Raw genomic sequence first — 44,641 nt, 5'->3', positions numbered from 1 at the left:
ACTGGCTGCTGGCCGTCACCCGCCACCTCCGCCTTGGACGCGCCGCTGTCGTCCGCCCGCCGGGTCCCCGGCGCGGGAAGGGCGCGGGGAAGGCGGGCGGGAAGGTTGGGGGCCGGCGAGGCGGGGGGCGGGGAGGGGGCTGTCGGCCTCTTCGCCCCGTCCCGTCCTCGATCGGCGGCTTGCCCCGACCTGGGCTGTCGGAGAGCGCTTCCTGCTCAGTGACCGTACGGCGTCGGGCACGTTGCCGAATTGTTACCGCCCCCAACAAACTCGTGAGCTCGGCACCCTTGTGTGCGGGGCTCAGCGCGGAATACGTTGCCGGGCACAACAAAAGATTCATCTTCCCCCACCCCCGAAAGGACCCTGCACATGCGCAAGGGCTTCCTCGCCGTCGCTGCCGTGGGCCTGCTGGCCACCGGCAGCATGGCGGCTTGTGGCGACAATTCCGGCGACGGCGACCAGGCCGGCGCTCAGAAGACTCCGAAGATCGGCGTGATCCTTCCGGACAGCAAGTCCTCCGCCCGCTGGGAGGGCGCGGACCGCAAGTTCCTGGAGGAGGCGTTCAAGGCCGCCGGCGTCAAGTACGACATCCAGAACGCCCAGGGCGACAAGGCGAACTTCTCCACCATCGCCGACCAGATGATCACCAACGGGGCGACCGCCCTGATGATCGTCAACCTTGACTCCGGCACCGGCAAGGCCGTGCTGGAGAAGGCGAAGTCCCAGGGCGTCGCCACCATCGACTACGACCGGCTCACCCTCGGCGGTGGCGCGGAGTACTACGTCAGCTTCGACAACGAGGCCGTCGGCAAGCTCCAGGGCGAGGGCCTGAGCAAGTGCCTGACCGACAAGGCCGCCAAGAACCCGGTCGTGGCGTACCTGAACGGCTCGCCGACCGACAACAACGCGACCCTGTTCAAGAACGGCTACGACTCGGTGCTCAAGCCGAAGTTCGACGCCAAGGAGTACACCAAGGGCCCGGACCAGGCCGTTCCGGACTGGGACAACGCGCAGGCCGGCGTGATCTTCGAGCAGATGCTCACCTCGACCAAGGGCAAGATCGACGGCGTCCTCGCCGCCAACGACGGCCTCGGCAACGCGGCCATCTCGGTGCTCAAGAAGAACAAGCTCAACGGCAAGGTTCCGGTGACCGGCCAGGACGCGACCCCGCAGGGTCTGCAGAACATCCTCGCCGGTGACCAGTGCATGACCGTCTACAAGGCCATCCGCGAGGAGGCCAAGGCCGCTTCCGACCTGGCCATCGCCCTGGCCAAGGGCGAGCGCAAGGAGACCGGCCAGACGGTCAAGGACCCGGAGTCCGGCAAGGACGTCGCCGCCGTGCTGCTCACCCCGAAGGCGATCTACAAGGAGAACGTCAAGGACGTCATCGCCGACGGCTTCGTGACCAAGGACGAGGTCTGCACCGGGGCGTACGCCAAGCTCTGCGCCGACGCCGGCATCAGCTGAACCCCGCCGTGGTGAGGCCGCCCGGCACGGGCAACCCCCGTGCCGGGCGGCCTGCCGCCACTGGACGGGCCCCGAGACCTCCCCTGAGCGCGTAAGGAGACCCCCGTGTCCGCGACCCCCCTGCTGGAACTGCGCGGGATCGACAAGAGTTTCGGTCCCGTCCAGGTCCTGCGCGACGTCGCCTTCGCCGCCTACCCCGGCGAGGTGACCGCGCTGGTCGGCGACAACGGCGCCGGCAAGTCCACGCTGGTCAAGTGCATCAGCGGCATCTACCCCACCGACGCCGGGGAGTTCCTCTTCGACGGCGCGCCGGTGACCATCAACAGCCCGCGGGACGCCGCGTCGTTCGGCATCGAGGTCGTCTACCAGGACCTCGCGCTCTGCGACAACCTCGACATCGTGCAGAACATGTTCCTCGGCCGGGAGAAGCGCAGCGGTATCGTGCTCGACGAGCCGACCATGGAGCAGATGGCCGCGGAGACCCTCGCCGGGCTCTCCGTCCGCACCGTCAAGTCGCTGCGCCAGCACGTCTCCAGCCTCTCCGGCGGCCAGCGGCAGACCGTCGCCATCGCCAAGGCCGTGCTGTGGAACAGCAAGCTGGTCATCCTGGACGAGCCCACCGCCGCCCTCGGCGTCGCGCAGACCGCGCAGGTGCTCGAACTCGTCCGCCGGCTGGCCGACAACGGCCTGGCCGTGGTGCTCATCTCACACAACATGAACGACGTCTTCGCCGTGTCCGACCGGATCGCCGCGCTGTACCTCGGCCAGATGGTCGCCCAGGTGAGGACCACCGACATCACCCACGCCCAGGTGGTCGAGCTGATCACCGCCGGCCGGTCCGGCGGGCTCGGCCTCGGCGCGGGCAACGGGCAGTCCGACAACGGCGGCGAGCCCGCCGCCAGCACCCCGGGAGCCGTCCGATGACCACCACCACCGTCCGCCAGGAGGGGCCGGCGTCCGTCACCCCGGCGCCCACCGTCGGCGGTCACGTCCGCAACTACCTGGGCCGCGTACGCGGTGGTGACCTCGGGTCGCTGCCGGCGGTCACCGGTCTGATCGTCCTCTGCGCCGTCTTCGCGATCGTCCGGCCGGTCTTCTTCTCGGCGGCGAACTTCGCCAACCTGTTCACCCAGGGCGCGGCCGTCACCGCCATCGCGATGGGCCTGATCTTCGTCCTGCTGCTCGGCGAGATCGACCTCTCCGCCGGCTTCGCCAGCGGCGTCTGCGCGGCCATCCTCGCCAACGTCGCGACGGTGCTCGGCTACCCCTGGTACGTCGCGGTGGCCGCCGCGCTCTTCACCGGCATGGTCATCGGCCTCACCCTGGGTGTCCTGGTCGCCAAGGTCGGGATCCCGTCCTTCGTGGTGACGCTCGCCGGCTTCCTGGCCTTCCAGGGCGTGGTGCTGCTGCTGATGGAGGAGGGCACCAACATCTCGATCCGCGACGAGACGATCATCGCGATCGAGAACCGCTGGGTTTCGCCGCTGATGGGCTGGGTGCTCGTCGCGGTCGCCGTCGGCGGGTACGCCGCCACGCAGCTGCTGCGCCACCGCAACCGGACGGCGCGTGGCCTGGTCACCGACCCGATCCTGGTGGTCGTCGGCCGCATCGCCGCGCTGGGGCTCATCCTCGGCGTCGCGGTGTACGTGCTCAACCAGGAGCGCAGCATCAACCCGTTGATCAGCTCCAACAAGGGCATGCCGATCGTGGTCCCGATCCTCGCGGTGCTGCTGGTCTTCTGGACGTTCGTGCTCAGCCGCACCGCGTACGGCCGGCACCTGTACGCCGTCGGCGGCAACCGCGAGGCGGCCCGGCGGGCCGGCATCAACGTGGACAAGATCCGGATCTCCGCGTTCGTCATCTGCTCCACCATGGCGGCGGTCGGCGGCATCATCGCGGCCAGCCGGGACAGGTCGGTGGACCCGAACACCGGTGGCAGTAACGTGCTGCTGTACGCCGTCGGCGCGGCGGTCATCGGCGGCACCAGCCTCTTCGGCGGCAAGGGCCGGGTCATCGACGCGGTGCTCGGCGGTGCGGTGGTGGCGGTGATCATCAACGGGATGGGCCTGATGCAGTACAGCTCCGGCGTCAAGTACGTGGTGACCGGCCTGGTGCTGCTGCTCGCCGCCGGTGTGGACGCGCTGTCACGGCGACGATCCGCAGCCACCGGCACCCGCTGATCCCGGCATCACGGAAGTAACGACCCCATGCGCGCAGGACCCACTCAGGACGAGATCCGTCGGCAGAACCTGGGTGCCCTGCTGCGCCACGTGCACGTGCACGGCGCGACCTCACGGGCGGAACTCACCACCACGCTGGGGTTGAACCGGAGCACCATCGGCGCACTCACCACCGACCTCGCCGCGGCCGGCCTGGTGAGCGAGGGGGCGCCGAAGGAGACCGGCCGGGCCGGACGACCGTCGCTGGTCGTCCGGCCCGAGTCGGCCCGGGTGCACGCGTACGCGTACAGCATCGAGGTGGACCGGCTGCGGGTCGCGCGGATCGGTCTGGGCGGCGAGGTGCTCGACCGCCGGGAGCTGGCCCGGCCGCACAACCTCACCGCCGCGGAGGCCGCGCCGCTGCTGGCCGGCGCGGTCAAGGAGATGCGACAGACGGTGTCGCCGGACGCGATCTGCGTCGGCGCCGGGGTCGCGGTGTGCGGCATGGTCCGCCGCGACGACGGCCTCGTCCGGCTCGGGCCGACCACCGGCTGGGTGGACGAGCCGATCGGCGCGGCGCTCGGCGCCGAACTGGGCCTGGACGTGCCGGTCGTGGTGGGCAACGTGGCCGACGTGGCGGCCTTCGCCGAGCACGCCCGGGGTGCGGCGGCGGGCTGCGACAACGTCATCTACCTGTACGGCGACGCCGGTGTCGGCGCCGGCATCATCGCCGGTGGACGGCGGCTGACCGGGCACGGCGGATACGGCGGCGAGGTCGGGCACATGGTGGTGGTCCCCGGTGGCACCCGCTGCGCCTGCGGGTCGCGGGGCTGCTGGGAGACCGAGATCGGCGAGCACGGGCTGCTCCGGGCCGCCGGCCGCTCGGAGGCACGCGGCCGGGACGCCCTGCTCGCCGTCTTCGACGCCGCCGACCGCGGCGACGCCCGGGCGCAGACGGCCGTCCGGCAGGCCGGTGACTGGCTCGGCTTCGGCGTGGCCAACCTGGTCAACATCTTCAACCCGGAGATGGTGATCTTCGGCGGCACCATGCGCGACCTCTACCTCGCGGCGGCGGCCCAGGTGCGCAGCAGGCTGAACTCGATCGCGCTGCCCGCCTGCCTGGAGCACGTCCGGCTGCGGACCCCGACGCTCGGCGACGACGCTCCGCTGCTCGGCGCGGCGGAGCTGGCCTTCGAGCGGCTGCTGGCGGACCCGCTCGACGTCGGCTGATTCGCGATTCGCAGTGAACTGATCCGGCGCTCAATCCGTACCTGTGGACGGACGGGCGGCCGATGACTGCGGCGGCCCGGGCCACTCGTGTACCGGTCCGGCCCCGAGGAGGCACCGCAGACATGGCACCGCTCAGATCCCCCCGTCGTCGGCAGGGGCACCGGACCCGCGTCGCGGTGCTGCTCGTCACCATCGCCGCCGCGCTCGGGCTGCTGCCCGGCGCCGCCCTCGCCGCCCCCGCCGGGCAGCAGCTCAACGCCGCCGACGCGGCACTGCTCGCCGGCGTACGGCTGGCCGGCCTGTGGGAGATGCCCGCCGGTCAGATGGCCGCCGAGAAGGGCCAGAGCCCGGTCGTACGCGAGATCGGTGCCGAGATCGCCAAGCAGCACGAGGAGTTGGACCGGCTCACGGTCGAGGCCGCCAACAAGCTCGGCGCGGCCATCCCGAACGATCCCACCCCGGAGCAGCAGGGCTGGCTGAAGGAGATGAAGGACGCCACCGGCGCCCGCTTCGACCAGATCTTCGTGACCCGTCTGCGGGTCGCCCACGGCAAGATCTTCCCGGTCGTCGGCGCGGTCCGCGCCAGCACCCGCAACCCGGTCATCCGTGACCTCGCCGAGGCGACCAACACCTTCGTCAACAACCACATGAAGATGCTGGAGAGCACCGGTCTGGTCCGCTGGGCCGAGCTGCCGCCGGCCGCGCTGCCCGCCCCGGGCCAGGACGGTCTGCTCGCCGCCGCCTCCGCCAACACCGGCCCCCAGATGAGCGTCAGCAGCACGGTGGTGTGGCTGGTCTTCCTCGCCGCGCTCGGCACCGGCGGCATCGCCACCTGGCGCATGCTCCGCCGCACCTGACCCCCGGACGCCCGCACCACCATGTCGACGGGGACCCGACCGGCCCGACCGGAACCGCCGCACGGACGTACTCGTGCGGCGGTTCTGCTCGCGCTGGTCCTGGCCGCCCTGTGCGGCGCACTGGCCCCGGCCGGCCCGGCCGCCGCGCACGCCGTCGTGGTCTCCACGTCGCCGCAGCGCGACGCGGTCGTCGGCTACGCGCCCCGGGAGGTGGTGGTCACCTTCAGCGAGCCGGTGACACCGGTACCGGGTCGGGCGCGGGTGCTCGCCCCGGACGGCCGGCGCACCGACGTCGGGGATCCGGAGGTACGGGGAACGACGATGCGGATCGCCGTCCGGGCTCCCGCGCGACCGCTCGGCACCTACCTCGTGAGCTACCGGGTGATCTCCGCGGACGGCCATCCCGTCGCCGGCAGCTTCACGTACTCCGCCGGGGCCCCCTCGACCGCGCCACCGCAGCCCACCACCGACGACGCCTCGCCCGGCGGACCACTGGTGCCGGTGGCCCGGTACCTCGGCTACCTGGGGCTCGTCGCGGCGGTCGGCCCACCGCTGCTGGCCGCCACCATGTGGCCCCGCCGGCGCTCCCGTCGCGGTGCACTCCTCGTGGCGTGGGCCGGCCTCGGCCTGGTCGCCGTCGCCACGGTCACGACCTGGGCCGGGCAGGCCGCCGAGGCCGTCGGCGTACCGGTCGGCGAGCTGACCCTCACGGATCTCCGCACGGCGTGGGCCGGCGGCGTCGGTGCGGTGCTCGCCGCGCGGCTGGCGCTGGTGGGCGTCGCCGCGGCGCTGCTGCCCGCCCTCGTCCGTCCCGGGGCGAGCCGGCGGCGTACGACCGTGCTGGCGCTGGTCGGGCTGGCCGGGCTCGCCACCTGGCCGCTCGCCGGGCATCCGGTGGCCGCGCCCATGCCGGCGGTGAGCATCGCCCTCGCCACCGTCCACGTCGCCGGGGTGACCGCCTGGCTGGGCGGGTTGCTCACCCTCTCGGTGTTCCTCCTGCGCCGGACCCACGAACGCGTGCTCGCCCGGATCCTGCCGGCCTGGTCCCGGTGGGCCACGGTCGCGGTGTGCTGGCTCGTCGCCGCCGGCCTGGGCCAGGCCGCGATCGAACTCGGCCGGCCGTCGGCGCTGCTGGGCACCGCGTACGGGCGGCTGCTGTGCGCGAAGGCGGGGCTACTGGTCGCGGTCCTCGCGGTGGCCGCGTGGCAGCGACACCTCGTCCGGCGTCGGGTCGCCGCGAGCCACCCCCGGTGGGTCGTCCGCGCGGCCGGTGTCGAGCTGGCCGTGAACGCGGTGGTGCTGGCTCTCACCGCGATGCTCGTGCAGACCCCACCGGGTCGCACCGCCGGTACGGAGGCCGCGGGAGTCGTCCGGGAGGGCGTCGCCCGGTCCCTCCACACCGACCTGCTCACCGTGCAGTTCGACGTCTACCCCGCCCAGGCGGGCACACCGAACAGCCTGCACGCCTACGTCTACACCCCCGAGGGCAGACCGCTGCCGGTCGTCGAGTGGACCGTCACCGCCGCCCTGCCGGCCGCCGGCATCGAACCGGTCACCGTCGCGGTCGACACCCCGGAGCCGCACCACGGCAGCGCCGAGCTGCGCTTTCCCGTACCGGGCGACTGGACGGTACGGATCACCGCGCGGGTCTCCGACATCGACCAGTCCACCGTGACCGCCACCGTGCCCATCCGCTGACACCCGCCCACCGGCGGCGGACCGCTAGGCTGCTGCGGAATGCGAGCCATCGATGCTCCACAGTCGATCCAGGATCGAGGTGTCCCCGTGACCGACCAGTACGACCGGCCGGACGGCCTGCTCGACCGCTTCACGGCCACCCGGGCCTCCGCCGCCGCGGCGGACGGCCTGGTGCACCTGACCGTCGACGGCACCGGCGACCTCCTCGACCTCGACCTCGACCCGCGCGCCCTGCGCCTACCGGCGGCGGACCTGGCGGCGGCGATCCGGGAGGCCTTCGCCGCGGCCCGCGCCGACGTGCAGGCGGCCCTCCAGGAGCAGCTCACCGCGGCGCCGGTGACCCTCCCGGACGGGCTCGGCCCGCTGCTGCGTGACGTCGGCTCGACCGCGCAGCGGCGGCTCGACGACCTGACCGCCGCCGCACAGCAGATCGCCGACCGGCTCGGCCGACCGAACTGACGGGAGACGCCTGATGAAGCCGATGCACACCGAACCGGAGGTGCTGGCGGGCGCGGCCCAGGCCATCGCCGGGGCCGCGGTCGAGCTGGAGGACGGCCTCGCCGCCCTGAGCGCCACGGTCACCTCCGGGAACCCGTGGGGTGCCGACGAGCCGGGCACCGTCTTCGGCGCCGCCTACACCGAGGTGCTGTCACACGCGCTGGAGACGTACGGCTCGCACGTGCAGCAGCTGCTCGGTGCGGCCGAGGGGCTGGCCGACTGGGCCGCACAGGTGGTGGAGGCGGACCAGCGGTCGGGAGAGCTGTTCCAGTCGCTGCACGGCCGTCTCGGCGGCTGAGCCGTGGGCCTGGAGTTGCCGGCCGAGCTGACCGAACCGCTCGGCTGGGTCGGCCTGGAGTGGCCGGAGGCCGACGAGGAGCTGCTCTTCGCCGCCGGGCAGCAGTGGCTGGCCTTCGGGGCGCGGTTGCAGGGCGCCGCCGACCGCGCGAACGACGCCGCCGACGCGGTGTGCCAGCACAACGCCGGGACGACCACCGACGCGTTCGGACGGTGGTGGGACGCCGACGACGGTCCCCGGCGACGGCTGCTGGAGGACGCGATCGCCGCCCAGCTCATCGGCAGCGTCCTCATCGTCTTCGCGGCCATGACACTGGCCCTGAAGATCGCGTTCTTCGTCCAGCTCGTCATCCTGCTGGTCCAGGTGACGATGGCGATCGCCGCCGCGGTGGCCACCTTCGGCGCGTCCACCGCCACCGTGCCCGCGTTCATCGCCGCCACCCGCCTCGCCTGCCGGCAACTGGTGAAGCAGGTCGTCCAACAGGTGCGAACCCTGCTGAAGCAGATCCTCGACCAGGCGAAGAAGCTGCTGAAGCTGGTGCGGACGGCCGGGGCGAAGCGGGCCGCCCGCAAGGTGGAGAAGCGCATCGCCGACGACCTCGCCCGGGTGAACCCGAAGTTCGACACCAGCACCCCGCACTACTCGGCCAACTGCACGCACTGCGTGCAGGCGTACGAGCTGCGCCGGCGGGGCGTCGACGTCGAGGCGACCGCCCTTCCCGACCGGTTCCACCTCTTCCGCGGACGCCCTCTCGCGGACGTGGAGAACGCCTGGGGCCGGACGTTCACCCCGGGCGCCAAGGCGGACATCGAGAAGGCGTTCGAGGCCTTCGGGCCGGGATCCCGTGGCGTGGTCTACGCCAAGTGGCAGGGCAACGGCGCCCACGTGTTCAACGTGGAGAACGTCGGCGGCACCGTGCGGTTCGTCGACGGTCAGAACGCCGGTGTGGACGTGGCCAGCTACTTCGACATCGCCAAGGACACGTCCTTCGTCCGCCTGGACGACGTCCCGACGCCGTCCCACCTCAGTGAGTTCGTCCGGACCCGCCGATAGGATCAGCCGCCATGACCGTCACCTACGAAGAGGCTCGCGAAATCGTCCGTCAGGCCACCGAGCCGGACTGGCCGTTCGGCACGTACTGCCTCGACGACCGGCAGATCACCGAGAACGACGAGCGGTACGTCTTCGAGGTCGGCTCCCGGGAGTACCTGCTCGACGGGAACCAGTCCTACGCGATGGCCGGCTCCGTGCCGACCGTCACCAAGAGCGACGGCACTCTGGAGTGGCTGCCGTCGGTCACCGTGGCGATGGACCGGTCCGTGCGGACGCGGCCCAACCCGGCCCCCACGCTGCGGGTCTGAGCGACCGGTCAGCGGTCGACCTGGGTGAAGTCCCAGGAGTGCGGTGGGCGGGCGAGCAGCATGGCGGGCGGGTCCGGCAGCGGTCGCGGGTTGCTGCGCCACTTGGAGATGACCACCACCCGGTGGTCGGTGGAGGAGAACACCTCGCTGGACACGTGCAGCGGGTCGTGGTCGAAGTCCGGCAGGGCGGTCTCGCAGACCCAGGTGACGAGGTCCGCCACCCCGTACGACTCCGCCCGCGCCTCCCACATCCGTACGATCACGTCGGCCGTCCCCTCCCTCACACGCTGACCGTGGTCAGCGGCATCGCCGAGTCGGCGGGCAGGTCCAGCCGGCTGGCCGCGACGCCCGAGGCGACGAGGTGCGAGCCGAGCGCGGCGACCATGGCGCCGTTGTCCGTGCAGAGATTCGGGCGGGGCACGCGGACGTGGATTCCCTGCTTCGCCGCCCGGTGCTCGGCCATCGCCCGCAGCCGGGAGTTCGCGGCGACTCCCCCGCCGATGACGAGGGTCTCGACACCGTTGGTCCGGCAGGCGTCCAACGCCTTGCCGACCAGCACGTCGCAGACCGCCTCCTGGAAGGACGCGGCGACGTCGGCGACCGGCACCGGCTCGCCGGCCCGCTGCCGCGCCTCGACCCAGCGGGCCACCGCCGTCTTCAGCCCGGAGAAGGAGAAGTCGAAGCGGTGGGCGGCCAGGTCCTTGGGCGCGGTGAGCCCGCGCGGGAAGGCGATGGCGGCCGGGTCGCCGGCGCGGGCCTCCCGGTCGACGTACGGGCCGCCGGGGAACGGCAGGCCGAGCAGTCGGGCGATCTTGTCGAACGCCTCGCCGGCCGCGTCGTCGATGGTGGCGCCGAGCGGGGTCACGCCCCGGGCCAGGTCGTCCACGAGGAGCAGCGAGGAGTGCCCGCCGGAGACCAGCAACGCGACGGCCGGCTCGGGCAGCGGACCGTGTTCGAGGGTGTCCACGGCGACGTGCGCGGCCAGGTGGTTGACGCCGTAGACGGGCTTCTCGGCGGCCAGCGCGTACCCCTTGGCGGCGGCCACGCCGACGAGCAGGGCGCCGGCCAGCCCGGGCCCGGCGGTGACCGCGATCGCGTCGACGTCGGCGAGGGTCACGCCCGCCTCGCGCAGGGCGCGGTCCATCGTCGGCACGATGGCTTCCAGGTGGGCGCGGCTGGCCACCTCCGGCACCACACCGCCGAAGCGGGCGTGCTGGTCGACGCTGGAGGCGAGTGCGTCGGCGAGCAGGGTGTGCCCGCGGACGATGCCGACCCCGGTCTCGTCGCAGGACGTCTCGATCCCGAGGACCAGGGGTTCGTCAGCCATTGCTCACTGCCTCTTGTCGCTGCATGACCAGCGCGTCGGTGTTGCTGGGTTGGTAGTAGCCGCGTCGGACGCCGATGATCTCGAATCCGTACGACGCGTAGAGCTTCTGGGCCGGGCCGTTGTCCGCCGCGACCTCCAGCAGGGTGCTGCGGGCACCGAGGCGTGCGGCCTCGGCGAGCAGCGCCTCCAGCAGCAGGCGGCCGATGCCGCGCCGCTGGGCGTCGCGCCGGACCGCGATGTTCTGCACCCACGCCTCGTCGGGCGGGGCGGCGGTGAGGCCCGCGTACCCGAGCACGGTGCCGTCGTCGTCGACGGCGACGAGGTAGTGGTGACCGTTGGCCAGCTCGTTCCAGAACATGGCCGCAGACCACTGCTCCGCACCGAACAGGTCCGCCTCGACGGGCAGCACCTCGTCGATGTGCCACCAGCGGAACCGTTCCAGCCGTACCCCGCTCACGGCAGGACCGGCTTGCGCGCCGTCGCCGCCACGGCGTCGGGCCGACGCAGGTAGAGCGGCGTGAGCGTCTCGCCGGGGGCACCGGCCCGGATGCGCTCCGCCGCCAGGGCCGCCAGCACGCCCGCGTCCGGGTACCGCGGCTCGGCCCGCACCGGCAGGCCCAGCGTGTCGGCGTACCGGTGGGCGCCGTCGCCGACGGCCACCGTGACCGCCAGGTCGCGGGCGCGCTCCGCGGCGACCGCCGGGGCCGACACCTCCGGCCCGGCGATCCGCTGCCCGGCACCGTCGTAGACCGCCCAGTAGATTTCCCGGCGGCGCGCGTCGCTCGCGGCCAGGACCGGTTCGCCGGCGGCCGCCGGGTGGCCGATCCCGTCCAGCGAGCAGACACCGTACGTGGGGATGCCGAGCACCTGCCCCATCGTGGCGGCGGTGACCAGTCCCACCCGCAGGCCCGTGAACGGTCCCGGGCCGAGCCCGGCGACGATCGCGCCCAGATCGGCGGCCCGCGCGTCGATGTCGGCGAGGACCGCGTCCACCTGCGGGGCGAGCAGTTCGCCGTGCGCCCGCGCGTCGACCGTGCACCGGTGCGCCCGGAGCACGACGCCATCCGCCGAGACCTCCGCGAGGGCGGCGGTCACCGCGGGGGTCGAGCTGTCCACCACCAGTACGAGCACGGTGAACCAGCCTAGCCGCCCCCTTCCCCGGCCGACCGGCGACCGGAGGCGTGATGGTTCCGCGAGCCTTATACCGGACCGTCATATTAATGACTGCCAGGTATGAAGCGCGCACGCCATCATGCTCGGATGTCTCAGGATCATCGCCTCGCGACCGCAATCGGATCGCTTCTGCGGCGCGAACGGGGCTTACGGCTCCTGACCCAGCAGGCACTTGCCGATCTGGCGGGCGTCAGCCAGGCCGCGGTGGCCCGTATCGAGCGTGGCGACCGGATCCCGAGCTTCCGGTTGATCGAGCAGATCCTGGAAGCGATGGACCTGCAGCTCACCGTCGGCGTGGAGCCACTGGACGCGCAGGTCGACGCGCGGCTGGACGAGCTGGCGACGCAGTCGCCGGCCGAGCGGCTCGACGGTATCGGCCTGGATCGGATGATCGACCGGCTCGGCGACCTGCCGTTCGTGCTCACCGGGGCGACCGCCGCGCTGCTCCAGGGCGCGCCGATCCCGGTGGACATGCCGGAGATCGCCCTGCGCTGGGCCGATGCCCCCCGGTTCACCGCGTGGCTGAACGCCGCTCTGGCCCAGCGGTGGAACGCCCGCTGGGAGGAGTACGGCGGCGTCCACGTCGAGCCCGAGGAGCCGGGCGAGCACCGGTGGCGGACCAAGCACGGCGAGCTGCGGGCGCACATGTGCGACGAGCTACCGGAGTCGATCGAGGTGCGGCACGGTGAGCGGAGCTACCGGGTGGTGCCGCTGGTGCAGGTGGAGGCGACCGACCCGAACGCCGCCGATCTGCTCCGCCGCCACCGGCAGCGGCGGTCAGCCGGCTGAGCGTTCCCAGTCGATCGTCGGCAGGCCGGCGTCGGCGAGCGCCTTGTTGGCGGCGCTGAACGGGCGGCTGCCCAGGAAGCCCCGGGGATTCATCGGGCTGGGGTGGCCGGCCTCCAGCACCACGTGACGCGGGTTGGTGACCAGGGCCGCCTTCTTGCGCGCGTACCCACCCCAGAGCAGGAAGACGACCCGCGACTCCATCGCGTCCAGGGCACGGATGGTGGCGTCGGTGAACTCCTCCCAACCGGAGTTCGCGTGCGAGCCCGGGGTGGCCTCGCGGACGGTCAGCACCGCGTTCAGCAGGAGCACCCCCTGTGCGGCCCAGCCACTGAGGTTGCCACTGGACGGCTTCGGCACGCCGACGTCCTCGCCCAGCTCCTTGAAGACGTTGCGCAGCGACGGCGGCACGCCGATCCCTTCACGGACGCTGAAGCTGAGCCCGTGCGCCTGCCCGGCCCGGTGGTACGGGTCCTGGCCGAGGATGAGCACCCGGCAGTCCTCCGGGGCGCACAGCCGGTAGGCCGAGAACAGGTCCTCCACCGGCGGGAAGACCGTGCGGGTGGCGTACTCCCGGGCGACGAACTCCGCGAGCGCCGCCGTGCGGGCCGGATCGAGGTGCGGATCGAGCACCGCCCGCCACTCCTCCGGCAGCAGCGCCAGCAGGTCCAGGGTGGGTGCGTCGTCGAGCATCGGCGGCCTTCCGGCGGTGGGATCAGGTCCCGGGCACTCTAAGCCGCCGGTACGACAGCGCTCACCCGAGGGCCGCGAGACGGTCGGCCCAGTCCCCGCCCACCGGCTCCAGCTCGACCACCCGCGTGTCGTCGTCGCGCCGGTCGATGCGGACCCGCAGGTGCGCGTCGACCAACTGCTCGACCAGCCCCTCGCCCCACTCGACGACGGTCACCGACTCGTCCACGGAGGCGTCGAGGTCGAGGTCGTCGATCTCGGCGCGCGGGTCGGCGGCGTCGCCCAGGCGGTACGCGTCGGCGTGCACCAGCGCCACCGTGCCGCCCCGCGCCGGGTCCGGGCGGTGCACCCGGGCGATGACGAACGTGGGCGAGGTGATGTCGCCGAGCACGCCGAGCCCCGCGCCGACGCCCTGGGTCAGGGCCGTCTTGCCGGCCCCGAGCGGACCGGTCAGCAACAGCAGGTCGCCCGCGCGCAGCACGCCGGCGAGCCGACGGCCGAAGTCCCGGGTGTCCTCGACCGTGGGCAGCTTCACCACGAGACTCACGACGCCGCCCCGCCGCACGTGTCCAGGAAGCGGGTCAGCGCGGCGTTGACCTCGTCGGCGTGCTCCAGCATCACGACGTGCCCACTGTCGTGGATCTTGACGAACTCGGCGTGCGGCAGCCGCCGGACGATCTCCTCGGAGTGGACCACCGGCGTGAGCATGTCCTTGTCGCCGACGATCACCACCACCGGCGTGTCGGCGAGCGCCGCCAGCGCCGGGAACCGGGAGTGCGTGGCCAGCGTGCGCAGGTAACGCGTCACCGTGTCCGCGGAGGTCCGCGAGTTCATCTTCTCGACGTACGACACCAGGGCCGGGCTGGGCCGGGTCGTGCCGAACCCGTACTTGCGGGTGAGCAGCCAGGCGACGTTGGAGGTGGACTTCCGGGCCCGGTCGATCACCGGCCCGCCGTAGCGGGTGACGTTGCCGACCATGTGCAGCACCGGCGCCCCGACCCGGCCGAGCAGCGCCGGCGCGACCAGCTTGGTCTCCGCCAGGAGGCCGCCCGACGTGGCCATCAGCACCGTACCCACGACACGGTCGCCGAACATCTCCGGGAACAGCTCGGCGAACGCCATGATCGTCATGCCGCCCATCGAGTGCCCGACCAGCACCAGCGGCCCCTCCGGGGCGGTCCGGTCGATCACCCTGCGCAGCGTGCGGCCGAGAGCGGCCAGGTCGTACTCGCCGGTCTCCAGCCGCCCCGACCGGCCGTGCCCCGGCTGGTCGTACGCGACGACGCGGTGCTCGCCCCGCTCGGCGAGCAGCTTGCGCTGGAAGTGGAAGGTGCCCATGTCCAGGCAGAATCCGTGCACCAGCACCACGGTCGGGTTGCCGGCCCTCGGTCGGGTCGGCTCCACGACCTCGACGTGGATGTCGGTGCCGTCCGGCATCTCCAGCTTGAACGCCTCGTCGTACCGCTGCTGGTCGAAGGGCTCGTCGGCGTACGGGTCGGCGGGGTCGGTCTTGAACCGGCGGACCAGGGCGCGCTCGGTGGCCACGCCCGCCGCGAGACCCGCGGCGGCGACCCCGGCGGCGGCCAACGCGCCGACGGCGGCCCGGGCGTGCCCCGACCGGGGCAGCGGGATGCGGCGGCGGCTCGCGCTCACCGGCGCTCGCCGTCGTAGACCCGGGGCACGCGCGTGCTGCCGAACCGGGTGACGATCTCGTAGTTGATGGTGCCGACGGCCTCCGCCCAGTCGTCGGCGGTGGGCTCCCCGTCGGCCCCGCTGCCGAAGAGGGTGGCGACGTCCCCGGCGGCGACCGGGTCGTCACCGCAGTCGAGCACGAACTGGTCCATGCAGACCCGGCCGGAGACGGTCCGGCGGGCACCGCCGAGCTGCACCGGGCCGCTGTTCGACGCGTGGCGCGGCACACCGTCGGCGTAGCCGAGCGGGATCACCGCGAGGTTCGCCTCCCGCTCGGTGGTGTAGGTGTGGCCGTAGGAGACCCCGGAGCCGGCCGGGACGCGCTTGGCGAGCATCACCCGGGCCCGGGCGGTCATCGCCGGACGCAGGCCGTAGGTCTCCCCGGCGATCGGGGACAGCCCGTAGACCGCCAGCCCCGGCCGGACCAGGTCGAAGTGGGTGTCCGGCCGGGTGAGCGTGGCGGCGGAGTTGGCCAGGTGCCGGTAGCGCGGGCGCAGTTCCGCCTTCTCCACCATGCCCAGCCCCTCGTGGAACACCGCCAGCTGCCGGTCGGTGGTCGGGTGGCCGGGCGAGTCGGCGTACACGAAGTGGCTCCACACGCCGACGACCTCGACCAGCCCGTCGGCCTGGGCCTTGGCGGCGGCGTCGAGCAGGGTCGGCCAGTCGGCGACGGTCGCGCCACCCCGGGCCAGCCCAGTGTCGATCTTGAGGTGGAGTCGGGCCGGGCGTCCCGCGATCCGGCTCGCCTCGACCATCTCGTCGAGCTGCGGCAGGCTCGCCGCCCCCAGGTCGACCCCGGCGGTGATCCCCTCGTGCAGGGCCAGCCCGGGAGTGAGCAGCCAGGCCAGCACCGGCACGGTGATCCCCGCCCGGCGCAGCGTCAGGGCCTCGTCCAGCGTGCAGACACCGAGCCAGTCGGCGCCGGCGTCGAGCGCCGCGCGGGCGGCCGGGACCATGCCGTGGCCGTACCCGTCGGCCTTCACCACCGCCATCAGCTCGGCGGCGGTGCCGGAGCGGAGCCGGCTCACGTTCTCACGGATTGCGTCAAGGTCGACGCGTACCTCGGCCTGCCACATGGGCACAGCCTACTTCCGGGCCGATCACCACAGGCCGCCAGCCGCTCCGACGACCGGTCTCCCGCCTCCGTCAGTCGTCGGCGAGCAGGTCGCCGGTGGTCGCGTCGACCTCGACCTCACCCACCCGGGCGCCGGACAGGTCGATCTTCCAGATCGGCCGGCCATCCTCGGAGTCCAGCTCCGCCCGGACGACCTGCCCACCGAACCGGTCGGTGACGATCTCCGCCGCCTGCACGGCGTTGACCCGTCGGGGGCCGAACGCGGCGTCCAGCTCCGGGTCGATGCGCAGCTCGAAGGCCGGCCCGCCGGGCGGCGTGGCCACCCGGTCCCGCCCGTCCTTGGCCGAGGCCAGGGCGGTACCGACGATCAACGGCACCACGACACCGACGGCGGCGACGGACCAGGTGAGGGCTCTGCGCATGGTTCCTCCTCGGGGAACGCGTGCGGCCGGCCGCGTCCTCGACGCCCGCACGGCGAGGGGTACGGCCGGGCGACGCCCCCGGTTCAACCCGGGCGTCGCCTCACGGCAGGTGGGCCAGCACCGGGCGCAGCGCCACCGCCACGTCGGACGCGGTCACCGGACCGCCCCGGGCCGCCTCCCGGCCCGCCAGCCCGTGCAGGTACGCGGCCGCGACGGCCGCCCGATCGGCCGGCACGCCGGCCGCCAGCAGCGAGCCGAGCAGCCCGGCCAGCACGTCGCCGGTGCCCCCGGTGGCCAGCGCCGGGGTGCCGGTCGGGTTGACGTACGCCCGGCCGTCCGGCGTGCCGACCACCGTGCGATCCCCCTTGAGCAGCACCACCGCGTTCATCCAGGCGGCCAGCCGCAGCGCGGCGGCCACCCGGTCGGCGCCCGGCATCTCCCCGCACAGCCGGGTGAACTCCCGGTCGTGCGGGGTGACCACGATCGGGGCGTCCCGCCCGCGGAGCCGGTCGGCGAGGGAACCGTCGACCAGCAGGGTCAGCGCGTCCGCGTCGAGCACCACCGGCACCGGCGCGGCGAGCACCGCCCGCAGCTCCCCCGCCGCGTCCTCCCCGGTGCCGAGGCCGGACCCGCAGACCCAGGCCTGCACCCGGCCGGCGTCGGCGACCCGCTCGGTGGCGATCACCGACGGGTGGTGGTGCACCACGTCCGCCCGGGCCGACCCCGCGTAGCGGACCATGCCGGTGGGGCCGGCCAGCGCGCCGCCGACCGAGAGGATCGCCGCCCCGGGGTACGTCGCCGACCCCGTCGCGACGCCCACCACACCCCGCGTGTACTTCTCCGACGCCGGACCCAGCCGGGGCCACCAGTCGACCACGTCGGACCACTCGATCACCCGCAGCGCCGGGCTGCCCCGCAACCAGGGCCGCAACCCGATGTCGACCAGCTCGACCTCGCCGGCGAGGGCGGCGGCCGGTCCGACCACCAGTGCCGGCTTCAACGCCCCGAACGCCACCGTCACGTCGGCGCGTACGGCGACCGGGCGGCCGGACGCGTCCAGCGGCACGTCACCGGTGTCCACGGCGACGCCACTCGGCACGTCGACCGCCACCACGGTCGCCCGGCCTCCGTCGCGGCCCCGCAGGTCACCGAGGCCGGTCGCCAGCCGGTCGGCGGCCTCGCGCAGGCCACCGGTGCCGCCGATACCGACGATGCCGTCCACGACCAGGTCGACCACGGCCGGCGGCCCGGTGACGACGCGCCCCCCGGCGGCACGCAGCGCGGCCAGCCCCTCGGTGTGCGCCCGCTCGGGGGTCAGCAGCAGAGCCGACACGGCCGCGCCGCGCCCGGCCAGACGCGCGCCGGCGAACAGGGCGTCACCGCCGTTGTCGCCGGAGCCGACCAGCAGGAGCACCCGGGCCGCGTACACGCCACCCCGCTCGGCCAGGAGCAGCGCGCACCGGCGGGCCAGGCCGGCGGCCGCGCGCTGCATCAGCGTCCCGGGCGGGAGGGCGGCCATCAGGCCGGCCTCCGCCGCGCGTATGTCCGCCACCCGCCACACCGGTCTCATGCCACCCCGTCCCGTCCGTGTCCCGGCGTGCCCGGCGGCACGCCGCCGATCTCAGCGTTCCGCGACCACCATGGCCGAGGCGATCCCGCCGTCGTGCGACAGCGAGAGGTGCCACCGGTTGACGCCCCGCTCGGTGGCCGCCGCCGCGACGGTGCCCGAGACGGTCAGCCAGGGCCGGCCGTCCGGGTCCGGCACGATCTCGCAGTCGTGCCAGCTCAGGCCGGCCGGCGCACCCAGCGCCTTGGCCACCGCCTCCTTGGCGGCGAACCGCGCGGCCAGTGATTCGGGCGAGCGCGGGTTGCCCGAGCGGGTGTACCGCTCGGCGTCGGTGAAGAGCCGGTCGGCGAGCAGCGGCGTGCGCGCCAGAGCCCGGGCGAACCGGTCGACGAGCACGACGTCGATGCCGACAGAGACGATCACGGGCCTCACCCTACCGGCGCGCGGGGCCGCACATTAGCCGCCGGCTCCGCCCGGGGCAATGCCTGTGGACGACCGGGGCGTACGGCGGGAAGCGGTTGTCCACAGGGCACCCGCGAGGGGACCGGGGCCGCCTAGCGTCGCCGTCGTCGCTGTCGTCGTGCCACGGGGGGCCGGAGATGACCGAGGAGACGTTGACCGTCCGACCGGAGGTGCTGCGCCGGGGCGCGGGCGCGCTCGGCGAGGACGCGTACCGGCTGGCGCACGGGCTGACCGGTGTACCCGGGCTGGTGGTGCCCGCGTCGGAATGGTCGGCGGCCGGCGCCCTGGCCGGACTGGAGGCGGCCGTGCACGGCTGGTTCGGCGGTGTCGCGGCCCGGGTGGCGACGACCGGTGAGGCGGTCCGGGCGGCCGTGGAGGCGTACGAGGCGGTGGACGACCGGGCGGCACGCCGGTTCACCGCGCTGCCGCGGTGACCGCGCCGACGGCGGCGCCCCCGGTTCCGACGGCGGGCGTCGGCTACCGGCAGCTCTGGGCGGCCGATCCGGGTGCCTGGCGGACCTGCGGGGCCGCCTGGCGCGGGGCGGTGGATCTGGTCCGGCGGCGGGCCGACGAGCTGGCCACCGACGCCGCCGCCCTGCGACGGGGCTGGATCGGTCCGGCGTCCGGAGCCGCCGACACGCGGCTCACCGGCGTGCGGAGGGAGTTGGCCATGGTGGTCCCCGCGCTGGTCGAGATCGACCAGGTGCTCGACGGGTTCGCCACCCGCCTCGGGGCGGCGAAGGCCCGGTTGGCGGCGGCGGTCACCCTCGCCGACCGCAACGGTGTGCTGGTGGACCGGCACGGTCGGGCGAGCGCCGATCCGGCCCGCCCGGCGACGGAACGGGCGGGACCGGCGGTGGCCGGCGTCGGCGCGGCTGTCCGCGCCGCCCTGGACCTGGCCACTGCGGCCGACCGGGAGGCGACTGGACGGCTGGCCGGGCTCGCGGCGGCGGCCCGATCGACGTGGGTGTCACCGCCACCGGCGGGCCGGCCGGGACCGGGCGCGGGTCCCGCTCTCGTACGAGCCTGGTGGGCGGGGCTCACCCCCGCGCAGCGCCGGTGGCTGGTGGCGTACGAGCCGGAGGTGGTCGGGGGCCTCGACGGGGTGCCGGTGGCGGCCCGGGACCAGGCGAACCGGCTGCTGCTCGCGACACACCGGGAGGACCTGCTCGGCGAACGGGCGCGACTGGGTCGGCGGATCCCGCCCGGGCCGGTCGAGCTGGCCGGGCTGCGCCGGGTCGACCGGTCGCTCGCCGGGCTGGACGCGCTGGCCGAGCGGCTGGCGATGCCCGGGGGCCCCCGGGCGTACCTGCTGGGGCTGGGGACCGGCGGCGAGGGGCGGGCGGTGGTGGCGCTGGGCGACCCGGACCGGTCCGACCGGGTCCTCACGTACGTGCCGGGGATGACCGCCGGGCTCGACGACGTACCCGGCGAGCTGGACCGGGCGGGGAGGGTGCTGGCCCGCTGCGGCGCGCTCGCGCCCGGCGAGGAGAGCGCGGCGGTGCTCTGGCTCGACTACGACGCCCCGGACTTCCTGCACGAGGCGGCGGGGTCGAGGCAGGCCACCGATGCCGGGCCGGCCCTGCACCGGTTTCAGGAGGGCCTGCGGGCCACCCACGACGGGCCGCCGGCCCGGCAGACCGTGCTCGGCCACAGCTACGGGTCGCTGGTGGTCGGCGCGACGGCCCGCGACCACGGGCTGGCGGCCGACGCGCTGGTCTTCGTCGGCTCGCCCGGTGTCGGCGTGGGGCACGCGGCGGAGCTGGGCGTCCCACCCGGGCAGGTGTGGGCGAGCACCGCACCGGACGACGTGATCCGGCTGGTGCGCTCCCCGGACGACCTGCTCCGGCACCCGCTGCTGGCCACCTCGCCGCTCGGCGTGGCGGTCTCCCTGGTCGGCGGGGCGCGGGACGAGCTGTGGTTCGGCCGCGACCCGGCCGAACCCGGTTTCGGTGGGCGCACGTTCGCCAGCGGGCGGCACGGCCACACCGGCTACTGGGAGGCGGACAACCCCGCCCTGGACGGGATGGCCCGGGTGGTGCTGGGACGGTGACGAGGCTGCGGGGTGGTGGGTCCGCCGGACGCGACGGACCCCGGGTCACCGTGGTGGCGCCCCGGGGCCGGCGTCGGCGTGGGTGCGGTTACTCGACGGTGACGGACTTGGCCAGGTTGCGCGGCTGGTCGACGTCGTGGCCCCGGGCGGCGGCGATCTCGGCCGCGAGGACCTGGAGCGGCACGGTGGTCACCAGCGGGGCGAGCAGCGTCGGCGTACGCGGCACGTAGATCAGGTGGTCGGCGTAGCGGACGACCGCCTCGTCGCCCTCCTCGGCGATCACGATGGTCCGCGCGCCCCGGGCCCGTACCTCCTGGATGTTGGAGACGACCTTGTCGTGCAGCATGCCCCGACCCACCGGGGACGGCACGATGCAGATCACCGGGGTGCCCTCGTCGATCAGCGAGATCGGGCCGTGCTTCAGCTCGCCGGCGGCGAAGCCCTCGGCGTGCATGTACGCCAGCTCCTTGAGCTTGAGCGCGCCCTCCAGCGCCACCGGGTAGCCGACGTGCCGGCCGATGAACAGCACGGTGGGTTCGGACTTCAGGTCGCGGGCCAGCTCGCGGACCGGCTCGATGCGGTCTAGCAGCTCGCGCAGCTTGGCCGGCATCTCCTGGAGCTGCGCGACCACCGCGCCGACCTCGTCGGCGAACTTGATGCCGCGCACCTGGGCCAGGTGCAGGCCGATCAGGTAGCAGGCGACCACCTGGGTGAGGAACGCCTTGGTGGACGCGACGGCGATCTCCGGCCCGCCGTGGGTGTAGAGGACGGCGTCGGACTCGCGCGGGATGGTCGAGCCGTTGGTGTTGCAGATGGCCAGTACGCGGGCCTTCTGCTCCTTGGCGTGGCGCAGCGCCATCAGGGTGTCCATCGTCTCGCCCGACTGCGAGATCACCACGATCAGGGTGGACCGGTCGAGGACCGGGTCGCGGTAGCGGAACTCGCTGGCCAGCTCCACCTCGCAGGGGATCCGGGTCCAGTGCTCGATGGCGTACTTGGCGACCAGGCCGGCGTGGTAGGAGGTGCCGCACGCCACGATGAAGATCTTGTCGACGTCCCGCAGGTCCTGGTCGCTCAGGCGGACCTCGTCGAGCATGATCTCGCCGGTCTCGGTGAGCCGGCCGAGCAGCGTGTCGGCGATGGCCTGCGGCTGCTCCTCGATCTCCTTGAGCATGAACCAGTCGTAGCCGCCCTTCTCCGCGGCGGAGGAGTCCCAGTCGATGTGGAAGTCCTTGCCGCTGGCGGGCTGGCCGTCGAAGTCGGTGATCTCGATGGTGTCGCCGGTGATCAGGACGATCTGGTCCTGACCCAGCTCCACGGCGTCGCGGGTGTGCTCGATGAACGCGGCCACGTCGCTGGCGAGGTAGTTCTCCCCGTCGCCCCGGCCGACCACCAGCGGCGAGTTGCGCCGCGCGCCGACCACGGCGCCGGGGATACCGGCGTCCACGGCGAGCAGGGTGAAGGCGCCCTCCAGCCGCTGGCAGACCACCCGCATCGCGGAGGCGAGCAGCTGCGGGCTGTCGACCTCGCCGGCGGCGCGCAGGTCGGCCAGCGCGGCGGAGAGCAGGTGCGCGGCGCACTCGGTGTCGGTGTCGCTGGTGAACTGGACGCCGTCGGCCTCCAGCTCGGCGCGCAGCTTGGCGAAGTTCTCGATGATGCCGTTGTGGATGACGGCGACGCGGCCGTCGGGCGCCAGGTGCGGGTGGGCGTTGCGGTCGGTCGGCCCGCCGTGGGTGGCCCAACGGGTGTGCCCGATGCCGGTGGTGCCGTCGCCGATGCCGATCGGGCTGGCGGCGCAGGAGGCCGGGTCCTCGGCGGCCCGCTCCGAGAGCACCTTCTCCAGGTTGGCCAGCTTGCCGGCCTTCTTCTCGGTCAGCAGCACGTCGTCGCAGACGATGGCGACGCCGGCCGAGTCGTAGCCGCGGTACTCCAGCCGCCGCAGTCCGTCGAGCACGATGCCGAGCGCCGGGCGCGCGCCGGCGTAACCCACGATTCCACACATGGGTGGCAGCCTAACCCAGTTTCGCTCACCATGTCTGCGCGGAAGTCGGCAAAACGATCAGTAACTTTGAGCGAAGAGAACGATTCGCTACTCGCGGTGACGAAAGGCGCGGGTTGATCGGTCGGCACGGTTCCGTAGGCTGGCGGCGTGACGACCACCGATGTCGACCCGCTGGTCGAGCGGATGCGCCCGTTCGGAACGACGATCTTCGCCGAGATGTCCGCTCTCGCCGTCCGCACCGGCGCGGTGAACCTCGGCCAGGGCTTCCCCGACACCGACGGCCCACCGGAGATGCTGGCCGCCGCCGAGGCGGCGCTGCGCGGCGGGCAGAACCAGTACCCGCCCGGTCCGGGCGTCCCGGTGCTGCGCGCGGCGGTGGCCGCGCACCAGCGCCGGTTCTGGGGGCTGGAGTACGACCCGGACGGCGAGATCGTGGTGACCGCCGGCGCCACCGAGGCGGTCGCCGCCGCGATCCTCGGCCTGTGCGAGCCGGGCGACGAGGTGATCTGCTTCGAGCCCTACTACGACTCGTACGCCGCCTCGATCACCCTGGCCGGCGCGGTCCGGCGGCCGGTCACCCTGCGCCCCACCGCCGACGGCCGGTACGCGTTCGACGCGGACGCGCTGCGCGCCGCGTTCGGCCCGCGTACCCGGCTGGTCCTGCTCAACTCGCCGCACAACCCGACCGGCAAGGTCTTCACCCCCGCCGAACTCGCGCTGGTCGCCGAGCTGTGCCAGGAGCACGACGCGTACGCGGTCACCGACGAGGTGTACGAGCATCTGGTCTTCACCGACGCCGCGAGCGGCCACGTGCCCCTGGCGACGCTGCCCGGAATGCGGGAGCGGACCCTGCGGATCTCCTCGGCCGGCAAGACGTTCTCCTGCACCGGCTGGAAGGTGGGCTGGGCGAGCGGACCGGCGGCCCTGGTCTCCGCGGTGCTACGGGTGAAGCAGTTCCTCACCTTCGTCAACGCGGCACCGCTGCAACCGGCGGTCGCGGTGGCGCTGACCCTGCCGGACGCCTACTTCACCGGGTTCCGGGACGATCTCCAGGCCCGCCGGGACCTGCTCGTGGGCGGGCTCGCCGACGCCGGTTTCCAGGTGCTGGCGCCGGAGGGGACGTACTTCGTCACCGCCGACGTGACCGCCCTCGGCGGCCGGGACGGGGTGGAGTTCTGCCGGTCTCTGCCGGAGCGGTGCGGGGTGGTGGCGGTGCCGACGCAGGTCTTCTACGACGACCCGGAGGCGGGCCGCCGGCTGGTCCGGTTCGCGTTCTGCAAGCGCCCCGAGGTGCTGACCGAGGCGGTCACCCGGCTGCGTGGGCTGGCGGGTGCGCGGTGACCGACTCCGACGCGTACGCCCTGCGGACCCGCCGCCTGACGGCGCTGCGCGCCTGCGACACCGTGCTGTCCGGTGTCCGGCCGGCCTCGGTCGCGGAGCAGGTCGACGCGATGCGGGCGGCCGCGACCGATCCGCTGCCCGACGTCTACGGCGAGGGTGGCGCGGTGGAGGCGTTGGAGCGCCGCGTCGCCGATCTCCTCGGCACGGAGGCGGCGGTCCTCCTCCCCACCGGCACGATGGCCCAGCAGATCGCCATGCGGTACGGGGCGGAGCTGACCGGCCGCCCGGCGGTCGGGCTGCACCCCCTCAGCCACCCGCTGGTGCACGAGCGGGACGCGTACGCGGTGCTCGGCGGCCTGCGGGCGGTGCACACCACCTCGGCACTCCGTAACCCGGTCGCCGCCGACGTCGCCGACCTGCCCGAGCCGGTCGGGACCCTGCTGCTGGAGTTGCCGCTGCGCGACGCCGGTTTCGTCCTGCCGACCTGGGACGAGCTGGTCGACGTCGTCGGGGCGGCCCGGGCCACCGGCGCCCGGGTGCACCTGGACGGTGCCCGCCTCTGGGAGTCGACGGTGCACCTGGGCCGGTCGCTTCCCGAGGTGGCCGCGCTGGCCGACAGCGTCTACGTCTCCTTCTACAAGTCCCTGGGCGGCATCTCCGGCGCGGCGCTGGCCGGTGACGCGGCGCTGGCGCGGTACGCGCGGGTCTGGCGGCACCGGTACGGGGGCATGCTGTTCCAGCAGTGGCCGGCGGCGCTCACCGCGCTGCACGGGCTGGATCACGAGCTGCCCCGCCTGGCGGGCTACGTGGCGCACGCCCGGACGGTCGCGGAGGTGCTCGCCGGCCTGCCGGGGGCGCGGGTGTTCCCGTCCCCGCCGCACACCCACCAGTTCCGGCTCTGGCTGCCGTACCCCGCGGACACCCTCAACGACGCCAACCTCGCGCTCGCCGAGGAGGAGAGGGTGTGGTTCGCCGGGGGCTGGCGGGACGGCGAGGTACCCGGGCTGGCGATGGCCGAGGTGACGGTGGCCGGGCCGGCGCTGGCGCTGGACGCCGACGCGATCATCGAGCTGGCCGACCGCTTCCTGCACCGGGTGACCAAGGGCTGACGACGCCGCCGGTCATGCGGACAACTTCGGGGAAGGTGCTGCCTCCGGTGCGGGAGAGGGGACATCTTCCCCGAAGTTGTCGGCTCGTGGCGGTGACGTCATGGAACACGGACCAACGCCGGAGGCGGCACGACCCGGCCCAGGACGGCGACGCGGGCGAGGTCGACCCCTTGGGCCGGCCTCGCCCGACGGCGATGTCGTCCGGTATCAGGCGACCGGGCTGGCGGTGCGGACGTGCTCCGCGATGCGCTCGGCCACCTCGCGGGCGGTGTGCTCGGTGGCGGCCTCGACCATGACCCGCACCAGCGGCTCGGTGCCCGACGGGCGCAGCAGCACCCGCCCGGTCTCGCCCAACTCGGCCTCGGCGCGCTCGACCTCGGCCCGGACGGCGGGCGCCGCCGCACCGACGGTACGGTCACCGACCGGCACGTTGATCAGCACCTGCGGCAGGCGGGTGATGGCGCCGGCCAGCTCGGCCAGGGACTTCCCGGTGGCCGCCATCCGGGACATCAGGTGCAGGCCGGTGAGGACACCGTCGCCGGTCGTCGCGTACGCCGGCATGACGACGTGGCCGCTCTGCTCGCCGCCCAGGGCCAGGCCGGAGGCGCGCAGCTCCTCCAGGACGTACCGGTCGCCGACCTTGGTCTCGACGAGCCGGATGCCCTCCCGGGACATCGCCAGACGCAGGCCGAGGTTGCTCATGACGGTGGCCACCAGGGTGTCCCCGGTCAGCGTGCCGGCATCCCGCATGGCGAGGGCGAGGATGGCCATGATCTGGTCGCCGTCGACCTCGTCGCCGTCGGCGGTCACCGCGAGGCAGCGGTCCGCGTCACCGTCGTGGGCGATGCCCAGGTGGGCGCCGTGCTCGACCACGGCGGCACGCAGTGCCTCCAGGTGGTTGGAGCCGCACTCGTCGTTGATGTTGAGCCCGTCCGGCTCGGCGTAGATCGCGACGACCTCCGCGCCGGCCTCCCGGTACGCGACCGGGGCCACCTCGGCGGCCGCGCCGTTGGCGCAGTCCACGACGACCTTGATCCCGTCCAGGCGGTGCCCGACGGTGCTCACGAGGTGCTGTACGTAGTGGTCGGCGCCGTCGAGCAGGTCGTGCACCCGCCCGACACCGGCACCGATCGGCCGGTCCCAGGCGGTGGTCGCGTTCGCCGCGACGGCCGCCTCGATCTTCATCTCGATCTCGTCCGGCAGCTTGTGCCCGCCGGCCGCGAAGAGCTTGATCCCGTTGTCGGGCATGGGGTTGTGCGACGCGGACAGCATCACGCCCAGGTCCGCCTTGGCCTCGGCGGTGAGGAACGCCACGGCGGGAGTGGGTAGCACGCCGACCCGCACCACGTTCGCCCCGGCGCTGGTGAGACCGGCCACCACGGCGGCCTCCAGCATCTCGCCACTGGCGCGGGTGTCCCGGCCGACCACGGCCAGCGGGGGATGACTCCGGTCCGACTCGGCGAGCGTGTGGGCGGCGGCGACCGCCACCGCGAGCGCCAACTCGGGCGTGAGATCCGCGTTCGCGCGTCCGCGTACGCCGTCCGTGCCGAACAACCGGCCCATACCCGCCAACCTCCGATGAACTGCGCCGATGGAAGAAAAAACGGAACGGCCGGAGCACCTCCCGTCGTGGGGAGGTGCTCCGGCCGTCCGTCAGAAGTACAACGTGACGCTGAAGGTCAGCGCTTCGAGTACTGGGGAGCCTTACGGGCCTTCTTGAGGCCGTACTTCTTGCTCTCCTTGACCCGGGCGTCCCGGGTGAGGAAGCCGGCCTTCTTCAGGGCCGGGCGGTCGTCCGGCTCGCTGACGATCAGCGCCCGGGCGATGGCCAGGCGGAGCGCGCCGGCCTGACCGGTGGTGCCGCCGCCCCGCAGGTTGGCGATCACGTCGAACGCCTCGGGCTTCTCGGCGGTGACCAGCGGGTCCTTGATGAGCTGCTGGTGCACCTTGCTCGGGAAGTAGGCCTCGAGGTCACGGCCGTTGCAGGTGATCTTGCCGGTGCCCGGGACGATGCGAACCCGGACGATGGCCTCCTTGCGGCGGCCGACGGTCTGGATCGGCCGGTCACCACGGGGCGCGCGGGCGACGGGCGCCGGCGCCTCGGTGGCCTCGGGGGCGACCTCGGTGGCGGTGATGTCGGTCATGCTGCTTTCCTCGCCCGCGCTCACTGCGCGATCTGCTTGATCTCGAACGGCACCGGCTGCTGCGCGCCGTGCGGGTGCTCGGCACCGGCGTAGACCTTCAGCTTCTTGATGAGCTGACGGCCGAGCTTGTTGTGCGGGAGCATCCCCTTCACGGCCAGCTCGACGGCCCGATCGGGACGCTTGGCCAGCAGCTCGTCGTAACCGACCTGCTTCAGACCACCCGGGTAACCCGAGTGGCGGTAGGCGATCTTCTGCTGGCGCTTGTTGCCGGTCAGCGCGACCTTGCCCGCGTTCACGATGACGACGAAGTCGCCCGTGTCGACGTGCGGCGCGAAAGTCGGCTTGTGCTTGCCGCGCAGCAGCGTGGCGGCGTGGGTGGCCAGGCGGCCCAGCACGACATCAGAGGCGTCGATGACGTGCCACTGACGCTCGATCTCACCCGGCTTCGGGCTGTACGTACGCACAGGTCTACCTTGTCTCGTCGTCGGTCTGGGGTCGCGCGCCGAGGTGACCGGAAGTTCCAGGCCGGACCAGCGCGCACGAACGACCAAGCGTACCTCAGGCGGCACGCCTCTGGATGTCGTACAACAGCAGGCAACGATACCCGCAGCCCTGTCGACAGGTCAAAACGGGGTCCCGCCGCGCCGGACCGGCCCCGCGACGTCACCGGCATCACACCCCGGGCAGCGCGCGGCGGCCGGGCCGCAGGTAGACCAGCCAGGTCAGAGCGAAGCAGACGGCGTACGCGGCGATGAAGGTGACGTACGCCGCGTCGGCGCTCCCCCGGGTCAGGAACGACTGCCGGAAGGCGATGTTGACCAGCACACCGCCGGACGCGCCGACCGCTCCCGCGATGCCGATCAGCGCTCCGGTCATCCGGACCGACCAGCGCCGCGCCGCCTCCGCCTCCGTTCGGCCGGCGTCCACCGCGGCCATCGCCCGGGCCCGGAAGATCGCCGGGATCATCTTGTACGTCGAGCCGTTGCCGATGCCGGAGAAGACGAAGAGCGACAGGAACCCGACCAGGTAGAGGGCGAAGGAGCGTTCACGCGCGGCGTAGAGGACCAGGCCGGCGCCGGCGGCCATGGCCACGAAGTTCCAGAAGGTGACCCGGGCCCCGCCGAGCCGGTCGGCGAGGTGACCGCCGACCGGGCGGATCAGCGAGCCGACCAGCGGGCCGAGGAAGGTCAGCCAGGCCGCGTCGACCGGGGTCGGGAAGCGGTCGGCGAACTGGAGCTGGAGGACCTGCCCGAAGGCGAAGCCGAAGCCGATGAACGAGCCGAAGGTGCCGATGTACAGCAGCGCCATGATCCAGGTGTGCGGGTCCCGGGCGGCCTCACGGAGCGCGCCGGGCTCGTTGCGCGCACCGGGGATGTTGTCCAGCCACCGCGACGCGGCCAGCGCGGCCAGCACGATCAGCGGTATGTACACGGCCGGGACCAGGCGGGGGTACGCGGCACCGGCGGTGGCCAGCACCGCCAGCCCGACCAGCTGCACCGCCGGCACACCCAGGTTGCCGCCGCCGGCGTTGAGACCGAGTGCGCGCCCCTTCAGCCGCTGGGGGTAGAAGAGGTTGATGTTCGCCATGGAGGAGGCGAAGTTGCCGCCGCCGACACCGGTGAGGCAGGCGAGCACCATGAGGGTGGTGTAGGAGACACCCGGTTCCAGCAGCACGGTCATCGGGATGGTCGGCACGAGCAGCATCAGCGCACTGACGATCGTCCAGTTCCGCCCACCGAAGCGGGCCACCGCGAGGGTGTACGGCAGTCGCAGCACCGCGCCCAGCGCGGCCGGCACGGCGGTGAGCAGGAACTTCCCGGCCGGGTCGATACCGTACGCGGGGCCGAGGAAGAGCACGGTCACCGACCAGAGGCTCCACACCGAGAACCCGACGTGCTCGGCGAAGATCGAGACCCAGAGGTTGCGTCGCGCGATCGGCGCGCCGGTCGTACGCCAGAAGTCGGGGTCCTCGGGACGCCAGTCCTCGATGCGGTGCCGGCGGCCGGTCGCGGCCGGCGCCTGGACGACGGCGGGGGCGATTGTGCTCACGGCGGTTCCTCCTCGTCGGTGTGACCTGGAGGAACGCTAGGAATCCGGGATTACCCGGCAGTGCCCGTCGCGCGTCGGTCCGGAAACGGAGATCGCACGTGCGGCCGGAACGACCGGTGAGATGTCAGAGCTGTTGCAGGATGCGCAGGGCGCGGGCGACGCGCTGCATGGTCTCCGTGTCGGCGACGTCCACACACTCCGTGAACCACTTCTTCATCGGCGAGGAGAGCCGGTCGGGCATCACCACGTACGCGCCCATCGGCACCGCGAGCGGTGAGTCCCGCAGCAGCGACTCCTGGACCACCTCGGCCACGATCACGATCGGCACGTCCGTGGAGTTGTAGACGTCGGAGCTGATGACGAGTCCCAGCCGCTCCCGGGCGCCGGAGATGCGCCAGACCTCACCCCTACGCAGCACGCGGGCGACCACCGGACAGCAGGTCGTCGACCATGCCCACCTCGCGGGCGTCGGCGAGGGCGGCGGCCTCCAGGGCGGCACCGGACCGGTTGACGACGGCGGCGTGTGCGGCGAAGACCTCGCGCAGCGCCTTCTCCCGGGCAGCCTGGTCCATCCAGGCGGAGAGGGAGAGGCCCTCGCGCTTGGCGAACCGCCGGGCCTCCTCGATCGTCTCGTCGGAGAACGACAGTGTCACCTTGGCAGTCATGCCGGTGAGACTACCCGCCGGTATGACCGTTAGTCATTCCCCCGGTGTGGCATCTTCGCGCCGGCCGCCGAACACGGCGAACCGCCACTGCTTGAAGAAGCAGTCGACGTCGACCAGGCCGGCCTCGCCGAGCCACCGGCACTGGTCGGCGACGGACGCCGGACGGTCGTACCGCATCCGCGCCCGCGAGGCGGCGATCTCGTCGGCGTCGGAGCCCAGCGCGGTGATCTGGTCGGTCCACACCTCGTCGTACCGCCGATTGAGGGCGAGCGTCGGGCCGGCGACCTGCTCGGCGTTGACGAACACCCCGCCGGGCACGAGCGCGTCGGCCGCCCGCCGGTAGAGGTCGCGCTTGCCGTCGTCGTCCAGATGGTGGATGGCCAGGGCGGAGACCACCGCGTCGTGGCGGCCGGCGGGCAACGGGTCGGACAGGTCGGCGTGGACGGTCCGGTGCGGCACACCCCGCGAATCCAGGTGGTCGGCGGCGACGGCGAGCATCGCCGGCGCCGCGTCCACGAGGGTCAGCCGCACCCCGGGGACGGTGGCGGCCAGCAGCAGGGAGAGCAGCCCGGTGCCCGCACCCAGGTCCAGCACCTCGGGCGTACGCCCCGACGCGAGAGCGGCCCGCAGCGGCGACGCCGCCACCTCGACGGCGGTGCCGTAGAAGGCGTCGAAGCAGGGCACCAGCCGGCGCCGCGCCCCGTCGTAGGTTCCCGCCACCGCGTTGAACGCCGCCGCCGCCACATGCATGACCCGCTCCCACCATGCGAGAATTTTGTCTCACATCATAGACCAATCCGAGTCTCCTCCTGCTCCCGTGCGGTGTGAGGCGCTCTTGACAGGACCGAAACAGACGGGACCCGGCCCGGAAACCGCCCGGCGGCACGCTTCACGGGCATGACAGACGGTGCACGGTTCGCAACTGCCCCGGGGGACGCGCCCCGGGAGGCGGCGACGCACTGCCCGTACTGCGCCCTCCAGTGTGGGATGACCCTGCGCGTGGAGAACGGTCGGACAACCGTCACCGCCCGGCAGTTCCCCACCAACCGGGGTGGCCTGTGCCAGAAGGGGTGGACCGCGGCGGACCTGCTCGACCACCCTGAGCGGCTGACCACCCCGCTGGTCCGCGACCGGCCCGGCGGCGAGCTCCGCCCGGCGAGCTGGGACGAGGCGTTAAACCGGATCGTCAGCGGCGTCCGCGCCGTCCAGACCGGACACGGCCGGGACGCGGTCGCCGTCTTCGGCGGCGGCGGCCTCACCAACGAGAAGGCGTACGCGCTGGGCAAGTTCGCCCGGGTGGCGCTGCGGACCCGGCACATCGACTACAACGGACGGTTCTGCATGTCCTCGGCCGCGGCGGCCGGGATGCGCGCCTTCGGCGTCGACCGTGGCCTGCCGTTCCCGCTGGCCGACCTCGGACGGGCCGACACCCTGCTGCTCGTCGGCGCGAACCCCGCCGAGACGATGCCACCGCTGATGCGCTGGGTGACCGAGCAGCGGCAGCGCGGCGGCAAGCTGATCGTGGTCGACCCCCGGGTCACCGCCACCGCCCGGCAGGCCGACCTGCACCTGCAACCCCTGCCCGGCACCGACCTGGCGGTGGCCAGCGCACTGCTGCACATCGCCGTCACCGAGGGCTGGGTCGACAGGGCGTACGTGGACGCCCGCACCACTGGCTTCGAGGCGGTACGCCGCAGCGTCGCCGGGTGGTGGCCGGCCCGCGCCGAGGCGCTCTCCGGGGTGCCGGTGGCCGATCTGGAGGCCACCGCCCGCGCCCTCGGTACCGCCGGTCGGGCGATCATCCTCACCGCGCGCGGCGCGGAGCAGCACGCCAAGGGCGTCGACACGGTCAGCGGCTTCGTCAACCTGGCCCTCGCCCTCGGCCTGCCCGGCCGCCCCGGCTCCGGCTACGGCTGCCTTACCGGGCAGGGCAACGGGCAGGGCGGCCGGGAGCACGGCCAGAAGGCCGACCAGCTCCCCGGCTACCGGCGCATCGACGATCCGGCCGCCCGCGCGCACGTCGCCCGGGTCTGGGGCGTACCGGCCGAGGACCTGCCCGGTCCCGGGGTGCCCGCGTACCGGCTGCTGGACTCGCTCGGCACCGACGAGGGGCCGAAGGCACTGCTGGTCTTCGGTTCCAACCCGGTCGTCTCCGCGCCCCGGGCGACCCGGATCGAGGGCCGCCTGCGCGACCTCGACCTGCTGGTGGTCGTCGACTTCCTGCTCTCCGAGACGGCCGCGCTGGCCGACGTGGTGCTGCCCACCGCCCAGTGGGCCGAGGAGGACGGCACGATGACCAACCTGGAGGGCCGGGTGCTGCGCCGCCGGGCGCTGCGGGAGCCCCCGGCCGGCGTCCGCACCGACCTGGCGATCCTCGCCGACCTCACCCACCGCCTGGCGGCGCAAGGAAGGGCCCCTTCTTATCGCCTGATGCATAGGAAGGGCCCCCTCCTAACACCGGAGGACCGGGGCGGCGCGGCGGACGGCGCCGATCCCCGCGCGGTCTTCGAGGAACTGCGGCGCGCGTCGGCCGGCGGGACCGCCGACTACGCCGGGGTGACCTGGGCACGGATCGACGAGTCCGACGGCGTGTTCTGGCCCTGCCCGGACACCGACGGGCCGGACACGCCCCGGCTCTTCGCCGACCGGTTCCCCACGCCGGACGGGCGTGCCCGCTTTCACGCCGTCGAGCACCGGCCGGCGGCCGAGGAGGTCTGCGCCGCGTACCCGCTGCACTTCACCACCGGCCGGGTGCTCGCGCAGTACCAGTCCGGCACCCAGACCCGGCGGGTCCCCGCGCTGCGCCGGGCCGCACCCGAGGCGTTCGTCGAGCTGCACCCCGACCTGGCCGACCGGCTCGGCGTCAGCGACGGCGAGCCGGTCCGGGTGGTGTCCCGCCGGGGCGAGATGGTGGCGCCGGCCCGGCTCAGCCCGGCCATCCGCCCGGACACCGTCTTCGCACCGTTCCACTGGGGCGGGGCGGCGCGGGCCAACTCGGTCACCAACGACGCCGTCGACCCCGTCTCCGGCATGCCCGAATTCAAGATCTGCGCCGTCCGCGTGGAGAGGGTGGGAGAGTCGTGAGCGAACAGGTCGTGATCGTGGGCAACGGGATGGCCGGTGCCCGGCTCGCCGGCGAGCTGCACGCCCGGGGCGGTGACCGGAAGGTCACGGTGCTCGGGACGGAGCCGCACCGGGCGTACAACCGGATCATGCTCTCCACCCTGCTGGCCGGCAAGATCGGCGAGCCGGACGTGGAGCTGGCCGAGGTCGCCGGGCAGGGCGTGGACCTGCGGTCCGGCGTCACCGCGACCGCGATCGACCGCGCCGCCCGCACGGTGGCGACCGACGACGGCGACCGCATCGCGTACGACCACCTGGTGCTCGCCACCGGCAGCCGCGCGGTGGTGCCGCCGCTGCCCGGCCTGGACGGGCCCGAGCTGCCGCCGCGGGTCGTACCGTTCCGCACCCTCGACGACTGCCGGCGGATCCTCGCCGTCGCCGAGGGCGCCCGTCGGGTCCTGGTGCTCGGCGGTGGGCTGCTCGGGCTGGAGGCCGCGCGGGGGCTCGCCGCCCGGGGACTCGAGGTCGCCGTCGTGCACCCGGTGCCGTACCTCATGGAGCGGCAGCTCGACCCGGCCGGCGCGGCCGTGCTCGCCGGCACGCTCGCCGGCCTGGGGGTGACCACCCACCTGGCCGTGGCGGCGACGGCGGTGGCCGCGGACGCCGACGGCGTCCGGCTCGACCTCGCCGACGGCCGGTCGCTGCACGCCGACCTCCTGGTCCTGTCCTGCGGGGTACGCCCCGACACGGCGCTCGCCGCCGCGGCCGGCCTGGCGGTGGAACGGGGCGTGCTGGTCGACGACCGGATGCGCACCAGCGACCGGCGCGTCTCGGCGATCGGCGACTGCGCCCAGCACGACGGCACGGTGACCGGGCTGGTCGCACCGGCCTGGGCGCAGGCCCGGGTGGTGGCGCAGGTGCTCACCGGCGAGGATCCGCTGGCCCGCTACCGGCCGCGTCCGCCGGTGACCCGGCTCAAGGCCACCGGCATCGACCTGGCCGCCATGGGCGATCCGGGCGGCACGGACGGCGCCGGTGAGGAGCTCACCTTCGCCGACCCGGCGCGGGGCACCTACGCGCGGCTGCGCATCACCGGCGACCGGCTGACCGGCGCGATCCTGCTCGGCGACAACCCGGCGGTCGGCACGGTCATCCAGCTCTTCGACCGGGGGCAGCCGGTGCCGTCCGACCGTCGGGCGCTGCTCCTCGGCCGGGCGCTCGGCGTCACGCCGGCCGAACCCGCCGCGACCCCGGCACTGATGCCGGACGCGGCGACGGTGTGCCAGTGCAACAACGTCAGCAAGGGAGCGCTGGTGACCTGCTGGCGCTCCGGGGCACGGACGGTCGACGCCGTGGTGGCGGGAACCCGGGCCGGCACCGGTTGCGGAAGCTGCCGGGACGCCGTCGCGGGAATCGTCGGTTGGCTGTCCGAGGTGGACTCGGTGGAGGTGACGCGATGAGCGAGCGAAGCGAGCGAACCGGCAGGCACAGCGCGACGGTGCCGCAGGACGGCACGCAGCGAAGCGGAGTGCCGTCCTGCGGCAACCTGGTCGTCGTCGGCAACGGCATGGTGGGGCAACGCTTCGTCGACGCGCTGCGGGCCCGCGACACGGACCGCCGCTGGCGGGTCACCGTGCTCGCGGAGGAGAGCCGGCCGGCGTACGACCGGGTGCGGCTCTCGGCCTGGTTCGACGGGGTGGACGCCGAGGAGCTGACCCTGCACACCCCCGACGACGGGGTGGACCTGCGCCTGGGCGAGGCCGCCACGGCCGTCGACCGGGTGCGGCGGGTCGTGACGACGGCGACCGGCGAGCACCCGTACGACGCGCTGGTGCTGGCCACCGGCTCGTACGCGTTCGTCCCACCGGTCGACGGCACGGGCCTGCCGGGGGTGTTCGTCTACCGGACGCTCGACGACCTGGCGGCGATCCGGGAGCACGCCCGGGGCCGGCGGACCGGGGCGGTGATCGGCGGCGGGCTGCTCGGCCTGGAGGCGGCGAACGCGCTGCGCCTGCTCGGCCTGTCCACCAGCGTGGTGGAGTTCGCGCCGCGGCTGATGCCGGCGCAGGTCGACACCGCCGGTGGCGCGCTGCTGCGCCGCTACGTCGAGGAGATGGGCGTGAGCTGCCACCTGGGGGTGGCCACCACCGCCCTGCGGTCCGGCCCGGACGGCACGGTCGCCGGGCTGGAGCTGGCCGACGGCACGGTGGTCGACGCCGACCTGGTGGTGGTGGCGGCCGGCATCCGCCCCCGCGACGAGCTGGCCCGGGCCGCCGCCCTGCCGCTCGGCCCACGCGGCGGGGTGCTGGTGGACAAATCCTGCCGGACGGCCGACGAGCTCGTCTGGGCGGTGGGCGAGTGCGCGGCGGTGGACGGGACCTGCCACGGCCTGGTCGCCCCCGGGTACGCGATGGCCGAGGTGGTCGCCGACCGGCTGGTCGGCGGCGCGGCCACCTTCCCCGGCGCGGACACCGCCACGAAACTCAAGCTGCTCGGGGTGGACGTGGCCTCGTTCGGTGACGCGCACGGCGCGACGCCGGGCTGCCTCGACGTGACGTACACCGACCCGGCCACCCGCGTGTACGCGAAGCTGGTCCTCTCCGACGACGCGTCCACCCTGCTCGGTGGCGTGCTGGTGGGCGACGCGAGCGCGTACCCGACCCTGCGGGCCAGCGTCGGCGGCCCGCTGCCCGGTCCCCCGCTGGCGCTGCTCGCGCCCGCCGGGTCGGAGGGCGCGGGCCCGGCGGCACTGCCCGGCACCGCCCAGGTCTGCTCCTGCAACGCGGTCACCCGGGACGACATCGACGCCGCCATCGCGCAGGGCGCCGCCGACGTGCCCGCGTTGAAGGCGTGCACCCGGGCCGGCACGAGCTGCGGGTCGTGCGTGCCGATGCTCAAGCAGCTCCTCGACGCGGCCGGGGTGCAGCAGTCGCGCGCGCTCTGCGAGCACTTCGACGTCAGCCGGCGGGAGCTGTTCGAGATCGTCCAGGTGCGCGGCATCCGGACCTTCTCCCAGCTCATCGCCGAGCACGGCCACGGTCGCGGCTGTGACATCTGCAAGCCGGTGGTCGCCTCGATCCTCGCCTCCCTCGGCGCCGGCCACGTGCTCGACGGTGAGCGGGCGTCGTTGCAGGACACCAACGACCACTTCCTGGCCAACCTGCAACGCGACGGCAGCTACTCGGTGGTGCCCCGGATCCCCGGCGGCGAGATCACCCCGGAGAGGCTCATCGTCATCGGGGAGGTCGCCCGGGACTTCCAGCTCTACACCAAGATCACCGGCGGGCAGCGCATCGACCTGTTCGGCGCCCGCGTGGAGCAGCTGCCGCAGATCTGGCGCCGTCTGGTGGACGCCGGCTTCGAGTCCGGGCACGCGTACGGCAAGGCGCTGCGCACCGTGAAGTCCTGCGTCGGGGAGACCTGGTGCCGGTACGGCGTCCAGGACTCGGTGGGGCTCGCCGTCGCCCTGGAGCTGCGCTACCGGGGCCTGCGCGCACCGCACAAGCTCAAGTCGGCGGTGTCCGGCTGCGCCCGCGAGTGCGCCGAGGCACGGAGCAAGGACTTCGGGATCATCGCCACCGAGACCGGCTGGAACCTCTACGTCGGCGGCAACGGCGGTTTCCGGCCCCGGCACGCCGACCTGTTCGCCACCGACCTGTCCACCGAGGCGCTGGTCCGGCTGATCGACCGGTTCCTCATGTACTACATCCGCACCGCCGACCGGCTGCAACGCACCGCCGCCTGGATCGAGGCGCTGGACGGCGGGCTCGACCACCTGCGGGCGGTGATCGTGGACGACTCGCTGGGGCTGTGCGCCGACCTCGACGAGGCGATGGCCCGGCACGTCGCCACGTACTCCGACGAGTGGCGGGACGTGCTGGAGGACCCGGACCGGCTGCGCCGGTTCACGTCCTTCGTCAACGCGCCGGACGTACCCGACCCGTCCATCACCTTCACCGAAGAACGCGGCCAGCCGGTGCCCGCCGTGGGGCGGACGGCGCCGGTCGCCCTGGGAATGCCGGAGGTACGGCGATGACCATCACGATGACCCCCACCACGCTGACCTGGACGGCGGTCTGCCCACTGGACCGGCTGGACACCGACCGGGGCGTCGCCGCCCTGGTCGACGGGGTGCAGGTCGCCCTCTTCCGTACGGTCGACGGGCTCTTCGCCGTCGACAACCGGGACCCGGCCACCGGGGCGTACGTCCTCTCCCGGGGGATCGTGGGCAGCCGGGGCGGGGTGCCGACGCTCGCCTCCCCGCTGCACAAGCAGGTGTACGACCTGCGCACCGGGCACTGTCTCGACGCGCCGGGGCTCTTCGTCGGCCGGCACGAGGTGCGGTGCCGGGACGGTCTGGTCGAGGTGCGGCTGCGACAGGAGACCTGATGCGCGACGAACTGTCCGGCTTCACCATCGGGGTCACCGCCGACCGGCGGCGGGACGAGCTGGCCGCGCTGCTCCAGCGGCGGGGCGCGCGGGTGGTGCTCGCCCCGGCCCTGCGGATCGTGCCACTGGCCGACGACACGGAGCTGCGCGAAGCGACCCGCGCCTGCCTGGACCAGCCGCCGGACATCCTGATGGCCAACACCGGCATCGGCATGCGCGGCTGGCTGGAGGCGGCCGAGGGCTGGGGGCTGGCCGAGCCGCTGCGTTCGGTGCTCGGCGAGGCGTACGTGGTGGCGCGCGGCCCCAAGGCCCGCGGGGCGATCCGGGCCGCCGGCCTGCACGACCAGTGGTCCCCGGCGTCGGAGAGCTGCGACGAGGTGGTCGCCCACCTGCGCCGGCGCGGGGTGGCCGGGCAGGTCATCGCCATGCAGCTGCACGGCGAGCGGCAGCCGGAGTGCACGATGGCGCTGGAGGACGCCGGCGCCACCGTCATCGAGGTCCCGGTCTACCGGTGGGCCCCGCCCACCGACCCGGCACCCCTGCACCGGTTGATCGACCTGGTCGCCGGACGGCTGGTCGACGCGGTCACCTTCACCTCCGCGCCGGCCGCCGAGGCGCTCCTGCGCAGTGCCGGCGACCGCATCGACGCGGTGCTCGACGCGTTCCACGGCGACGTGCTGGCCGCCTGCGTGGGCGCGGTCACCGCGGAGCCCCTGCTGCGTCGGGGCGTGCCGGTGAGCGCACCGCACCGGGCCCGGCTCGGTGCCCTGGTCCGCACGCTCGTCGACGAGCTGCCGCAACGCACCGTCACGCTCAAGGCGGCCGGTCACCTGCTCACCCTGCGCGGCCACGCCGCCGTGGTCGACGGGGAGCTACGACCGCTCGCGCCGGCCCCGATGGCGGTGCTCCGGGCGTTGGCCGACGCACCCGGGCGGGTCCTGTCGCGTACCGCCCTGCTGCGGACCCTGCCCCGCGGCGCGGACGAACACGCCGTGGAGATGGCGGTCGCCCGGCTACGCGCCGGGCTGCGCGCGCCCCGGGTGGTGCAGACCGTCGTCAAGCGCGGCTACCGCCTGCGCGTCGACTGAAAGGAAGGGCCCCTTCCTAACGTCTCCGGTAGAGGAAGGGTCCCCTCTTAACGCCTCCGCCCGCACCCGACGCCGCCGCCCGCACCCGGAGCAGAGCCGGGGGCGGGGCGGCGGCAGAGCCGGGGACGGGGCGGCGGCAGAGCGGCGGCGGGGATCAGCCGACCGGGGTCGGGAAGCCCCGGTCGTGCTCGGCCTGGAGGCGGAGCATGGCGTGCTCCACGACGGTGACTAGCACCTGCTTCACCGACTCCCGGTTCCGGGCGTCGGTCATCACCAGCGGCACGTCCGCCGGGATGGCCAGCGCCTCCCGGACCTCCTCCAGCTCGTACTCCGGCGCGCCGTCGAAGTGGTTCAGCGCCACCACGTACGGCAGGTTGCGGTTCTCGAAGTAGTCCAGCGGCGGGAACGCGTCGGTGATGCGGCGCGTGTCCACCAGGACCGCCGCGCCCACCGCGCCCCGGATGATCTCGTCCCACATGAACCAGAAGCGGGTCTGGCCCGGCGTGCCGAAGAGGTAGAGGATCAGGTCCTGCGCCATGGTGATACGGCCGAAGTCCATGGCGACCGTGGTGGTCTCCTTGCCCGGCACCTTGGACGGGTCGTCGATGCCGACGCCGGCCGCGGTCATCACCGCTTCGGTGGTCAGCGGGGTGATCTCCGAGATCGCGCCGACCAGGGTCGTCTTGCCCACGCCGAACCCGCCCGCGACCACGATCTTCGCGGAGACGATGCCCCGGCTCTGGCGGGCCCCGACGGGGTCATAGCCTGCGAAGTCCACTTAGCACCCTTCCAAGGATCTCCATCCGCTCCTCGAACCCCTCGGCGGGAGCGGCAGTGTGTAGCGTCAGCAGGCCCTCGGCCACCATGTCGGCGACCAGCACCCGGGCGACGCCCAGCGGCAGCCGGGTGTACGCGGCGATCTCGGCCAGTGACTGCGGACGGCCCTCGCAGACCGTGGCGATGCGGTGCTTGTCGTGCCCGGCGAACCGCGACTCGGCGACCGCCGTCGGGCTCGCCGACAGCACCGCCTCCAGGGCGATGTCCTGCCGGGGTTCGGTACGTCCGCGGGTGACCGCGTACGGCCGCACGAGCGCGCCGCGCGGGTCCTCACGGCGACGGTCCACCCGCGATCACCTCCCTCCCGGCCGGAGCCTGTCGGCACCGGATCTGCTGTCACTGGCCGACGCGGGGCCCGCGTCGCGCCCCGGTTACGACCGCACCGCGTCCCGAGGCAGCGGCACCAGCGCCGCGCCGACCCGCTCGACGAGCAGGGCCATCTCGTAGCCCACCTGGCCGACGTCGCAACTGCGCGCGGCGAGCACGGCCATCGACGATCCGTCACTGATCGACATGAGGAAGAGATATCCGCTGTCCATCTCGATGACGGTCTGGAGCACACCACCGGCGCTGAACATCCGCGCGGCACCTTCGGTCAGGCTCACCACACCCGAGGTGATCGCCGCGAGCTGGTCCGCCCGGTCCCCGGGCAGATCCCGGGAGGAGGCGAGCAGGAGCCCGTCGGCGGACACCGCCACCACGTGGGCGATACCCGCCACGCTGTCGGCGAAGTTGGTGAGCAGCCAACCCATGTCCTGCATGGCCGCTGGCCTGTTCATCGGCTCGTCTCCTTGGTGGTCGAGGTGCTGTTCTGGTCCGTGCCGACCGCCCGACCGCGCTGCACGCCGCGGTGGTAGGCCGACAGCAGGCCACGTACGTCGTCCGGCGTGCGCCGGCTGCGGTCCCGGCCACCGCGGGGTTCGATGCCGCCGGGCACGAGCTGCGCCTGCGGCACCCGCTTCGGCAGGCCGGACCGGGTGGTGCCGGCGGTGGAGGGCTCCGCCGCCTTGCTGGCGCGGGTCCAGCCCTCGTCGGCGGCGGTCCGCCAGGCCTCGTCGGGGTCGGTGGCGCTCGGCGTCTCGGCGACCGGCGCGGCCACGGGGGTGGCCGGGGTCGGGGCCGGGGCCGGCGGCGCGGGGGCCGGGGTCGCCGGAGCCGGCGCGGCCGGCGTCGGGGTCCGGTTCACCGGCGGGGCGTACGACGGCGGTGGCTGCATGGGTGCCGGGGTGGGCGTCGTCCCCGGGGTACGGGTGGGCAGCTTCGGCCGCGTCGACGGAGGCGACGTCGACGGGGCGGCCGTCGACGGCCCGGCGGTGGGTGCGGTGGGCGGAGGCTGGTCGAAGTCCGGCCGGGTGAAGATCGCGGTGGCGTCGTTGCCGTGGGACCGGAACCACACCGCCTCCATCTCCCGGAAGATCGGCGCCTCGGCCGGCAGGCCGGAACGGGTCGCGACCGGGGCGGGCGGTGCCAGCGGCGCGGTGGCGGCCAGGTTGGCGCCCAGACCGGCACCACCGGCCCTCGGCATGCCGGCGGCGTGGCTCCCGTTGACCCCCGGACCGGTGGCGGAGGCGGTGGCGCCGACCGGACCGGCGACCGGGCCGACGGGCAGGACGGGCGCGGCCGGCTCGGCAGCACGCCGCGGCAGGGGATCGATCGTGGGATAGGCGACGGTCGGCGTACCGACGGAGATGCCGCCGCTGCCCGCGAACGCCGGCTCGGCCGGTGCCGCCGGGACCCCGGCGGCGGCCGGGACGACGGGCTGCGCGCCGGTCAGGCCGCCGGCCTGCACGGGTGCCGCGGTGTCGCGCGCCTGCTCGGCCGCCGACCAGGGTGCCGGCGGGTCGACGCGCCAGGGGTCGCTGAGGGTCGCCGCGACGGTACGGGCGCCGGCCAGCGGCTCGGCGTGGGACACCGGCGACAGCGGGGTCTGCTCGACGGGCAGCGGCTGGCGCGGCCGGGGAATCGCCTGGTCGCGGCCCCGGTTGGCGGAGAGCACCACCGTGGCGGCCGGCAGGGTCACCTGGGCGACGGTGCCGCCCTCGACGTTGCGGCGCAGCTCGACGCGGATGCCGTACCGGTCGGCGAGCCGACTCACCACGGCCAGACCCATCAGCCGGAACGCGGCGACGTCCACGGTGGGTGACTCGGCCAGCCGCCGGTTGAGCGAGTCCATCTGCTCCTCGGTCAGGCCGAGACCCCGGTCCTCGATCTGGATGAGGACGTAGTCGCGGATCCGTCGCGCGTCGGCGACCACCGTGGTGTTCGGGGGCGAGAAGCGGGTGGCGTTGTCGAGCAGTTCCGCGACGAGGCGCACCACGTCGTTGACCGCGTTCGCGCTCACCGAGATGTCGGCGTCGACCGTGCCGAACTCGATCCGGTTGTAGAGCTCCACCTCGGACTGCGCCGCCCGCAGGACGTCGACCAGCAGGGCGTCGTCGCGACGGGGCACGGCGGAGTCCGCGCCGGCGAGGACGAGGAGGTTCTCGTCGTTGCGGCGCATCCGGGTGGCCAGGTGGTCCAGCTCGAACAGCCGGGCGAGCCGCTTCGGGTCCTCCTCGACGCGCTCGATCGCGTCCAGCTCGCCGATCATCCGGTCGACCAGGGTCTGACTGCGCCGGGCCAGGTTGAGGAACATCGCGGAGACGCTGGTCCGCAGCGCGGCCTGCTCGGCCGCGACCCGGACCGCCTCGCGGTGGACCACGTTGAACGCGCTGGCGACCTCGCCGACCTCGTCCCGGTTGTCGAGCTTGATCGGATCCCGGACCCGCTGGACGATGGCGTCCACGCCGCCGTCGCCGACGGTGTCGATGTTCTGCAGGCGGCGCACCGCGTCGGGCAGGTCGTGGTTGGCCACCGAGAGCGCGCCCTCGCGAAGCCGGTACAGCGACTCGTTGAGCGAGCGGGCCAGCACCACGGCGAGCGTGACCGCGATGAGCAGGGTGAGCAGCACCAGCAGCGACTCGACGACCGCCTGGCGGATGACGTCCGAGTAGGCCTGGTCGGCGTCGGCGAGCAGCTCGTCCTGGAGGCGGATCTCGGCCCACCGCATCAGGTCGTTGACGGCGCCGATCGCGGCGACGGCCTCGGCCGGGCGGACCGGGGCCCGCTGTCCGACGGAACGGGCGATGTCGCCGGCCACCCGGTCGGAGAGGGTGACCGCGTCACCGGAGACGGTGCTGTCGACCAGGGCCCGCTGGGCCGGGTCGGCGGCCAGGGAGAAGGCAGTCAGCGCCTCCTGCTGGCTGGTCAGGGTGGCCACGAACGCGGAGAACTGCTCCGCGTCGAGCTGACCGGCGCTCAGGGCGGTGAAGACGACCGCCTCCTCCTCCGCGACGGCCGCCTTGGCGCGGGCGAACGCGGCGACCGCTCGCCGGGCGTCCGCCAGGTCCTCCTCACCCGGCAGCTGGGCCAGCCCGTCGCCGTACGCGACGAGGTCGGTGAGGATCACGCCGTAGCGCAGCGCCGCCTCGGCGACGGCCATCTGTCGGCGGTCCAGCACCTGCTGCCGGGTGGCGTCGAGCGTCTCCAGGTGGCCGTCGATGGCCTCGAGGCGGTCCCGTACCACCGTCGGCGGCTCGCCGATCCGGTCCCGCTCCGCCCGGTACGCCCGTACCCGCTCGTCGGTGGCGCGCACCCGCAGGTTGTACGTGTCGGCCTGCTGCCGCGGCGCGGCCAGGAACTCGGCGGCGGCCATGCGCTCGGCGTGCAGGTCCTGGGTGAGCGCCGAGACGTCGATGGACAGTTCGGTCAGCGCCTGCGCGCGGGAGGCGTCGTACGCGCCCTCGCCGACGGACACCAGACGGATCGTGGCCAGCGCGATCACCGCGGCCACCGGGACGACCAGGATCAGTGCGAGCTTCGAGCGGATCCGGGCGTCGCGGAGCCGGGGCAGCCGGCGACGTCGGGGCGGGGCGGTCTGGTGGCCGACCGGCGGTTGAGCGGCCTGGCCGCCGGCGGGCAGGGTCGTCGGTCCGGTGCTCACGACATCGCCTCCGTCGTATCTTCCACGCCTGACCCGCCGACCGTGCCTGGTGCAGCGGAGCGCCACGCGCGGCACGGCGGCGATTTCATCAGACGGGATGCCTTTTGGGAAGCCGCAGTGAGGCAGGAAACGGTCGCGGAGCGAGGATCGGGGACGCCTGTCACCTGGCGCCCGCATTTCGCACTGGCCGTGAACAGGGCATGTCACTCCAGAGTGGTCGCGCGTGCCAGTTGCGTGATGATTTGCAAACTTTGCGTTACCCCACGATGTGGGATCGCTGTCCCGAAAAGCCCTCGCCACCCCCGCTTGACCGCAGCGCCCGCCATTGGCAAGGTTTTGCAGGCTTCGCGCACACCGTACGGCAGACCCACTCCGTCTCTCCACTGAGGACGGACGAACCGGCGGTGACCGGGCAGCGCCGGCGCCGCACCTGGAGGACTGAGTTGAGCCCCATCCGCTCCGCGACCGCCACGGCGATCGCATCGGCCGTGCTGGCCACCATGCTCACCGGATGCCAGTTCGGCGCGGAGGAACAGGACACGAGCCCCATCGTCATCGCCGCCGACCTCGAACTGTCCGGCGCCGCGGCACCGGTCGGCAGGGCGTACCAGAGGGCCCTCGACCTGAAGATCGACCAGCTGAACTCCTCCGGCGCGCTGAACGGCCGCCGGATCAAACTGACCGTGAAGGACAACCGCTCCGACGCCAGCGAGTCCCTGCGCAACATCAGCGACTTCAGCGACGATTCCCGGGTCAGCGCCATCATCATGGGCGGCTGCAACGAATGCGCGGTCGGCGCGGTCCGCACCATCAACGAGAAGCGGATCCCCACCATCGCGCTGGCCCCGGCCGGCGCCGTGACCACGCCCGTGGCCGACCGCCGCTACGTGTTCAAGCTCGCCCCGAACGCCGCCGACAACGCCGCGGCACTCACCGGGGAACTGCGGCGCAAGGGCGGGGTACGCAAGGTCGCCGTCCTGCACAGCGACGACGACTACGGCCGCGAGGGGCTGGCCGCGCTCCGCGACGAGCTGGCCAAGGCCGGCATCCGCTCGGTACGGGCGCAGTCGGTCCGCGCCACCGACACCGACGTCTCCCAGCAGGTCGCCTCGGTCATCGAGGGAGAGCCCGGCGCCCTGATCCTGTGGACCCCGCCG

The 44,641-nt window shown here is 73.7% G+C and carries 44 protein-coding genes (1 of these 44 only partly in view); 21 read left to right on the top strand and 23 right to left on the bottom strand.

Translation table 11 applies throughout. The annotated features are described in order from the left end of the window. Positions 1 to 369 precede the first annotated feature (369 nt). The 10 genes from ACTMSW_RS16365 (at position 370) to ACTMSW_RS16320 (ending at position 9,568) form a co-directional block, all read left to right on the top strand. A complete protein-coding gene (locus tag ACTMSW_RS16365; protein WP_441181439.1) occupies positions 370 to 1,467 on the top strand; it encodes a sugar ABC transporter substrate-binding protein in 1,098 nt (365 codons plus the stop codon). A 105-nt stretch (positions 1,468 to 1,572) separates the two neighbouring features. Further along, the gene (locus ACTMSW_RS16360) at positions 1,573 to 2,391 is read left to right on the top strand and encodes an ATP-binding cassette domain-containing protein (RefSeq protein WP_441181438.1); all 819 of its coding nucleotides are present in this window, start codon (positions 1,573 to 1,575) and stop codon (positions 2,389 to 2,391) included. Beyond that, entirely contained in the window at positions 2,388 to 3,647 is a 1,260-nt protein-coding gene (locus ACTMSW_RS16355) for a sugar ABC transporter permease (protein WP_441181437.1), read from the top strand. Before ACTMSW_RS16360 ends, ACTMSW_RS16355 begins: the two co-directional genes overlap by 4 nt. A gap of 27 nt (positions 3,648 to 3,674) precedes the next feature. Beyond that, on the top strand, positions 3,675 to 4,856 hold the full coding sequence (locus ACTMSW_RS16350) for an ROK family protein (RefSeq protein ID WP_441181436.1): 1,182 nt from the start codon (positions 3,675 to 3,677) through the stop codon (positions 4,854 to 4,856). Positions 4,857 to 4,978: 122 nt separating this feature from the next. Then, positions 4,979 to 5,713, top strand: a complete 735-nt coding sequence (locus ACTMSW_RS16345; protein WP_441181435.1) for a DUF4142 domain-containing protein — start codon at positions 4,979 to 4,981, stop codon at positions 5,711 to 5,713. Positions 5,714 to 5,734: 21 nt separating this feature from the next. Beyond that, positions 5,735 to 7,411: a copper resistance CopC/CopD family protein gene (locus tag ACTMSW_RS16340; protein ID WP_441181434.1), complete on the top strand. Its 1,677-nt coding sequence runs from the start codon at positions 5,735 to 5,737 to the stop codon at positions 7,409 to 7,411. A gap of 87 nt (positions 7,412 to 7,498) precedes the next feature. Continuing rightward, positions 7,499 to 7,870 carry a YbaB/EbfC family nucleoid-associated protein gene (locus tag ACTMSW_RS16335; protein WP_441181433.1) on the top strand — a complete coding sequence of 124 codons (372 nt, stop codon included), beginning with the start codon at positions 7,499 to 7,501 and terminating at the stop codon, positions 7,868 to 7,870. A gap of 13 nt (positions 7,871 to 7,883) precedes the next feature. Then, positions 7,884 to 8,207, top strand: coding sequence for a hypothetical protein (locus tag ACTMSW_RS16330; RefSeq protein ID WP_441181432.1), 324 nt, complete (start codon positions 7,884 to 7,886; stop codon positions 8,205 to 8,207). A 3-nt stretch (positions 8,208 to 8,210) separates the two neighbouring features. Next, positions 8,211 to 9,260: a toxin glutamine deamidase domain-containing protein gene (locus tag ACTMSW_RS16325; protein WP_441181431.1), complete on the top strand. Its 1,050-nt coding sequence runs from the start codon at positions 8,211 to 8,213 to the stop codon at positions 9,258 to 9,260. A gap of 11 nt (positions 9,261 to 9,271) precedes the next feature. Further along, positions 9,272 to 9,568, top strand: a complete 297-nt coding sequence (locus ACTMSW_RS16320; RefSeq protein WP_441181430.1) for a hypothetical protein — start codon at positions 9,272 to 9,274, stop codon at positions 9,566 to 9,568. Between the two features lie 8 nt (positions 9,569 to 9,576). Here ACTMSW_RS16320 and ACTMSW_RS16315 read toward each other — a convergent pair whose 3' ends face one another. From ACTMSW_RS16315 to tsaB, 4 genes are read right to left on the bottom strand one after another with little or no spacing between them, the layout of a single operon-like run. Further along, positions 9,577 to 9,831, bottom strand: a complete 255-nt coding sequence (locus ACTMSW_RS16315; RefSeq protein WP_441181463.1) for a hypothetical protein — start codon at positions 9,829 to 9,831, stop codon at positions 9,577 to 9,579. A 17-nt stretch (positions 9,832 to 9,848) separates the two neighbouring features. Then, a complete protein-coding gene (tsaD, locus tag ACTMSW_RS16310; RefSeq protein WP_441181429.1) occupies positions 9,849 to 10,895 on the bottom strand; it encodes a tRNA (adenosine(37)-N6)-threonylcarbamoyltransferase complex transferase subunit TsaD in 1,047 nt (348 codons plus the stop codon). Next, positions 10,888 to 11,352 (bottom strand): ribosomal protein S18-alanine N-acetyltransferase, encoded by a 465-nt coding sequence (gene rimI / locus ACTMSW_RS16305; protein WP_441181428.1) that lies wholly within the window; start codon positions 11,350 to 11,352, stop codon positions 10,888 to 10,890. The genes tsaD and rimI overlap by 8 nt, the downstream gene beginning before the upstream one ends. After that, positions 11,349 to 12,026, bottom strand: coding sequence for a tRNA (adenosine(37)-N6)-threonylcarbamoyltransferase complex dimerization subunit type 1 TsaB (tsaB, locus tag ACTMSW_RS16300; protein WP_441181427.1), 678 nt, complete (start codon positions 12,024 to 12,026; stop codon positions 11,349 to 11,351). The genes rimI and tsaB overlap by 4 nt, the downstream gene beginning before the upstream one ends. A gap of 129 nt (positions 12,027 to 12,155) precedes the next feature. Between tsaB and ACTMSW_RS16295 the strand changes: the two genes are divergently transcribed. After that, entirely contained in the window at positions 12,156 to 12,857 is a 702-nt protein-coding gene (locus ACTMSW_RS16295; RefSeq protein WP_441181426.1) for a helix-turn-helix transcriptional regulator, read from the top strand. Here ACTMSW_RS16295 and ung read toward each other — a convergent pair. From ung to ACTMSW_RS16260, 7 genes are all read right to left on the bottom strand, one after another. Further along, positions 12,846 to 13,547 carry a uracil-DNA glycosylase gene (ung, locus tag ACTMSW_RS16290; protein ID WP_441181425.1) on the bottom strand — a complete coding sequence of 234 codons (702 nt, stop codon included), beginning with the start codon at positions 13,545 to 13,547 and terminating at the stop codon, positions 12,846 to 12,848. The genes ACTMSW_RS16295 and ung overlap by 12 nt on opposite strands. 61 nt (positions 13,548 to 13,608) lie before the next feature. Further along, a complete protein-coding gene (gene tsaE / locus ACTMSW_RS16285; RefSeq protein WP_441181424.1) occupies positions 13,609 to 14,091 on the bottom strand; it encodes a tRNA (adenosine(37)-N6)-threonylcarbamoyltransferase complex ATPase subunit type 1 TsaE in 483 nt (160 codons plus the stop codon). Continuing rightward, positions 14,088 to 15,197 carry an alpha/beta fold hydrolase gene (locus tag ACTMSW_RS16280; protein WP_441181423.1) on the bottom strand — a complete coding sequence of 370 codons (1,110 nt, stop codon included), beginning with the start codon at positions 15,195 to 15,197 and terminating at the stop codon, positions 14,088 to 14,090. Before ACTMSW_RS16280 ends, tsaE begins: the two co-directional genes overlap by 4 nt. Further along, on the bottom strand, positions 15,194 to 16,312 hold the full coding sequence (alr, locus tag ACTMSW_RS16275; RefSeq protein ID WP_441181422.1) for an alanine racemase: 1,119 nt from the start codon (positions 16,310 to 16,312) through the stop codon (positions 15,194 to 15,196). Before alr ends, ACTMSW_RS16280 begins: the two co-directional genes overlap by 4 nt. A 70-nt stretch (positions 16,313 to 16,382) precedes the next feature. Beyond that, entirely contained in the window at positions 16,383 to 16,733 is a 351-nt protein-coding gene (locus tag ACTMSW_RS16270; RefSeq protein ID WP_441181421.1) for a PepSY domain-containing protein, read from the bottom strand. Positions 16,734 to 16,833: 100 nt separating this feature from the next. Beyond that, entirely contained in the window at positions 16,834 to 18,303 is a 1,470-nt protein-coding gene (locus ACTMSW_RS16265) for an NAD(P)H-hydrate dehydratase (protein ID WP_441181420.1), read from the bottom strand. A gap of 51 nt (positions 18,304 to 18,354) precedes the next feature. Continuing rightward, positions 18,355 to 18,723 (bottom strand): holo-ACP synthase, encoded by a 369-nt coding sequence (locus tag ACTMSW_RS16260; RefSeq protein WP_441181419.1) that lies wholly within the window; start codon positions 18,721 to 18,723, stop codon positions 18,355 to 18,357. A gap of 176 nt (positions 18,724 to 18,899) precedes the next feature. Between ACTMSW_RS16260 and ACTMSW_RS16255 the strand changes: the two genes are divergently transcribed. Both ACTMSW_RS16255 and ACTMSW_RS16250 read left to right on the top strand, forming a co-directional pair. After that, entirely contained in the window at positions 18,900 to 19,196 is a 297-nt protein-coding gene (locus tag ACTMSW_RS16255) for a hypothetical protein (RefSeq protein WP_441181418.1), read from the top strand. Beyond that, on the top strand, positions 19,193 to 20,815 hold the full coding sequence (locus ACTMSW_RS16250; RefSeq protein ID WP_441181417.1) for an alpha/beta hydrolase: 1,623 nt from the start codon (positions 19,193 to 19,195) through the stop codon (positions 20,813 to 20,815). Before ACTMSW_RS16255 ends, ACTMSW_RS16250 begins: the two co-directional genes overlap by 4 nt. Before the next feature lie 88 nt (positions 20,816 to 20,903). On the opposite strand, the gene glmS is transcribed toward ACTMSW_RS16250, so the two are convergent. Continuing rightward, the gene (gene glmS, locus ACTMSW_RS16245; protein ID WP_441181416.1) at positions 20,904 to 22,817 is read right to left on the bottom strand and encodes a glutamine--fructose-6-phosphate transaminase (isomerizing); all 1,914 of its coding nucleotides are present in this window, start codon (positions 22,815 to 22,817) and stop codon (positions 20,904 to 20,906) included. 147 nt (positions 22,818 to 22,964) lie between these two features. On the opposite strand from glmS, the gene ACTMSW_RS16240 reads away from it, so the two are divergent. Together ACTMSW_RS16240 and ACTMSW_RS16235 are read left to right on the top strand one after the other, a co-directional pair. Then, positions 22,965 to 24,158, top strand: a complete 1,194-nt coding sequence (locus ACTMSW_RS16240; RefSeq protein WP_441181415.1) for a pyridoxal phosphate-dependent aminotransferase — start codon at positions 22,965 to 22,967, stop codon at positions 24,156 to 24,158. Beyond that, positions 24,155 to 25,267, top strand: coding sequence for a threonine aldolase family protein (locus ACTMSW_RS16235; RefSeq protein ID WP_441181414.1), 1,113 nt, complete (start codon positions 24,155 to 24,157; stop codon positions 25,265 to 25,267). The genes ACTMSW_RS16240 and ACTMSW_RS16235 overlap by 4 nt, the downstream gene beginning before the upstream one ends. A 207-nt stretch (positions 25,268 to 25,474) precedes the next feature. Here the strand turns inward: ACTMSW_RS16235 and glmM are convergent, their stop codons facing one another. The 7 genes from glmM to ACTMSW_RS16200 all read right to left on the bottom strand — a co-directional run bounded on the left by glmM (position 25,475) and on the right by ACTMSW_RS16200 (position 30,875). Continuing rightward, positions 25,475 to 26,830, bottom strand: coding sequence for a phosphoglucosamine mutase (glmM, locus tag ACTMSW_RS16230; RefSeq protein WP_441181413.1), 1,356 nt, complete (start codon positions 26,828 to 26,830; stop codon positions 25,475 to 25,477). Positions 26,831 to 26,946: 116 nt separating this feature from the next. After that, positions 26,947 to 27,411 carry a 30S ribosomal protein S9 gene (rpsI, locus tag ACTMSW_RS16225; protein WP_018784602.1) on the bottom strand — a complete coding sequence of 155 codons (465 nt, stop codon included), beginning with the start codon at positions 27,409 to 27,411 and terminating at the stop codon, positions 26,947 to 26,949. Positions 27,412 to 27,431: 20 nt separating this feature from the next. Beyond that, positions 27,432 to 27,875 carry a 50S ribosomal protein L13 gene (gene rplM / locus ACTMSW_RS16220; protein WP_441181412.1) on the bottom strand — a complete coding sequence of 148 codons (444 nt, stop codon included), beginning with the start codon at positions 27,873 to 27,875 and terminating at the stop codon, positions 27,432 to 27,434. A 208-nt stretch (positions 27,876 to 28,083) separates the two neighbouring features. Then, positions 28,084 to 29,451, bottom strand: coding sequence for an MFS transporter (locus ACTMSW_RS16215; protein ID WP_441181462.1), 1,368 nt, complete (start codon positions 29,449 to 29,451; stop codon positions 28,084 to 28,086). Positions 29,452 to 29,584: 133 nt separating this feature from the next. Next, positions 29,585 to 29,890, bottom strand: coding sequence for a type II toxin-antitoxin system PemK/MazF family toxin (locus tag ACTMSW_RS16210; protein ID WP_441181411.1), 306 nt, complete (start codon positions 29,888 to 29,890; stop codon positions 29,585 to 29,587). After that, on the bottom strand, positions 29,868 to 30,125 hold the full coding sequence (locus ACTMSW_RS16205) for a DUF6364 family protein (RefSeq protein ID WP_441181410.1): 258 nt from the start codon (positions 30,123 to 30,125) through the stop codon (positions 29,868 to 29,870). Before ACTMSW_RS16205 ends, ACTMSW_RS16210 begins: the two co-directional genes overlap by 23 nt. A 33-nt stretch (positions 30,126 to 30,158) precedes the next feature. Then, complete coding sequence (locus ACTMSW_RS16200) at positions 30,159 to 30,875, bottom strand: class I SAM-dependent methyltransferase (RefSeq protein WP_441181409.1); 717 nt, start codon at positions 30,873 to 30,875, stop codon at positions 30,159 to 30,161. Positions 30,876 to 31,022: 147 nt separating this feature from the next. On the opposite strand from ACTMSW_RS16200, the gene ACTMSW_RS16195 reads away from it, so the two are divergent. The 5 genes from ACTMSW_RS16195 to ACTMSW_RS16175 are packed head-to-tail and all read left to right on the top strand — an operon-like array spanning position 31,023 to position 38,665. Next, entirely contained in the window at positions 31,023 to 33,209 is a 2,187-nt protein-coding gene (locus ACTMSW_RS16195) for a molybdopterin oxidoreductase family protein (protein WP_441181408.1), read from the top strand. Continuing rightward, positions 33,206 to 34,648 carry an FAD-dependent oxidoreductase gene (locus tag ACTMSW_RS16190; protein WP_441181407.1) on the top strand — a complete coding sequence of 481 codons (1,443 nt, stop codon included), beginning with the start codon at positions 33,206 to 33,208 and terminating at the stop codon, positions 34,646 to 34,648. Before ACTMSW_RS16195 ends, ACTMSW_RS16190 begins: the two co-directional genes overlap by 4 nt. After that, on the top strand, positions 34,645 to 37,224 hold the full coding sequence (nirB, locus tag ACTMSW_RS16185; protein ID WP_441181406.1) for a nitrite reductase large subunit NirB: 2,580 nt from the start codon (positions 34,645 to 34,647) through the stop codon (positions 37,222 to 37,224). Before ACTMSW_RS16190 ends, nirB begins: the two co-directional genes overlap by 4 nt. 8 nt (positions 37,225 to 37,232) lie before the next feature. Beyond that, positions 37,233 to 37,577, top strand: a complete 345-nt coding sequence (nirD, locus tag ACTMSW_RS16180) for a nitrite reductase small subunit NirD (protein WP_441181461.1) — start codon at positions 37,233 to 37,235, stop codon at positions 37,575 to 37,577. Then, positions 37,577 to 38,665 (top strand): uroporphyrinogen-III synthase, encoded by a 1,089-nt coding sequence (locus ACTMSW_RS16175; protein WP_441181405.1) that lies wholly within the window; start codon positions 37,577 to 37,579, stop codon positions 38,663 to 38,665. The genes nirD and ACTMSW_RS16175 overlap by 1 nt, the downstream gene beginning before the upstream one ends. A gap of 154 nt (positions 38,666 to 38,819) precedes the next feature. Here the strand turns inward: ACTMSW_RS16175 and ACTMSW_RS16170 are convergent, their stop codons facing one another. From ACTMSW_RS16170 to ACTMSW_RS16155, 4 genes are all read right to left on the bottom strand, one after another. Next, positions 38,820 to 39,443, bottom strand: coding sequence for a GTP-binding protein (locus tag ACTMSW_RS16170; RefSeq protein ID WP_441181404.1), 624 nt, complete (start codon positions 39,441 to 39,443; stop codon positions 38,820 to 38,822). Further along, positions 39,424 to 39,789: a DUF742 domain-containing protein gene (locus ACTMSW_RS16165; protein WP_441181403.1), complete on the bottom strand. Its 366-nt coding sequence runs from the start codon at positions 39,787 to 39,789 to the stop codon at positions 39,424 to 39,426. The genes ACTMSW_RS16170 and ACTMSW_RS16165 overlap by 20 nt, the downstream gene beginning before the upstream one ends. Positions 39,790 to 39,873: 84 nt before the next feature. Further along, a complete protein-coding gene (locus ACTMSW_RS16160) occupies positions 39,874 to 40,281 on the bottom strand; it encodes a roadblock/LC7 domain-containing protein (protein WP_007465177.1) in 408 nt (135 codons plus the stop codon). After that, positions 40,278 to 43,484 carry a nitrate- and nitrite sensing domain-containing protein gene (locus tag ACTMSW_RS16155; RefSeq protein ID WP_441181402.1) on the bottom strand — a complete coding sequence of 1,069 codons (3,207 nt, stop codon included), beginning with the start codon at positions 43,482 to 43,484 and terminating at the stop codon, positions 40,278 to 40,280. Before ACTMSW_RS16155 ends, ACTMSW_RS16160 begins: the two co-directional genes overlap by 4 nt. A gap of 443 nt (positions 43,485 to 43,927) precedes the next feature. Between ACTMSW_RS16155 and ACTMSW_RS16150 the strand changes: the two genes are divergently transcribed. Then, positions 43,928 to 44,641 carry the 5' portion of an ABC transporter substrate-binding protein gene (locus tag ACTMSW_RS16150; protein ID WP_441181401.1) on the top strand. It continues 471 nt past the right edge of the window, so 714 of the gene's 1,185 nt are visible here — the first part of the coding sequence; its start codon is at positions 43,928 to 43,930; the stop codon falls past the right edge of the window.

Source organism: Micromonospora sp. BQ11 (assembly GCF_052068135.1).
In the GTDB taxonomy this organism is placed as follows: domain Bacteria; phylum Actinomycetota; class Actinomycetes; order Mycobacteriales; family Micromonosporaceae; genus Micromonospora.
This window is presented reverse-complemented; position numbering and strand designations above follow the sequence as displayed.

Excerpts from the sequence above, each read along its gene's own strand:
- ACTMSW_RS16365 (WP_441181439.1), top strand. The coding sequence starts at position 370 with ATGCGCAAGGGCTTCCTCGCCGTCGCTGCCGTGGGCCTGCTGGCCACC.
- ACTMSW_RS16355 (WP_441181437.1), top strand. The coding sequence starts at position 2,388 with ATGACCACCACCACCGTCCGCCAGGAGGGGCCGGCGTCCGTCACCCCG.
- ACTMSW_RS16350 (WP_441181436.1), top strand. The coding sequence starts at position 3,675 with ATGCGCGCAGGACCCACTCAGGACGAGATCCGTCGGCAGAACCTGGGT.
- ACTMSW_RS16345 (WP_441181435.1), top strand. The coding sequence starts at position 4,979 with ATGGCACCGCTCAGATCCCCCCGTCGTCGGCAGGGGCACCGGACCCGC.
- ACTMSW_RS16340 (WP_441181434.1), top strand. The coding sequence starts at position 5,735 with ATGTCGACGGGGACCCGACCGGCCCGACCGGAACCGCCGCACGGACGT.
- ACTMSW_RS16330 (WP_441181432.1), top strand. The coding sequence starts at position 7,884 with ATGAAGCCGATGCACACCGAACCGGAGGTGCTGGCGGGCGCGGCCCAG.
- ACTMSW_RS16320 (WP_441181430.1), top strand. The coding sequence starts at position 9,272 with ATGACCGTCACCTACGAAGAGGCTCGCGAAATCGTCCGTCAGGCCACC.
- tsaD (WP_441181429.1), bottom strand. The coding sequence starts at position 10,895 with ATGGCTGACGAACCCCTGGTCCTCGGGATCGAGACGTCCTGCGACGAG.
- ACTMSW_RS16295 (WP_441181426.1), top strand. The coding sequence starts at position 12,156 with ATGTCTCAGGATCATCGCCTCGCGACCGCAATCGGATCGCTTCTGCGG.
- ung (WP_441181425.1), bottom strand. The coding sequence starts at position 13,547 with ATGCTCGACGACGCACCCACCCTGGACCTGCTGGCGCTGCTGCCGGAG.
- alr (WP_441181422.1), bottom strand. The coding sequence starts at position 16,312 with ATGTGGCAGGCCGAGGTACGCGTCGACCTTGACGCAATCCGTGAGAAC.
- ACTMSW_RS16270 (WP_441181421.1), bottom strand. The coding sequence starts at position 16,733 with ATGCGCAGAGCCCTCACCTGGTCCGTCGCCGCCGTCGGTGTCGTGGTG.
- ACTMSW_RS16265 (WP_441181420.1), bottom strand. The coding sequence starts at position 18,303 with ATGAGACCGGTGTGGCGGGTGGCGGACATACGCGCGGCGGAGGCCGGC.
- ACTMSW_RS16255 (WP_441181418.1), top strand. The coding sequence starts at position 18,900 with ATGACCGAGGAGACGTTGACCGTCCGACCGGAGGTGCTGCGCCGGGGC.
- glmS (WP_441181416.1), bottom strand. The coding sequence starts at position 22,817 with ATGTGTGGAATCGTGGGTTACGCCGGCGCGCGCCCGGCGCTCGGCATC.
- glmM (WP_441181413.1), bottom strand. The coding sequence starts at position 26,830 with ATGGGCCGGTTGTTCGGCACGGACGGCGTACGCGGACGCGCGAACGCG.
- rpsI (WP_018784602.1), bottom strand. The coding sequence starts at position 27,411 with ATGACCGACATCACCGCCACCGAGGTCGCCCCCGAGGCCACCGAGGCG.
- ACTMSW_RS16205 (WP_441181410.1), bottom strand. The coding sequence starts at position 30,125 with ATGACTGCCAAGGTGACACTGTCGTTCTCCGACGAGACGATCGAGGAG.
- ACTMSW_RS16200 (WP_441181409.1), bottom strand. The coding sequence starts at position 30,875 with ATGCATGTGGCGGCGGCGGCGTTCAACGCGGTGGCGGGAACCTACGAC.
- ACTMSW_RS16195 (WP_441181408.1), top strand. The coding sequence starts at position 31,023 with ATGACAGACGGTGCACGGTTCGCAACTGCCCCGGGGGACGCGCCCCGG.
- nirB (WP_441181406.1), top strand. The coding sequence starts at position 34,645 with ATGAGCGAGCGAAGCGAGCGAACCGGCAGGCACAGCGCGACGGTGCCG.
- nirD (WP_441181461.1), top strand. The coding sequence starts at position 37,233 with ATGACCCCCACCACGCTGACCTGGACGGCGGTCTGCCCACTGGACCGG.
- ACTMSW_RS16175 (WP_441181405.1), top strand. The coding sequence starts at position 37,577 with ATGCGCGACGAACTGTCCGGCTTCACCATCGGGGTCACCGCCGACCGG.
- ACTMSW_RS16160 (WP_007465177.1), bottom strand. The coding sequence starts at position 40,281 with ATGAACAGGCCAGCGGCCATGCAGGACATGGGTTGGCTGCTCACCAAC.